Annotated in this window: 47 protein-coding genes (1 of these 47 only partly in view); 29 read left to right on the top strand and 18 right to left on the bottom strand. The window is 60.8% G+C overall.

The annotated features are described in order from the left end of the window. Both B3C1_RS04395 and B3C1_RS04390 read right to left on the bottom strand, forming a co-directional pair. On the bottom strand, nt 1–1282 hold a 1282-nt coding region (locus B3C1_RS04395; RefSeq protein ID WP_008483184.1), incomplete at its 3' end, for a tyrosine-type recombinase/integrase. 64 nt (nt 1283–1346) lie between these two features. Continuing rightward, nucleotides 1347–1721, bottom strand: coding sequence for a hypothetical protein (locus tag B3C1_RS04390; RefSeq protein ID WP_008483183.1), 375 nt, complete (start codon nt 1719–1721; stop codon nt 1347–1349). Nucleotides 1722–1970: 249 nt separating this feature from the next. Between B3C1_RS04390 and ccoN the strand changes: the two genes are divergently transcribed. From ccoN to ttcA, 12 genes are all read left to right on the top strand, one after another. After that, the gene (gene ccoN, locus B3C1_RS04385; protein ID WP_008483182.1) at nt 1971–3401 is read left to right on the top strand and encodes a cytochrome-c oxidase, cbb3-type subunit I; all 1431 of its coding nucleotides are present in this window, start codon (nt 1971–1973) and stop codon (nt 3399–3401) included. A gap of 11 nt (nt 3402–3412) precedes the next feature. Then, on the top strand, nt 3413–4018 hold the full coding sequence (ccoO, locus tag B3C1_RS04380) for a cytochrome-c oxidase, cbb3-type subunit II (RefSeq protein WP_008483181.1): 606 nt from the start codon (nt 3413–3415) through the stop codon (nt 4016–4018). A gap of 9 nt (nt 4019–4027) precedes the next feature. Then, nucleotides 4028–4198 (top strand): CcoQ/FixQ family Cbb3-type cytochrome c oxidase assembly chaperone, encoded by a 171-nt coding sequence (locus tag B3C1_RS04375; RefSeq protein WP_008483180.1) that lies wholly within the window; start codon nt 4028–4030, stop codon nt 4196–4198. Next, complete coding sequence (gene ccoP / locus B3C1_RS04370) at nt 4195–5187, top strand: cytochrome-c oxidase, cbb3-type subunit III (RefSeq protein WP_008483179.1); 993 nt, start codon at nt 4195–4197, stop codon at nt 5185–5187. The genes B3C1_RS04375 and ccoP overlap by 4 nt, the downstream gene beginning before the upstream one ends. Nucleotides 5188–5273: 86 nt before the next feature. Next, on the top strand, nt 5274–5756 hold the full coding sequence (locus tag B3C1_RS04365) for a FixH family protein (protein WP_008483178.1): 483 nt from the start codon (nt 5274–5276) through the stop codon (nt 5754–5756). Continuing rightward, a complete protein-coding gene (locus B3C1_RS04360) occupies nt 5746–8094 on the top strand; it encodes a heavy metal translocating P-type ATPase (RefSeq protein ID WP_008483177.1) in 2349 nt (782 codons plus the stop codon). The genes B3C1_RS04365 and B3C1_RS04360 overlap by 11 nt, the downstream gene beginning before the upstream one ends. Beyond that, a complete protein-coding gene (ccoS, locus tag B3C1_RS04355) occupies nt 8091–8249 on the top strand; it encodes a cbb3-type cytochrome oxidase assembly protein CcoS (RefSeq protein WP_008483176.1) in 159 nt (52 codons plus the stop codon). Before B3C1_RS04360 ends, ccoS begins: the two co-directional genes overlap by 4 nt. Continuing rightward, complete coding sequence (locus tag B3C1_RS04350; RefSeq protein WP_008483175.1) at nt 8246–8914, top strand: sulfite exporter TauE/SafE family protein; 669 nt, start codon at nt 8246–8248, stop codon at nt 8912–8914. Before ccoS ends, B3C1_RS04350 begins: the two co-directional genes overlap by 4 nt. 45 nt (nt 8915–8959) lie before the next feature. Next, nucleotides 8960–9682 carry an FNR family transcription factor gene (locus B3C1_RS04345; protein ID WP_035481061.1) on the top strand — a complete coding sequence of 241 codons (723 nt, stop codon included), beginning with the start codon at nt 8960–8962 and terminating at the stop codon, nt 9680–9682. A gap of 132 nt (nt 9683–9814) precedes the next feature. After that, nucleotides 9815–10510 (top strand): OmpW/AlkL family protein, encoded by a 696-nt coding sequence (locus B3C1_RS04340; RefSeq protein ID WP_008483171.1) that lies wholly within the window; start codon nt 9815–9817, stop codon nt 10508–10510. Nucleotides 10511–10555: 45 nt separating this feature from the next. Next, on the top strand, nt 10556–11485 hold the full coding sequence (gene uspE / locus B3C1_RS04335; RefSeq protein WP_008483170.1) for a universal stress protein UspE: 930 nt from the start codon (nt 10556–10558) through the stop codon (nt 11483–11485). 80 nt (nt 11486–11565) lie between these two features. Further along, nucleotides 11566–12483 carry a tRNA 2-thiocytidine(32) synthetase TtcA gene (gene ttcA, locus B3C1_RS04330; RefSeq protein WP_008483169.1) on the top strand — a complete coding sequence of 306 codons (918 nt, stop codon included), beginning with the start codon at nt 11566–11568 and terminating at the stop codon, nt 12481–12483. A gap of 27 nt (nt 12484–12510) precedes the next feature. Here ttcA and B3C1_RS04325 read toward each other — a convergent pair whose 3' ends face one another. From B3C1_RS04325 to B3C1_RS04310, 4 genes are all read right to left on the bottom strand, one after another. Further along, the gene (locus tag B3C1_RS04325; RefSeq protein WP_008483168.1) at nt 12511–13269 is read right to left on the bottom strand and encodes a glucosaminidase domain-containing protein; all 759 of its coding nucleotides are present in this window, start codon (nt 13267–13269) and stop codon (nt 12511–12513) included. Beyond that, a complete protein-coding gene (locus tag B3C1_RS04320) occupies nt 13266–14000 on the bottom strand; it encodes a YciC family protein (protein ID WP_008483165.1) in 735 nt (244 codons plus the stop codon). The genes B3C1_RS04325 and B3C1_RS04320 overlap by 4 nt, the downstream gene beginning before the upstream one ends. Beyond that, nucleotides 13993–14964: an oxygen-dependent tRNA uridine(34) hydroxylase TrhO gene (gene trhO / locus B3C1_RS04315; protein ID WP_008483164.1), complete on the bottom strand. Its 972-nt coding sequence runs from the start codon at nt 14962–14964 to the stop codon at nt 13993–13995. The genes B3C1_RS04320 and trhO overlap by 8 nt, the downstream gene beginning before the upstream one ends. Nucleotides 14965–15060: 96 nt before the next feature. Further along, entirely contained in the window at nt 15061–15681 is a 621-nt protein-coding gene (locus tag B3C1_RS04310) for a LysE family translocator (RefSeq protein WP_008483163.1), read from the bottom strand. Nucleotides 15682–15794: 113 nt separating this feature from the next. On the opposite strand from B3C1_RS04310, the gene potA reads away from it, so the two are divergent. Genes potA through B3C1_RS04290 form a run of 4 tightly spaced genes read left to right on the top strand, consistent with a single transcriptional unit; the run spans nt 15795 to nt 19539 of the window. Then, nucleotides 15795–16892, top strand: coding sequence for a spermidine/putrescine ABC transporter ATP-binding protein PotA (gene potA, locus B3C1_RS04305; protein ID WP_008483162.1), 1098 nt, complete (start codon nt 15795–15797; stop codon nt 16890–16892). Continuing rightward, the gene (potB, locus tag B3C1_RS04300) at nt 16882–17739 is read left to right on the top strand and encodes a spermidine/putrescine ABC transporter permease PotB (RefSeq protein WP_008483161.1); all 858 of its coding nucleotides are present in this window, start codon (nt 16882–16884) and stop codon (nt 17737–17739) included. Before potA ends, potB begins: the two co-directional genes overlap by 11 nt. Next, the gene (potC, locus tag B3C1_RS04295; protein ID WP_008483159.1) at nt 17732–18499 is read left to right on the top strand and encodes a spermidine/putrescine ABC transporter permease PotC; all 768 of its coding nucleotides are present in this window, start codon (nt 17732–17734) and stop codon (nt 18497–18499) included. The genes potB and potC overlap by 8 nt, the downstream gene beginning before the upstream one ends. Beyond that, nucleotides 18496–19539: an extracellular solute-binding protein gene (locus B3C1_RS04290; RefSeq protein ID WP_008483156.1), complete on the top strand. Its 1044-nt coding sequence runs from the start codon at nt 18496–18498 to the stop codon at nt 19537–19539. Before potC ends, B3C1_RS04290 begins: the two co-directional genes overlap by 4 nt. A 182-nt stretch (nt 19540–19721) precedes the next feature. On the opposite strand, the gene B3C1_RS04285 is transcribed toward B3C1_RS04290, so the two are convergent. Further along, nucleotides 19722–20615, bottom strand: a complete 894-nt coding sequence (locus B3C1_RS04285) for a LysR family transcriptional regulator (RefSeq protein ID WP_008483155.1) — start codon at nt 20613–20615, stop codon at nt 19722–19724. A gap of 557 nt (nt 20616–21172) precedes the next feature. Here B3C1_RS04285 and B3C1_RS04280 point away from each other — a divergent pair. Then, nucleotides 21173–22768 carry an MFS transporter gene (locus tag B3C1_RS04280; RefSeq protein ID WP_008483154.1) on the top strand — a complete coding sequence of 532 codons (1596 nt, stop codon included), beginning with the start codon at nt 21173–21175 and terminating at the stop codon, nt 22766–22768. A gap of 274 nt (nt 22769–23042) precedes the next feature. Here B3C1_RS04280 and B3C1_RS04275 read toward each other — a convergent pair whose 3' ends face one another. Next, a complete protein-coding gene (locus tag B3C1_RS04275; protein WP_008483153.1) occupies nt 23043–23930 on the bottom strand; it encodes a LysR family transcriptional regulator in 888 nt (295 codons plus the stop codon). Nucleotides 23931–24046: 116 nt separating this feature from the next. On the opposite strand from B3C1_RS04275, the gene B3C1_RS04270 reads away from it, so the two are divergent. The 3 genes from B3C1_RS04270 (at nt 24047) to B3C1_RS19275 (ending at nt 27683) form a co-directional block, all read left to right on the top strand. After that, nucleotides 24047–25240, top strand: a complete 1194-nt coding sequence (locus tag B3C1_RS04270) for a serine hydrolase domain-containing protein (protein WP_008483152.1) — start codon at nt 24047–24049, stop codon at nt 25238–25240. Then, nucleotides 25237–26454 carry an MFS transporter gene (locus tag B3C1_RS04265; protein WP_008483151.1) on the top strand — a complete coding sequence of 406 codons (1218 nt, stop codon included), beginning with the start codon at nt 25237–25239 and terminating at the stop codon, nt 26452–26454. The genes B3C1_RS04270 and B3C1_RS04265 overlap by 4 nt, the downstream gene beginning before the upstream one ends. A gap of 305 nt (nt 26455–26759) precedes the next feature. Further along, on the top strand, nt 26760–27683 hold the full coding sequence (locus B3C1_RS19275) for an alpha/beta fold hydrolase (protein ID WP_008483150.1): 924 nt from the start codon (nt 26760–26762) through the stop codon (nt 27681–27683). Here the strand turns inward: B3C1_RS19275 and cobB are convergent. Beyond that, nucleotides 27661–28410 (bottom strand): Sir2 family NAD+-dependent deacetylase, encoded by a 750-nt coding sequence (gene cobB, locus B3C1_RS04255; RefSeq protein ID WP_419177193.1) that lies wholly within the window; start codon nt 28408–28410, stop codon nt 27661–27663. The genes B3C1_RS19275 and cobB overlap by 23 nt on opposite strands. Before the next feature lie 131 nt (nt 28411–28541). Here cobB and B3C1_RS04250 point away from each other — a divergent pair, with 131 nt between their 5' ends. Continuing rightward, nucleotides 28542–29207: a response regulator transcription factor gene (locus B3C1_RS04250; RefSeq protein ID WP_051012878.1), complete on the top strand. Its 666-nt coding sequence runs from the start codon at nt 28542–28544 to the stop codon at nt 29205–29207. Here B3C1_RS04250 and B3C1_RS04245 read toward each other — a convergent pair. Beyond that, entirely contained in the window at nt 29143–32478 is a 3336-nt protein-coding gene (locus B3C1_RS04245) for a PAS domain-containing hybrid sensor histidine kinase/response regulator (RefSeq protein WP_008483146.1), read from the bottom strand. The genes B3C1_RS04250 and B3C1_RS04245 overlap by 65 nt on opposite strands. 133 nt (nt 32479–32611) lie before the next feature. Here B3C1_RS04245 and B3C1_RS04240 point away from each other — a divergent pair, with 133 nt between their 5' ends. The 3 genes from B3C1_RS04240 (at nt 32612) to acs (ending at nt 36645) form a co-directional block, all read left to right on the top strand. Beyond that, nucleotides 32612–32923, top strand: a complete 312-nt coding sequence (locus B3C1_RS04240) for a DUF485 domain-containing protein (protein ID WP_008483145.1) — start codon at nt 32612–32614, stop codon at nt 32921–32923. Continuing rightward, nucleotides 32920–34581 carry a cation acetate symporter gene (locus B3C1_RS04235; RefSeq protein WP_008483143.1) on the top strand — a complete coding sequence of 554 codons (1662 nt, stop codon included), beginning with the start codon at nt 32920–32922 and terminating at the stop codon, nt 34579–34581. Before B3C1_RS04240 ends, B3C1_RS04235 begins: the two co-directional genes overlap by 4 nt. A 126-nt stretch (nt 34582–34707) precedes the next feature. Further along, nucleotides 34708–36645: an acetate--CoA ligase gene (gene acs, locus B3C1_RS04230; protein WP_008483141.1), complete on the top strand. Its 1938-nt coding sequence runs from the start codon at nt 34708–34710 to the stop codon at nt 36643–36645. A 53-nt stretch (nt 36646–36698) separates the two neighbouring features. On the opposite strand, the gene B3C1_RS04225 is transcribed toward acs, so the two are convergent. The 3 genes from B3C1_RS04225 to B3C1_RS04215 all read right to left on the bottom strand — a co-directional run bounded on the left by B3C1_RS04225 (nt 36699) and on the right by B3C1_RS04215 (nt 39350). Beyond that, nucleotides 36699–37439 carry an SDR family oxidoreductase gene (locus B3C1_RS04225; RefSeq protein WP_008483140.1) on the bottom strand — a complete coding sequence of 247 codons (741 nt, stop codon included), beginning with the start codon at nt 37437–37439 and terminating at the stop codon, nt 36699–36701. A 136-nt stretch (nt 37440–37575) separates the two neighbouring features. After that, the gene (locus tag B3C1_RS04220; RefSeq protein WP_008483139.1) at nt 37576–38766 is read right to left on the bottom strand and encodes a DcaP family trimeric outer membrane transporter; all 1191 of its coding nucleotides are present in this window, start codon (nt 38764–38766) and stop codon (nt 37576–37578) included. Nucleotides 38767–38864: 98 nt separating this feature from the next. Further along, the gene (locus tag B3C1_RS04215) at nt 38865–39350 is read right to left on the bottom strand and encodes a MarR family winged helix-turn-helix transcriptional regulator (RefSeq protein ID WP_008483136.1); all 486 of its coding nucleotides are present in this window, start codon (nt 39348–39350) and stop codon (nt 38865–38867) included. 125 nt (nt 39351–39475) lie between these two features. Between B3C1_RS04215 and B3C1_RS04210 the strand changes: the two genes are divergently transcribed. From B3C1_RS04210 to thrC, 4 genes are all read left to right on the top strand, one after another. Then, nucleotides 39476–40558 (top strand): porin, encoded by a 1083-nt coding sequence (locus B3C1_RS04210; protein ID WP_008483135.1) that lies wholly within the window; start codon nt 39476–39478, stop codon nt 40556–40558. 218 nt (nt 40559–40776) lie between these two features. Further along, on the top strand, nt 40777–43170 hold the full coding sequence (gene thrA / locus B3C1_RS04205; protein ID WP_035481057.1) for a bifunctional aspartate kinase/homoserine dehydrogenase I: 2394 nt from the start codon (nt 40777–40779) through the stop codon (nt 43168–43170). Beyond that, nucleotides 43167–44066 carry a homoserine kinase gene (thrB, locus tag B3C1_RS04200; RefSeq protein ID WP_083858256.1) on the top strand — a complete coding sequence of 300 codons (900 nt, stop codon included), beginning with the start codon at nt 43167–43169 and terminating at the stop codon, nt 44064–44066. Before thrA ends, thrB begins: the two co-directional genes overlap by 4 nt. A gap of 2 nt (nt 44067–44068) precedes the next feature. Further along, nucleotides 44069–45316: a threonine synthase gene (gene thrC, locus B3C1_RS04195; RefSeq protein ID WP_035481054.1), complete on the top strand. Its 1248-nt coding sequence runs from the start codon at nt 44069–44071 to the stop codon at nt 45314–45316. Nucleotides 45317–45356: 40 nt separating this feature from the next. On the opposite strand, the gene cyoE is transcribed toward thrC, so the two are convergent. From cyoE to cyoA, 5 genes are all read right to left on the bottom strand, one after another. Beyond that, entirely contained in the window at nt 45357–46217 is an 861-nt protein-coding gene (cyoE, locus tag B3C1_RS04190; RefSeq protein ID WP_008483130.1) for a heme o synthase, read from the bottom strand. A gap of 66 nt (nt 46218–46283) precedes the next feature. Beyond that, nucleotides 46284–46619: a cytochrome o ubiquinol oxidase subunit IV gene (gene cyoD / locus B3C1_RS04185; RefSeq protein ID WP_008483129.1), complete on the bottom strand. Its 336-nt coding sequence runs from the start codon at nt 46617–46619 to the stop codon at nt 46284–46286. Then, nucleotides 46619–47233 carry a cytochrome o ubiquinol oxidase subunit III gene (locus B3C1_RS04180; protein ID WP_419177192.1) on the bottom strand — a complete coding sequence of 205 codons (615 nt, stop codon included), beginning with the start codon at nt 47231–47233 and terminating at the stop codon, nt 46619–46621. The genes cyoD and B3C1_RS04180 overlap by 1 nt, the downstream gene beginning before the upstream one ends. Nucleotides 47234–47236: 3 nt before the next feature. Next, complete coding sequence (gene cyoB / locus B3C1_RS04175; protein WP_008483127.1) at nt 47237–49216, bottom strand: cytochrome o ubiquinol oxidase subunit I; 1980 nt, start codon at nt 49214–49216, stop codon at nt 47237–47239. A 2-nt stretch (nt 49217–49218) separates the two neighbouring features. Continuing rightward, complete coding sequence (gene cyoA / locus B3C1_RS04170; protein WP_008483126.1) at nt 49219–50136, bottom strand: ubiquinol oxidase subunit II; 918 nt, start codon at nt 50134–50136, stop codon at nt 49219–49221. 339 nt (nt 50137–50475) lie between these two features. On the opposite strand from cyoA, the gene B3C1_RS04165 reads away from it, so the two are divergent. After that, nucleotides 50476–50549: the 5' end (the start) of an aldo/keto reductase gene (locus B3C1_RS04165; RefSeq protein ID WP_008483125.1), read on the top strand. Its footprint extends 817 nt past the window's final position; the window shows 74 of its 891 coding nt (coding positions 1–74); the start codon lies at nt 50476–50478; its stop codon lies off the right edge, out of view.

The raw sequence follows: 50549 nt of genomic DNA, 5'->3' as shown, positions 1-50549 counted from the left end.
CCCCTTCCAGCCGATCCAGGGCCTTGTGTTGGGCGCTTTGGTGGCGCTCTTCGGTGCGGGTATGCAGATAGAGGCTGGTGGTGTGGATGCTGTCGTGGCCGGCGTCGGCCTGGACATGGGCCAGGGGCCGGCCGTTAAGGTTGATGTCGTGGGTGATGCCGGTGTGGCGGATATTGTGGGCGGTAAGGGTGCGCATCTCCTGGGCGTCCTGGAAGAAGCCGTCCTGCTCGGCCTGGTCGGCCCCGGCCTGGATCACCAGCTCTACCTCGTCCCTAAGCTGCCGCACCCCCAGGTTGGCATTGCGCAACCCCACTTCCCTGCCCCGCCCGGCGGCCCTTAGCCTGACCAGCAAGGGGCTGGCGTCCTTGGGTGACGGCAGCGCCCCAAGCCCCAAAAACTGGCGGTAACGGCCAAGGGCGTCCAACAAGGCTTTGGACACCGCCACAGTGCGGCTCTTGCCGCCCTTGCTGATGGGCACCCGAAAGCCCCATACCCCGGTGTGGCTGTCCCGCTGAAACTGGCCCATCACCGGCGAAAACCCCGGCCGCGCTGCCACTTCGGAGATGCGCAGGTAACAGCTGTACAGCAGGCTTATCAGAAAAAGGCTGCGCTCGTGGCGCTGGGGGTCACTCTTGGCCAGGGCTTTGGCGGCGCTCATAACGTAAGACCACTGTAATTCGCTAAAGACCTTGATGTCTTCGTCGCCCACAAAACGGCCGTCCACCAGGCTTTGGCGCTGGTTATGGCGGCTCCACAGCATGGCCGGGTTACGCTCCGTATACTCCTCGCCAATAAGGTAGCTGTAAAAGGACGACAGTATGGCCAGCTTGGTGGCCAGGGCCTTGTCGCTCAGCCGGTACGGCAGTGCGATGCCGTCCAGGCGCTTGCCCAAAAAGGGCCGCCACAGCGGATTGGGCACCCGTTGTTGCCAATGTTTGTCGTCAACAAACTGGGCCACGTTGCGAAAGGCGATCAGGGCCTCGGGGGGAGCCTGGCAGTAGGCCACGTAGCGGCCCATGGTGCGCCGGCTCAGCTCTCCTGGGCTTATTCCTTCCACGTCAAAGCACCAATGGAGGAAGGTGGTGAGCTCGGAGCGGTAGGCCTTGTAGTTGTTGTCGTTGTGGCGGGCTTCCAGTAGCCAGTCGACGGCGTGCTCGTAGACCAGGCCGGCGTCGGCCACCTTGTGCAGGGTGATTTGGGCCAGGTGCTGGTTCACCTGGGCATTGCCCTCTTCAAGCCAGGCCGGGCGGTCAAACAGGGGCAAAACGGGAGGCAGTTCCATGGGCGATACCGGCAAAAAGGCCGCAGCATACCGTAAAGACCAAAAATACTGAATATTTATACAGTTATTTATTGGCGGCCTGGTCCAGGCGCAATAAAAAGCGCGATTGCTGAACGCTGAGCTGCCAGGTCATGGGGCCGTGGGCGCAGCGGGCCAGTTGCACTGTGGCTTCGAAGCGGTCCGGGCCAACCCGGCGAAACGGCGCCGGCACCAGGCCCATGTACATCTCTACCCCTTCCAGTTGGCCCACCAGGCTGGCCACCTCTGCTGGCAACGCCAGGTGCAGGGTCAGGGTGATAGGCACCTGGGAGCGCAGCGGCCTGGGGCCCACCTCCAAGGTGGCGCCCTGGTGGGTGCAGGGGACCAGGGTAGCGTCACAAGAGGGTAGCGCCTGGGCCAGGGCCGGCAGCCAGGCCAGGGCAAACAGGGCTTTTCTCATCAAACCTCCTTGCAGGTTACAAAATAAGCTATCCCTTTGATCTGGCACAAGGGCTCTGCCGCCCTTCCCCACTAGCATGCCCCTGCTATGCTGGTTTTGTAACATCAAAAAATTGCTATAAAACTGTGGTGGTTAAGTTAGCGCCAGTGGTGATTTCCAGTAGACTATGGCGCAGAAGTGAGCAGCTCCCGTGAGAAAGCAGCACACGGGAGGTGGTGTAGAAGAACGACAGCAGCGGAAGCCAAAACGATGAGTCATACGAGTTCTCATGCTGACTACAACTACACTGTCGTGCGCCAGTTTGCCCTGGTTACTGTGCTGTGGGGCATTATTGGCATGGCAGTGGGTGTGTTCATTGCAGCCCAGCTGGTCTGGCCGCAACTGAATTTTGATACTCCCTGGTTGACCTTCAGTCGCCTGCGCCCCTTGCACACCAATGCGGTGATCTTTGCATTCGGCACCAGCGCCCTGTTCGCAACCTCCTACTACGTGGTGCAGCGCACCTGCCAAACCCGCCTCTTCAGTGACGGCCTGGCGGCCTTTACCTTCTGGGGCTGGCAGGCGGTGCTGGTGGCGGCAGCCATCTCCTTGCCGCTGGGCTACACCACCTCCAAGGAATATGCGGAGCTGGAGTGGCCCATCGACATCGCCATCGCGGTGGTGTGGGTGGCCTACGCCGTGGTGTTCTTCGGCACCCTGGTCAAGCGCAAGACCAGCCATATCTATGTGGCCAACTGGTTCTTCGGCGCCTTTATCCTGACGGTGGCGGTGCTGCATATCGTCAACTCCGCCGAGGTGCCGGTCAGCGCCATGAAGTCTTACTCCATGTACGCCGGGGCGGTGGACGCCATGGCCCAGTGGTGGTACGGCCATAACGCCGTGGGCTTTTTGCTGACGGCAGGCTTTTTGGGGATGATGTACTACTTCGTGCCCAAGCAGGCCGGGCGGCCGGTCTATTCCTACCGCTTGTCCATCGTCCACTTCTGGGCGCTGATCGCCACCTATATCTGGGCCGGCCCCCACCACCTGCACTACACCGCCCTGCCCGACTGGACCCAGTCGTTGGGCATGGTGATGTCCATCATCCTCTTTGCCCCGTCCTGGGGGGGGATGATCAACGGCATCATGACCCTGTCCGGCGCCTGGCATAAGCTCAGGAACGACCCGATACTGCGCTTTCTTATCGTGTCCCTTTCCTTCTACGGCATGTCCACCTTCGAAGGCCCAATGATGGCCATCAAGACGGTGAACGCCTTGTCCCACTACACCGACTGGACCATAGGCCACGTGCATTCCGGGGCCCTGGGCTGGGTAGCCATGGTGTCCATCGGCTCCCTCTACCACCTGATCCCGGTGCTGTTCGGCCAGGGCCGCATGTATTCCACCAAGCTCATCAACGTCCACTTCTGGCTGGCCACCATAGGGGTGGTGCTCTATATCGTCGCCATGTGGATAAGCGGGGTGATGCAGGGGCTGATGTGGAAGGCGGTCAACCCCGACGGCACTTTGGTGTATTCCTTCGTGGATGGGGTTGTGGCGTCCAAGCCGTTCTATTTCATGCGCTTTGTCGGCGGCTGCTTCTTTGTGGTGGGGATGTTGGTGATGGCCTATAACACCTGGCGCACCGTCTTTGCCCCCAAAGGGGCCCTGGCCCCTGAGCCCATTGAGCAAGTGGCCTAAGGAGCGGACCCATGAAGAACAAGCACGAGTTTATTGAGAAGAACGTCGGCTGGCTGGCGATCATGATCATCGTCGTCATCTCCTTCGGTGGCCTGGTGGAGATCACCCCGCTGATGTTCCAGGACCAAACTACCCAACCGGTGAAGAACCTGCGCCCCTACACGGCTCTGGAGCTGGAGGGCCGCGACATCTATATCCGTGAAGGCTGCGTGGGCTGCCACAGCCAGATGATCCGCCCCTTCCGCCATGAAACCGAGCGCTACGGCCACTATTCGGTGGCCGGTGAGTCGGTGTGGGAACACCCCTTCTTGTGGGGCTCCAAGCGCACCGGGCCGGATCTGGCCCGGGTCGGCGGCCGCTACTCGGACGACTGGCACCGCTGGCACCTGGAAAACCCGCGCCTGGTGGTGCCCGAATCGGTGATGCCCGGTTACCCCTGGCTTAACGAGAACATCCTGGACGGCAAACTGACGGCCAAGAAGATGGAAGTGTTCAGAAGCTTTGGTGTGCCCTACACCGATGAACAGATCCAAGGGGCCGAGAAGGCCGTGGCGGGCCATACCGAAATGGACGCCATCGTCGCCTACCTGCAGTCACTCGGCCACGCGCTGCAATAAGGCATGGATATGGATTACGGAACCTTCAGGGGTGTAATCACCCTGGTGATCTTACTGCTGTTCGTGGGCATTGCCGTCTGGGCCTGGTCGGCCCGGCGCCAAAAGGACTTCGAAGAAGCGGCCAACCTGGTGTTTTCCGACGAAGACACCCCTGATGACAAGCAGGAGTCAAAACAATGAGTAGCTTCTGGAGCATCTGGATCATCGTACTGACGCTCATCGTGATCATCGGCTGTGCCGTGGTCCTGTTCTGGGCACGCAGGAACTCCACCGACATCAAGGAGGGTGAACTGATGCACCACTCCTTCGACGGCATAGTGGAGATCAACAACCCGCTGCCCAGGTGGTGGTACTACATGTTCTGGTTCACCATCGTCTTTTCGTTGCTGTACCTGTTGCTGATGCCGGGACTGGGTAGCTTCAAGGGCCTGCTGGGCTGGCAATCGTCCATCCAGGACGCCCGCTCCCTGGCCGAAATCAAGGAAAAGGAAGCCAAGCTTCTGGCCAGTGGCAGCGGTTATATCCAGTACGAGCGGGAGATGACCAAGGCCGAAGCCACCTTCGGGCCCATCTTTGCCGCCTACGCCAGCCGCCCTATAGAAGAACTGGCCTACGACAAAGACGCCCTCAAGGTAGGCCAGCGATTGTTCCTGCAAAACTGCGCCCAATGCCACGGTTCGGCCGCCAAGGGGGGTAACGGTTTCCCCAACCTCACCGACAGCGATTGGCTCTACGGCGGCAAGCCGGAGATCATCAAGGAAACCCTTCTGCACGGCCGGGTAGCGCAGATGCCGGCCTGGGGCGATGCCCTGGGTGAGCAAGGGGTCAAAGAGATGACCGCCTACGTGCTGAGCCTGTCCGGGCGCAAGGTCAACCAGCAGTTGGCCGACGCCGGCAAGGCCAAGTTCGCCATGTGCGCCGCCTGCCATGGCCAGGACGGTAAAGGGGCCTACCTCAATAACCTGCCGGTGGCCGCCGGCGCCGCCCCCAACCTGACCGATGACATTTGGCTTTACGGTGGTTCGGAGCGGGCCGTGGAAGAAACCCTCCGTTACGGGCGCCATGGGGTGATGCCGGCCTGGCAAGACCGCCTGGGGGCGGACAAGGTCCACGTACTGGCCGCCTATGTCTATCGCCTCTCCAACCCCGAGCCGAAGGAACAGGAATAAGCGTTTGATTCTGTGAAAAAAGCCCTGCGCCTGTCAGGGCTTTTTGTTAGCCTCTCCCTATTGCTGCCTTTTCGACCGGAGGTGTCATGCAGCCCTGGTACAAGCAATTCTGGCCCTGGTTCTTGATTACCCTGCCCGTCTGCGCCGTGGTGGCCAGCTGTTACACCTTCTATATTGCGGCCACCGATCCTGCCGATCTGGTGGTGGCCGACTATTACAAGGAAGGCAAGGCCATCAACCTGGAACTGACCGAGCTCAATGCCGCCCAGAGCCGCCATATCCGGGCCACCGTCACCCAGGTGCCAGGGGGGCTGGATATGGTGTTGAGCGGCGACGACCTGGAGCCCGGCCTGGCGGTCAAGCTCAGCCTGCACCACGCCACCCTGGCCCGTAACGATTTCGACCGCATGCTGACCGCCAATGCCGCCGGTGTTTACCACCTGGTTCTGGACCACCCCATGGTCGGGCGCTGGCACCTGCAGGCCGAACCCTTTGACGGCCAATGGCGGGTCCAAGCCCAGGTAGATTTTGACGAGGAACACCAGGCGGTGCTGACCGGTGAGCCCTGACAACCTCTGTTACCACTGCCACCAACCCCTGGACCCGGGCAGCACCTTTCGCACCCGCATCCTCGGTAAGGACAGGGCCCTTTGCTGCGCCGGTTGCCAAGCGGTAAGCCAGGCCATAGTCGATAGCGGCCTGAGCGACTATTACCGCTACCGCACCCAGGCGGCGGTGGCCCCCGATGCCCTGGTACCCCAGGCCCTGGCGGGCTACGACAGCCCTGCCCTGCAGCGCCAGTTCGTGCACCAGGACGGGGAGCTGAGCGAGGTTATCCTGTCGGTGGATAACCTAAGCTGCGCCGCCTGTGCCTGGCTGATTGAAAAACGCCTGGGGGCCATGAACGGGGTGGCCCGGGTCCATGTCAACGCCACCAGCCAGCGCCTGCAGGTACGCTGGCAGCAAGATAGGCTGCCTCTGTCGGCCCTGCTAAAGGCCCTGGCAGACTTGGGGTACCCGGCCCTGCCCTTTGCCCCGGACCAGCAAGAAGCCCTCTACAGCGCCCAGCTCAAACGCCTTACCCTGCGCCTGGGCCTGGCCGGTATTGCCACCATGCAGGTGATGATGTTCGCCTTCGCCTTTTATTTCGGGGTGGGTAATGACGGCGAGCTGGGCCAGTATTTTCGCTACCTGTCCTGGGGACTGGCCAGCCCCGTCGCCCTCTATTCGGCCCAGCCCTTCTACCAGGCCGCCTGGCGCCAGCTGCGCCTGGGCCAGCCCGGTATGGATGTGCCGGTGTCCATCGCCATCCTCGGCGCCTACCTGGCCTCCAGCTACGCCACCTTTGGCGGCGGGGGCGAGGTCTATTTCGAGTCCATCGCCATGTTCACCTTCCTGCTGCTCACCGGCCGGCTGCTGGAGCTGCGGGCCCGGCACAAGGCGGCCCAGGGCGCGGCCAACCTGTTAAAACTGGTGCCTGCCCTGGCCTGGCAGGTCACCGACCAGGGGCCTTGCCAGGTGCCGGTAGCGCAATTGGCCCTGGGGGACAGGGTCCAGGTCAGGCCGGGGGAGAAGGTGCCCACCGATCTTCGCCTTACCAGTAGCGGCGCCGAGCTGGACGAAAGCTTTTTAACCGGCGAGGCCCTGCCGGTGGCCAAAAAGTGCGGCGACAGCCTCTATGCCGGTAGCCTTAACCTGCGCTCCCCCCTGGAAGGGGAAGTCAAAGCCCTGGGGGCCGACAACCTGGTGGCGGGGATTTTGCGGCTGCAAGAAGGCGCCCAGGCCCAAAAGCCCAAGAGTGCCCAATTGGCCGACCTCATAGCCCGGCGCTTTGTGGTGCGGCTGCTGCTGGTGGCGCTACTGACCTACCTGGGCTGGCTCTGGTGGCGCCCCGAAGACGCCTTCTGGGTAACCTTGTCGGTGCTGGTTGCCAGCTGCCCTTGCGCCCTGTCCCTGGCCACCCCTGCCGCCCTGACCTGCACCATGAGCCGTCTGGGCCAGCTGGGCTGGCTAGTGCGCCAAGGCGACAGCCTGGAAGTGCTGCCGCACATCGACACCGTGCTGTTCGACAAGACCGGCACCTTGACCCAGGGCCGCCTGGAACTGGCCGACATCAAAGCCATGCGCGGCGAGGCTGGCCATTGGGCAGCGGTAGCGGCCGCCCTGGAAGCGGGCTCAGAGCACCCCATAGCCCGTGCCTTTGACCCTTACGCCGCAACCCTCAAGGCCGACGGCATCGAAAACCACCCGGGCCAGGGAGTGAGCGGTACCCTGGCTGGGGTGTCTTACCGCCTGGGGTCGGCCGCCTTTACCCAGAGCCCGGATCTCGGGGCCAGCCTCTACCTTGCCGACCAACAAGGCCCCCTGGCCGGGTTTTGGCTCAAAGACCGCTTGCGGGACGACGCCCCTGACCTTATCGCCCGCCTTAAAGCCCGGGGGCTTGAGGTGGCGCTGTTAACCGGTGACGGCTCACCCCTGGCCGACCAGTTGGGCCAGTCCCTTGGCATCAAGGTCAGCAAGGGGCTGTTACCGGCCGATAAGCTGGCCCATATCCGCGCCTTGCAGCAGGGCGGCCACAAGGTGCTGGTGGTGGGCGACGGGGTTAACGACGCCCCGGTGCTGGCCGGGGCCGACCTGTCCCTGGCCATGGGCTCGGGAACCGACCTGGCCCGGGCCAGCAGCGACGTGGTGTTGCTGGGGGACCAGCTGGGCAAGCTCGACAGCGCCTGGCAGCTGGTGCTCAAGGGCCGGCGCATCATCCGCCAAAATTACGGCTGGGCCCTGTGTTATAACCTGGTGATAGTGCCGGTGGCGGTGCTGGGCCTGGTCAGCCCCTGGCTGGCCGCCCTTGGCATGTCCTTAAGCTCGCTGCTGGTGCTGTCCAATTCCCTGAGGTTACTGAAGTGAGCATCCTGGCCCTGCTGATACCCATTGCCGTATTGATCGTCATCATCGCCGTGGCGGTGTTCTTCTGGGCGGTGAAAAGCCAGCAATTTGAGGATCTCGACCGCCAGGGCCACAGCATCCTCTTCGACGAAGACGACAAGGATCCCAAACCGTGACCCTGGGGTTTTGGCCTGCGGTGCTGATGGGTCTGGCTGGCGCCGGCCACTGCCTTGGCATGTGCGGCAGCCTGGCCGGGGCCTTTTCCCTGACGGTGGCACCGAACCGGCGCCTGGTGACTTTACTGATGTACAACCTGGGCCGCCTGGCCAGTTACGGCCTGGCCGGCGCCCTGGTAGGGGGCCTTGGCGCCTATGTGAGCGCCATAGGCACGCCGCTGCTGCTGGCCTTTCGGCTGCTGGCCGCCTTGCTGCTGGTGCTGATGGCTTTGTACCTGTTGCGCTGGCACCTGGGGCTGATGCGCCTTGAAGCCCTGGGCCAGCACCTTTGGCGCCGCCTAAAACCCCTGGCCGGGGATCTGCTGCCCCTAAAGAATCCCTGGCAGGCCCTGCCCCTTGGCCTTTTGTGGGGCTGGCTGCCCTGCGGCCTGGTCTATTCGGCCCTGTCCTGGGCCCTGGTCAGCGGTTCGGCCCTTGATGGCGGCCTTAGCATGCTGGCCTTCGGCCTTGGCACCCTGCCGGTGATGCTGGCAACGGGGCTTGCCGCCACTAAACTCAAACAACTGCTGCAACATCCTGGCTTTAAAGGCCTTGCAGCCTTTATCCTATTGGCTATGGCGGTTAATCTGTTGTTTGTCACCTGGCGGCAATGGATGCCGGCGTGACCCCAAACCCCGATCTTTAACGTTTGTCAGCCAAGGAAGTATGAGATGCACCGGAATTCGTCTTGCGCCATCCACTGTCACGATTGCGCCATGAGTGAGCTTTGCATTCCTTTTACCCTGACCGACACCGAGCTCGACCAGTTGGACAGCATCATCGAGCGCAAAAAGCCGGTGCACAAGGGGGATGCGCTGTTCGAGGCAGGCCAGGCATTGAGCGCCCTTTATGCCATACGTTCCGGCACCATCAAAAGCTATACCCTGACCAAGGAAGGGGAAGAGCAGATCACCGGCTTTCACCTGCCTGGCGACATCATCGGCTTTGACGCCATCAACAAGGGCAGCCACGTTTCTTTTGCCCAGGCCCTGGAAACCGCCATGGTCTGCGAGATCCCCTTTGACACCCTGGACCGCCTGTCTGGCACCATGCCCAGGCTGCGCCAGCAGATCATGAGATTGATGTCCTCGGAGATCAAAGGGGACCAGGACATGATCCTGCTGCTGTCCAAAAAGACCGCCGAAGAGCGCCTGGCCGCCTTCTTGATGAACCTGTCCACACGCTTCGGGGCCCGGGGCTTTTCACCCAAGGAGTTTCGCCTGGCCATGACCAGGGGCGATATCGGCAACTACCTGGGGCTGACAGTGGAAACCATCAGCCGCCTGTTGGGCCGCTTCCAGAAACTGGGCCTTATCCAGGTGGCCGGCAAATTTATCACCGTCAGCGACCTGGAAGGGCTGCGGCGCATGGCCGCCGATCCGCTGGAGGTTTGATCCACATCATTCACCGGTAGCGAAGGGGCCTTAGGGCCCCTTTTCTTTTGATCCAGAGCAAGTTGCGGCATCCCCTCCCCCCCTAGTCTTGGCAGCAGTTCTTTTAGCCCTTTGCATTGATAGGGAGTTTATATGCGCTATTCAGCCCTGGCCCTCGCGGCTGCCCTGGTTTGTGGTCCTGCTCTTGCCGACGAGAGCGGCTGGCGTTTCACCGTGGGCGCCGCCCACGTCAACCCCAACGACGACTCCGGCCATCTGGGCAATGTGGAAGCCGCCGCCGGCCTGCCCAGCAACTCCACCAGCCTCAAGGTAGACAGCGACACCCAACTGGGCCTGACCCTCAACTACGACATCGACAGTGTCTGGTCCATAGAACTGCTTGCCGCCACCCCCTTTTCCCATGACATCAGCATGAGCGCCCCCGGCACTGCGGTTGACGGCCTGGATGTGGGCAAAACCAAGCACCTGCCGCCAACCTTGAGCCTGCAGTACCGTTTCCTCGACGGCAGCGCCGTTCGCCCCTACCTGGGCCTGGGTATCAACTACACCTTCTTCTTCGACGAACATGTGGACGGTGAGCTGGCCACCACCCTGGACAGCCTGGGCCTGACCGGTGACAAGAGCCTGGAGTTGTCCGACAGCATCGGCCTGGCTGGCCAGGCCGGTATTGACTGGGAAATCAATGACAAAACCTTCTTCCGTGCCGCCCTTTGGTACACCGATATCGACACCGATGCTAAAGTGAAGGTGAATGGGCAAACGGTCCAAAAGGTCAAGGTCAACATCGACCCCGTGGTCGCCTTTATCGGCCTTGGCTATCGTTTCTAACCACTCGGACGGGCCTGGCAACGGGCCCTCAATAAGGTGAACACCATGGCAGACTTCAACAAGATCCTGGTAGTGGCGGATCCTAATCAGAGCGAACAGCCGGCCCTGTCACGTGCCGCCTTCCTGGCCAAACGTACCGGTGCCCAAATCACCCTGTTCCTCAGCATCTACGACTTTTCCTACGAAATGACCACCATGCTCTCTTCCGACGAGCGTGAGGCCATGCGCCGGGGCATCGTAGACCAGCGTCAGGAATGGCTGGAACAACTGGCCAAACCCCTGGTGGATGACGGCATTACCCTGCAAACCAAGGTCACCTGGCACAACAGGCCCTTTGAAAGCATCATCAAGGAGATCATCGACGGTGGTCACCAGGTGTTGTTCAAATCCACCCATGAGCATTCCACCCTCAAGGCAGTGATCTTTACCCCCACCGACTGGCACCTGCTGCGTAAAAGCCCGGTGCCGGTGATGCTGGTTAAAGACCACGACTGGCCGGCCAAAGGGGTAGTGCTGGCAGCGGTCAACTGCGGCTCCGAAGACGAAGAGCATCAACAACTGGACGACAAGATCACCCGCGAAGCCCAGGCCCTGGCCAAGTGCATCGACGGTGACCTGCACCTGGTGACCGCCTACCCGGGCACCCCGGTCAATATCGCCATCGAGATCCCCGAGTTCGACCCCAGCGCCTACACCCAGGCCATGAAGGAACATCACCAGAAGCAGGCCCTGGCCCATGCTCAGGCCTTCGACATTGCCCCTGACCATATCCACGTCAAAGAAGGCCTGCCCGAAGACGTGATCCCGGCCATCGCCGAGCAATTGGACGCCGAACTGGTGGTGATGGGCACGGTGGGCCGCACCGGCATCTCCGCTGCCCTTATCGGCAACACCGCCGAGCATGTCATAGACCGCCTGGTCAGTGACGTGCTGGCCTTGAAGCCGGACGGTTTCAAGAGCCCCATGGCCAAATAAGGTCCCTCAACGCCGCGCATAGCGCGGCGTTTTCTTTTGCGTATAATAGGCGCCCCGTGAAAGGCAGTGAGGGTGCTGGCATGTCCGGCCAGAAGCAACAATACAACTTCAATAAATTGCAAAAGCGGCTGCGCCGCCATGTTGGCCAGGCCATCAGCGACTTCAACATGATTGAGGATGGCGACAGGATCATGGTCTGCCTGTCCGGCGGCAAGGACTCCTACACCCTGCTGGACATCCTGATGAACCTCAAGGCCTCGGCGCCTATCCATTTCGATCTGGTGGCGGTGAACCTGGACCAGAAACAGCCGGGCTTTCCCGAGCATGTGCTGCCAGGCTACTTGGAAGAGCTGGGGGTGGAATACCTTATCGTCAACGAAGACACCTATTCCATCGTCAAGGAGAAGGTGCCGGAAGGGAAAACCACCTGCTCCCTGTGCTCGCGCCTGCGCCGGGGCATTCTGTACCGTACCGCCACCGAGCTCAAATGCACCAAGGTGGCCCTTGGCCACCACCGTGACGACATCCTCGAGACCCTGCTGCTGAACATGTTCTACGGTGGCAAGCTCAAGGCCATGCCCCCCAAGCTGGTGTCCGACGACGGCAAGCACATGGTGATCCGCCCCCTGGCCTACTGCCGCGAGAAAGACATCATCAAGTACAGCGAAGCCAAGGGCTTTCCCATCATTCCCTGCAACCTGTGCGGCTCCCAGCCCAACCTGCAACGCCAGGTGATCAAGGAAATGCTGCAAAACTGGGACCGCCAGTTCCCCGGCCGCATCGAAACCATGTTCAAGGCCCTGCAAAACGTGGTGCCCTCGCACTTGGCCGACAGCGAACTGTTCGACTTCAAAGGCCTTAGCCGCGACAACGCCCTGGGCCTGGAAGGGGACACCGCCTTTGACCGGGAAAGCTTCAGCAACCCGGTGCCGGAAGACGAAGAGGACGAAGGCCCGACGATCGATCCGGCCCTGACCCTGGCCATCAAGGCCCTCTAATGAAAAACGCGCCCCAGGGCGCGTTTTTTAATCGAACATGTAGCGGCGGTTATGGCCAATCATGTCGGTCAGTTCCCGCACATAGGCCCTGCCCCGCTCCGAATAGCGCCCCAGCCCCTGCACCAGGTTCTCGGCCTTGGGCTCCTGGCCCTTTTGCCGGGCCGTCTCACGGATCTGACGAAGGCCAAGGTAGGCGTTGTTGGTGTTGATGTTGTGGATGTAGCTGCGCACCGACGCCTGGGGGTTGGCAAAGCGCGCCACCTCATGGCTGGCACCGTCTATCCGCTCCTGTGGCACCAGGCCACAGCCCGCCACATAGCACCACTGGCCGAAGAAGTTGTTACCGTCCACCGCAAAGCGGGACGTGCCCCAGGCTGACTCGTTGGCCGCCTGCACCAGCACCAGGGCCACCGGCAACTTGTCCACCCGGCGCAGCAGCTTGGTCTTGGCCGCCTCGTCCAAAGGCGGCGTCAGATCGTAACGGATGGCCAGGCTGTCCAGCCATTGCTGCTCGGCCAGGCTGAGCTTTTTCTTGGCCAGCAGGCTTTTCAAGCGGCTGCGCTCGGTGATGATGCGGGCGTTCTCCGCTTCCACCAGGGGCCGCATGAAGTTGAAGAAGGCTTTTTTCTTCTCGGGGACTTCTTGATACTGGCTGAAATCCGGCACAAGGGCATTGGCCGGCCTGGCATCACGGGCCGGCGCCGGGCCGGCCTGGCGCAACCAGGCCAATACCAGCAACAGCGCCAGCAGCAGGATCAGGGGAAAGCGCAGACTGCGAGCTATCATGCGTTAAACAGGGTCTGTGGTTGGTTGAAGGTCATCCTGAGCTTCACACCGAACAGTTCCCGGTACAGGACGCCGGTGAAGCGAAGGTACAAGGGCCCAAGCCATACCAGGGCCAGCCCGAAACTGAATGCCACCAGCACCACCATCAGCAGCAGCAACAGCTGGCTGATAAGGAAAGCCGGGAAGTAGCGCAGGCAAACCAGTACCGAGGTCTTGATGGCGTTAAGGGGTGACAGCCCCTTGTCGGCCACCAGCATCAGGGCCGGGGCCAGGGCGATTTGCAAAAAGATCCCCGGCACCAGGTAAAAGGCGCTGCCCAGGTTCACCAGCCCCAGGCAAATAAGGGCGGTCAGGCTCAGCAGCGGGCCATGGCGGTACCAGTGCCAAAGCAGTTGGGTAGGCGGCTTGAGGCCTACCACCTGGTGCACCCCCATCAACTTGATGGCGGTGACCGCCGGAGCCAGGGCGGCAGTGGCCAGCAGGTAGGCCAGGGACTGGCCCTGGGCCGTGGCCATCGACCAACCCCCAAGGGCCAGCAGCTCGGCCAGCACCACCACCAGCATCAGGGTGACACCGGTCAACATCAGCACCGGTGCCAGCAGGCTGCGATCTGGTTTAAGGCCGTTTTCTGCCGCTTCCTTAAACACCTGCCCCAGTTGCAGTTTCACTTGCCCCTTGAGGGCCTCTTCGATGGAGCCCCCCAGGTGCAGTACCTTGTCCTGATCACTCATGGCTGTCTTTAAGGGCCTGTTTACGCGCGTCTTTTTCGGCCTTCAGCTCGGCCACGTCAGCGGCAATATGGACCTGGTTACGGGCCTGGGCCAGGGCTATTTGCTTTTGCCGTTCGGCAAAACGTGCCTTCTGCTCATCGCTCATTTCGTCAAAACAATGGGGGCAAGCTACCCCTTGCTGGTAGCGCTCCGAGGCTTTGTCCTGGTCGCTGATGGGGCGGCGGCAGGCATAGCACTGGTCAAAGCTGCCCTGCTCCAAACCGTGCTTGACGGTGACCCGCTGGTCGAACACGAAACATTCCCCTTCCCAGAGGCTCTGCTCAGCCGGCACTTGCTCCAGGTATTTGAGGATGCCCCCTTCCAGGTGGTAGACCTCGTCAAAACCCTGCTCTTTCAGGAAAGCAGTGGATTTCTCACAGCGGATGCCGCCGGTGCAGAACATGGCCACTTTTTTGTGCTTGGCCGGGTCCAGGTGGTCTTTCACATAGGTGGGGAAGTCGCGAAAAGCTTTGGTGTTGGGGTCGATGGCGCCCTTGAAGGTACCCACCGCCACTTCGTAGTCGTTACGGGTGTCCACCAACAGCACTTCGGGGTCGCTGATCAGGGCGTTCCACTGCTCGGGTTTGACATAGGTCCCCACCACTTTGTTGGGGTCGATGCCGCAGACGCCCATGGTCACTATCTCTTTCTTGAGCTTGACCTTGGTGCGGTAGAAGGCCTGCTCCTCGCTGAAGGACTCCTTGTAGCTCATACCGGCAAACTCCGGTTGGTCATCCAAGAAGGTTTTGAGCCTGTCGATGGCCTCGCGGGTACCACAGACGGTACCGTTGATGCCTTCGTCGGCCAGCAGCAAGGTGCCTTTGATGGCGTTGGCGTTCATCAGGTCCAGCAGCGGTTGCTGCAGGGCTTGGTAACGGGGCAGGCGCGCAAATTTGTACAGGGCGGCGACCACAAACTGGCCCATGGCATAGTCCTCTTTTTCGGCTAACCGGCCCGTAAAGCCGGCGCATAACACTAAGGACGCCCAAAGGCGTCCCATTCTTGAATCGTCCGGGGCATTTTACCAGAAAAGGCCGTAAATGAGGCGCCCGGCTAACAGCAGCAGGAAAACCCCCAGCACCCTGTCTATCCAGTAGCCCTTGTCCGCCAGGAAGCGGCCAAGGGGACCGGCGGTCAGCAGCCAGCCCAGCAGCACAAACCACAGGGCCGTGGCCAGCGCCAGGTAGCCAGACACCATCAGCATCTGCATACCCTGGGGGCTGGCGTCCAGTACCGAGCCAAACAGGGCCAGGAAAAAGAGGGTGGCCTTGGGGTTGAGGGCATTGGTCAAAAAGCCCCGGCGAAAGGCTGCCGACGGGCCGGGGGCCAGGCCCCCTTCCCTGTCCAGGGTCATGCCCTTACTGGACATCAGGGCCCCTTTGGCCATCCACAGCAGGTAAAGGGCGGCCACCACCGAGAAGGCCACTTCCAGCCAGTGGTAGGTTTTGAGCAGCAGCGCCACACCGGCCCAGGTGTAGGCCATGTGCACCAAGATGCCGCTCCCTACCCCCAAGGCCACCCACAGGGCGCAGCGACGGCCGAAGGCGATGGCATGGCGGCTGACCACGGCAAAGTCAGGCCCCGGACTGGCAACGGCCAATAAATGGGCGCCGGCCAAGAGCAGAAACTGTTCAAATGTCATAAAAAGGCCGCGAATACAGAAATGTGATGGGCTTTTTACCTTTATTGCCCTTATCAGTGCCAGCCCATTTCATTAAAATGCCGTCTTTTAATGGCTAATTAGCGCTGATTGATATGTCCCTTGCCACAGATAAGCCGCCCGTTGTGGTGCTGAGCGGTGTCGAGAAAGCCTTCGACGGCAAAGCAGTACTGGCCGGCCTGGATCTGGAGATCCGGGACGGCGAGTTCTTCACCATACTGGGCCCCTCCGGTTGCGGTAAGACCACGGCCCTGCGTTTGATTGCAGGCCTGGAAAACGCCGATGCCGGCCGCATCCAGATAGCCGGGGTCGACAACACCCAGCTGCCGGCGGAAAAGCGCAACGTCAACACCGTCTTCCAGAGCTATGCCCTGTTCCCGCATATGACGGTGTTCGAGAACGTGGCCTTTGGCCTGCAGATGCAAAAAGTGCCCAAGGCCGAGCAGCAGCAACGGGTGCTGGACGCTCTGAAGATGGTGCAGCTCGACAGCTTTGCCAAGCGCAAGCCCCATCAGTTGTCCGGCGGCCAGCAGCAGCGGGTGGCCATAGCCAGGGCCGTGGTCAACAAGCCCAAGGTATTGTTGCTGGACGAATCCCTGTCGGCCCTTGACTACAAATTGCGCAAGGCCATGCAATGGGAACTCAAGCAGCTGCAACGGCGCCTGGGTATCACCTTTATCTTCGTGACCCATGACCAGGAAGAAGCCCTGTCCATGTCCGACCGCATTCTGGTGATGAACAATGGCCGCGCCGAACAGCTGGGCACCCCCCGGGAGATCTACGAAACCCCCAGCAGCCTGTTTGTGGCCCGCTTTATTGGCGAGATCAATATCTTCGACGCCACTGTGCTGGGCCATGACGGCACCCACCTGCAGGTGGATATCCTGGGCAAAGCCTTCAATGTCAACGGCAAAGACAGCTTTACCCCAGGCCAGGCGGTCAAGGTGATGCTGCGCCCCGAAGACTTGCGCCTGGACGCCGTAGGCGCCGACCAAGGCCTGCCCGGCCGGGTGGTGGAACGCACCTACAAGGGTGCCACCCTCGATTCGCTGGTGGAGCTGGCGGACGGCAACCGTATCCAGGTGTCGGAATTTTTCGACGAGGACGACCCGGACTTCGACCACAGCCTCAACGAGTCGGTGGTGGTGAGTTGGGTACCCCAGTGGGAGGTGGTACTGGCAGATGAAGCTTAAGTCCTTCAAATTCTGGGCCATTGGCCTTATCAGTGCCTGGCTGCTGGTCTTTGTACTGCTGCCGAACCTGATGATCCTGGGCTCAAGCTTGCTGTCCAAGGGCAGCGACAGCCTGGTGGACCTGCCCCTGACCCTGAGCAGCTACCAGCGACTTTTCGATCCCCTCTATGCCGAGGTGTTGTGGTTGTCGGTGAAGCTGTCGGTGGTGGCCACCGCCATCTGCCTGCTGGTGGGCTACCCCTTTGCCTTTTGCATCGCCAAGCTCAGCCCCAAATGGCGGCCGCTGATGCTGTTTCTGGTGGTGGTGCCCTTTTGGACCAACAGCCTTATTCGCACCTATGCCATCAAGATACTGCTGGGTAAGAAGGGCCTGCTGAACGGCATGCTGATGGGCCTTGGCCTTATCGACAAGGAAATCACCTGGCTTTACAGTAACGGCGCCGTCATCTTCGGCCTGGTCTATATCCTGCTGCCCTTTATGGTACTGCCCCTTTACAGTGCCATCGAGAAACTCGACGGCCGTTACCTGGAGGCGGCTGCGGATCTGGGGGCCGGTAAAATTCGCACCTTTATCCACGTGGTACTGCCCCTGACCATGCCCGGTATCGTCGCCGGCTGCCTGCTGGTGTTCCTGCCGGCCATGGGTATGTTCTATGTGTCGGACATGCTGGGGGGCGGCAAGGACATGCTGGTGGGTAACATCATCAAGCGGCAGATTTTGCTGGTGCAGGACTGGCCCTTCGGCTCGGCCGCCAGTGTGGTGATCACCCTCTTTATGGGCCTGCTGCTGTTCCTTTACTGGCAGGCGGCCAAACGCATCAACCGCCAGGAGGCCCTGGATGGCTAAGTCCCTAAGGGTCGCGGTGCTGGCGCTGGTGCTGGCCTACCTGTACGTACCCATCGGTATCCTTATCGTCAACGCCTTTAACCAGCACCGCTTTGGGCTGGAGTGGAAAGGCTTTACCTTCAAATGGTTCGAGGCCCTTTGGCACAATACCGGCTTGATGACGGCGGCGGGCAATTCGCTGATCATCGCCCTGCTGGCCGCCACCTTCGCCGCCCTTATCGGTACCCTGGCGGCGGTAGCGCTGTTTCGCTACCAGTTCAAGGGCAAAGGCCTGCTGTCGACCCTGCTGTTCGTGGTGATGATGTCCCCGGACATCGTCATGGCGGTGTCCTTCCTGGCCCTGTTTGTGGCCCTTGGCATAGGCCAGGGCTTTTGGCCGCTGCTGTTTGCCCACATCACCTTCTGCCTGCCCTTTGTGGTGGTGACCGTCTATTCCCGGCTCAAGGGCTTTGACGTGCGGATGCTCGAAGCAGCCCGGGACCTGGGTGCCGGCGAATTCGTTGTCTTTCGCAAGATATTGATGCCACTGGCAAAACCTGCCATTGCCGGCGGATGGCTGCTAAGCTTTACCCTGTCGCTGGATGACGTCATCATCTCCAGCTTCGTCACGGGCCCTAGCTTCGACGTGCTGCCCATCAAGATTTTTTCCATGGTCAAGGTTGGCGTCAAACCCGAGGTCAACGCCTTGGCCGTGATCATGCTTGGCGCCTCTTTGGTGCTGGTACTGTTGTCCCAATGGTTAATGAGGGAGAAAAAATGAAAAAACACACTCGCCAATCCCTGGCGGCCCTGGCCATGACCCTAGCGGCGTTTGGGGCTCAGGCCGAAGACAAGGAATTGAACCTCTACGTCTGGTCCGAATACATTCCCGAAGACGTGATTGAGGCCTTTACCAAGGAAACCGGCATCGAGGTGAACCTCACCACCTACGAGTCCAACGAGGCCATGTACGCCAAGCTCAAGCTGACCAACGGCGCCGGCTACGACATCGTGCTGCCGTCCACCTATTACATCAGCATGATGCAAAAGGACGGCCTGCTGCAAAAGCTGGACAAGCAGAAGCTGGGTAACATGAAAAACCTGGACCCGGCCCTGCTGGACAAGAGCTACGATAAGGGCAACCAGTACTCCGTGCCCTACTTCTGGGGGTCCACCTCCATCGGCGTCAACGCCGAGGAGATCGATCCCAAGACCATCACCAGTTGGAAAGATCTGTTCAAGCCCGAATTCAAAGGCCGCCTGCTGCTGACCGACGATGTTCGTGAAGTCTTCCAAATCGGCCTGGCCCTGAACGGCCATTCCGCCAACACCACGGACGAAGCCCAGATCAAGCAGGCCTACGAGACCCTCAAACCGCTGATCGCCAACACCCAGGTGTTCAACTCCGACGCCCCGCGCCTGCCCTACCTGTCCGGTGATGTCGATATCGGCATGATCTGGAACGGCGAGGTCTATATGGCCAACAACGAAGGGGGCAACCTGGCCTATATCTATCCCAAGGAAGGGGCCATCTTCTGGGTCGACTCCTTCGCCGTGCCCTCCCACGCCGAGCACCCGGACGCCGCCCACCGCTTCATCAACTATATGATGCGCCCGGAAGTGGCCAAGGCCTGTGTGGAATACGTGGGTTACGCCACCCCCAACCTGCCCGGCAAGGCGCTGCTGCCCGATGAGCTGAAGAACTCCCCTGTTATCTTCCCGGACGCCGCCACCGTCGCCAAAGGCGAGTTCCAGACTGACGTGGGGGATGCCATCGGCCTCTACGAGTCCTACTGGACCAAACTCAAGACCGGCCAATAAGAGCCAGACAAGAGGCCCCTTCGGGGGCCTTTTTGTTGCCAGTTGCATGCCGCTGGCTGCACCTAAGCCCTCAGTAGGTTGCCGCGAGGGCGCGCGATGGCAGGTATTGTGGGAAATGGGACTATTCCGAGGGCCGTCTATCTGATAGTCACACCGTCTGAACCAATGAGTCGCTTGCCGGTTCAGGGGCCAAGAACCAGCCGCTCAGCCAGGAAGTCCACGAACACTCTCAACTTCGGCAACAGGTGGCGGCTGCTCGGCCATAGGATCGCGAACCTTCCCCCTTCGGTCAGATAGTCGTCTAGCACCGAGGTTAAGGTTCCGGCGGTGATTTGTTCGCGTACTGCAAAATCCGGCAGGTATGCTATCCCCATGCCCCCTACCGCTGCCGAGATGAGCGCCTCCACGTTGTTGAAGGTCAGAGTCCCAGATAGTTGCATAGGCGGATCGGGCTCTCTACTTCTCATCTTCCAATCCTGCAGCAGCCCTGTAGAGGGGAATCTGTAACGTAGACAATCGTGCCAGCGCAGGTCTTCCGGGCTGCTTGGTGCTCCATGAGCAGCGAAGTAAGCCGGGGCGCCCACGAGCACGAAGCGGAACGATCCGAGTTTGCGGGCCTTGAGCAGGGAATTTCCGAAGTCACCGCTGCGGATGACGGCATCGACTCCCTCCGCGACAACGTCGATCATCCGGTCGTTAAAATCCAAGTCCAACTCGATGTTTGGATAGCGGCGCGTGAACTCCGGCAGGATCGGCATCAACATGCGATAGCCCACGGCGGGCAGGCTCACTCGCAACCTACCTCTTGGGGCGTCCGTCAACCGGGAAAGCTCGGCCTCGGCTTCCTCTATCTCTCCGACGATCCGCTGGCAACGCTCGAAGAACAGTGCTCCTTCTTCCGTCAGGCTGATGCGCCGCGTACTCCGGTTGAGCAGACGGACACCGAGCTTGTCTTCCAAACGCGCCACACTCTTACCCACCGCTGACGGGGACAGGCCCAAGCGTTCTCCTGCCGCTACGTAGCTGCGAGCCTCCGCAGCACGGACAAAGGCCAAAAGGCCGCTCAAGCTATCCATGTACCACCTCAATTAAGGACATTGTGTCCTTTTACAACGGAATTGCTGCCTATTTATACGGCATTAAAGCCTTTTTATCATCTACTGGCATCGGCCCAAGCATGTGCCTGGGCGAAAAGGCATCCACCAGCAGGACGTTCCCATGGCTATAGATCCAACGACCAATCCTTATCGACAAGGCAGGCCCATACCGACCGTCCTTGCCTTAATCACAAGACGGCTCGCCTACCCACCCCTGCTTGCTTTGACGCTACCTGCTTTCGGTTGGTCACTGCCCGTTTCTACGCCGATCGCGCCACGCGCGTTCGTAACACCGGCATTGTTGATCGCCGGGCAGATGAGTACGCCGGACCCGGTGTTTGCATGCGAAGAACAGCAAAGGCGCTGCCCTGTGGGTTTCAAGGTCGATAAAGAGGTATTCGCCAAAACTGGCTTAGAGGGAGCCACAGGTACCCTGCAGGTTGGCGAACGATTCTGGGTAGTCAGCTGCACCGGAGAACGAGTCGCATCCTTCGCAAGATGTGCCGGCGGCTGCCTGCAGCAGATGGGGGGGCAAGATGCCAGAACTCGGTAGGGACAGGTCCGCTAAGGTCAGCAGTGTTTCGGTGCTCGTGGCAGTTTGCCTTGCTGTCCTGGTTCTTCCTCTCAGCTTCTCAGGCGGCGCCATTGCTACGCCAGCAATAGCTCGTGACCTGGGTGGTGGAGCGCTGGAACTGAATTGGATCACCAACGCTTTTATGTTGAGTTTCGGCAGTTCCCTGATGGCTGCTGGTACACTGGCCGATGGATTTGGTCGAAAGCGGCTCTTCACGATCGGGATAGTCTTATTTGCCGTCCTGTCTCTTGCTATCGGCTGGGCGCCCAACATCATCTGGCTTGATGTATTGCGCGCCATACAGGGGATAGCAGCCGCTGCAACGCTTTCCGGCGGTTCGGCAACATTGGCGCAGCTATACGAGGGGAAGGCGCGCACCCGTGCATTTAGCCTTCTTGGTACGAGCTTTGGTGTCGGGCTTGCTATCGGCCCGGTACTCGCCGGCCTGTTGCTGGATCGCTTTGGTTGGCGCTCGGTCTTTCTTTCCGGTGCAATCATCGGCGTACTGGTGCTGATGTTCGGGATCCCCCGCATGAAGGAATCGCGCGATCCCGATGCCAAGGGGCTGGACTGGCTAGGAACGCTCACCTTCACGGCAACACTCATGACCTTCACTTGGGGTGTACTCCAGGCACCCAAAAGTGGATGGTCAAGTCCACTGGTGTTGCTCCTGCTGGCCGGCTCGGTGGCATTTCTGGCCGGGTTCGTCGCGGTGGAGTGGCGAGCTGACCGGCCAATGCTCGACTTGTCGCTATTTCGGTACCCAAGATTCGTTGGCGTACAGCTGCTGCCCATCGCCACCTGTTATTGCTATGTCGTACTGCTCGTTCTGCTGCCTATACGATTTATTGGCATCGACGAACATAGTGAAATTGATGCTGGCCTGACAATGATCGCATTGTCGGCGCCCATGCTGGTGATGCCGTCACTGGCGGCATCGTTAACTCGGTGGCTCTCTCCCGGTGTCATATCCGCCCTTGGTCTACTGATCGCGGGACTTGGACTCTTCCTCCTAAGCCAAGTTGGGATCGGTCAAGCTTCGCAGGATGCCATCCTTCCGATGATCGTGATTGGCCTCGGCACCGGGCTGCCCTGGGGATTAATGGACGGGTTATCGGTGAGCCTTGTGCCAAAGGAAAGAGCCGGCATGGCGACAGGCATTTTCAGCACGACGCGCGTAGCCGGTGAAGGTATCGCACTCGCTATGGTCAGCACATTTCTGGCGTCATTGACGCAAGCAAGACTGTCCCGGCTTGCGCTCGAAAACGATATTGAGCAGCGGCCCATTCCCATGGCTGCCCAGCATCTGGCAACAGGTGATATGGGCCACGCCCTCGCGCTTTTACCACAAGTCAGCAGATCATTGCTTGCAGATGCCTATACCCATGCGTTTCAGATGCTGATGTATCTGCTGATCGCAATCACTTTGGTTTCAGCCGTCGTCGTCTTTGTCGTTCTTGGCAAAAACGAGAAGGTCACGGCGGATCCCGGCTCAGGGGAGCAGCCATCTGGCAGTGACGTTGCGCCGCCTCATACCGATATACAACCTGAAAACTAGCCGGTGATGCGCTGAAATAGCGTCATCTTCGCTGTTCCTGGCCGTCGCCGAAGGGCGCCATTTCCCCGCGCAGCAAGTAAGCGGCACATCGAGCAATGGCCACAGTCGCGTGTCATCAAGAAACTGAGGGAAGAACTGGCCGTGGTGCTGTTCGACGGCATCACGCCTAGCGGCGCTGTTCGCGCGCTACCGGCAGGAGGAACCAGAAATCGAAATCCGCCTGCGCCTAGGCCATAGCAGCTACCTTGGCCTAGGGATTTGGCTTGGGGCTGGTTCAGGCCGGAAATACCCGGGCGCAAAGGAAGTCGATAAAGGCGCGGATCTTCGGCGAGGGATGCTTGCTGGCAGGCCAGAGCACATGGAAAACGCCGCTGCGCTCGGCATAGTCGGCCAGGACGGTGCGCAGCCGTCCATCCGCCAGAGGCTCTCTAACCGAGAAGGCCGGCAAGTAGGCGATGCCCAAGCCCTGCAAGGCGAAACACAGGCGGGTCTCGATGTTGTTGCAGATCATCGAGGTCGGCAAGGTCAACTCGGGCTCACCGGCTGTGCGGCGCAGCGCCCAGGGTTCTAGCTTGCCACTGTTGGGGAAACGGTAGTGCAGGCAGCTGTGTGCCAGTAGATCGGCCGGGGTTTGGGGTACGCCTCGGCGCGCCAGGTAGTCGGGCGACGCCACCAGCACCGAGCGAAAAGCGCCCAGCCGGCGGGCCGACAGGCGCGAGTCGGTCGGCTCGCCGGTCCTGACCACGGAATCGAAACCTTCCTCAATCACATCCACCAGTCGGTCGGAGAAATCCAAGTCCAGCTCGATTTCCGGGTATTGGCCCATGAACTCGCCCAGTACCGGCAGCACCAGCGAGCTGACCAGAGGCAGGCTGACCCTTAAGCGGCCTCGGGGCGCCGCCGTCGCCTGGGAAAGCTCCAGTTCTGCGGCCTCAATCTCGGCGAGGATGCGGCGGCTGCGCTCCAGGAACAGCGTGCCCTCGGCAGTCAGGGTGACACTGCGCGTGCTGCGGTGAAAAAGGCGCACACCGAGCTTTTCTTCCAGCCGGGCCACGCTCTTGCCGACGGCAGATGCCGACACTCCCAGCAGTCGGCCGGCCGCGACGAAGCTGCGGGTTTCGGCCACCTGTACAAACACCGTAAAGCCACTGAGGCTGTCCATGGGAACCCTCCATTGCGGACAAAAAGCTCCGCCCAATAGGGAACTCTACCCCACTTTTTCTTCAATCACAGGCTCTTTATGGTGACGCCTGGACCCAATGATGAAAGGAAGTACCAGTGGTAACTTATGCACATTCCCTGCGCGCCGGCGTCCCGTCGGCCGAGCTATCCGTTGCTATCCAGACCGTGGTAGAGCAGGCCCTGGACCAGCAGCGCCTGGTCGGCGCCGTGGTGCTGGTGGCCCGCAACGGCGAGCTGATCCATCAACAGGCCGCCGGCTGGGCCGACCGAGAAAGCCGCCGGGCCATGACCACCGATACGGTCTTTCGCCTGGCATCCGTCAGTAAACCCATCGTCTGTGCCGCCGCCCTGGTGCTGGTGGCACAAGGGCGACTCGTTCTCGACCAGAACATCGACCACCTGTTGCCAGAATTCCGGCCAGCCCTGGCTGATGGTCGCCCTGCCCGTATTACGGTACGGCAACTGCTCAGCCATACCGCCGGGCTGGGCTACCGCTTCTTCGAGGCCGATACCGAGGGGCCTTATGCCCAGGCCGGTGTGTCGGACGGCATGGATGGGTCCGGTATCAGCCTTGAAGAGAACCTGCGGCGTATCGGCAGCGTGCCGCTGCTCTACGCGCCGGGCACTGCCTGGGGCTACTCGTTGGCGACCGACGTCCTGGGGGCGGTAATCGAACGGGTGCAAGGCGTGCCGCTCAATGTGGCCGTGCGCCAGTTGGTGACAGGCCCTTTGGCCATGGCCGATACCGATTTTTTCGCCCCCTGCCCTGAGCGCGTGGCAACGGCCTATGTCAGTGGCGCCCCTGAGCCTCATCGACTGGCAGAAGGCGAAACCGTGGCCGTTTTCGAAGGCACTGTCGGTATCCCCTACAGCCCAGGCCGCATCTTTGACAGCCAGGCCTTCCCCTCAGGCGGCGCTGGCATGGCCGGCACGGCAGGGGACTTCCTGCGGCTACTGGAAGCCTTGCGCCAAGACGGCGGCGCCCTGCTACCTGGCGAACTGGTGGCAGAAATGGCCCGGGACCAAACCCAAGGCCGCGAACTGCCAGCTGCCCCGGGCTTTGGCTTTGGGCTGGGATTCTCGGTACTGCGCGACCCTGAACTGGCCATGTCCCCCGAGTCCGAGGGGACCTGGCGTTGGGGCGGCGCCTATGGGCATTCCTGGTTTGTAGACCGGGCCCAAGGGCTCAGCGTGGTCGCCTTTACCAACACCTTGTACGAAGGCATGTCCGGCCGCTTCGTCACCGATCTGCGCGATGCCGTCTATGGCGCCCTGGAGGCCGGCCTATGAGTACCGTTACCGGTGACCGCCTGCCGCTGGCGGCACTGCTGGCCCTGGCCATGGCCGGTTTTATTACCATCCTGACCGAAGCGCTGCCGGCCGGACTGCTGGTGCAGATGGCAAAAGGCCTGGCGGTGTCCGAGGCCTGGGCCGGCCAGACCGTCACCATCTATGCCTTAGGCTCGTTGGTGGCGGCCATGCCGCTCACCGCCGCGACCCAGGGTATGCGGCGGCGACCGCTGTTGCTGGCGGCCATCGCCGGTTTCGTCCTCGCCAATACCGTTACCGCCTTTTCTGGCAACTATGCCCTGACCATGGTGGCGCGCTTCCTGGCAGGGGTGTCGGCCGGGCTGGTCTGGGCGCTACTGGCAGGCTATGCCGCGCGTATGGTACCCGAGCATCAAAAGGGCCGGGCCATTGCCATCGCCATGGTCGGTACCCCTTTGGCCCTGTCCCTGGGCGTGCCGGCCGGCACCTTGCTTGGCAAGCTCATGGGCTGGCGGCTGTGTTTTGCCATCATGAGTTTGCTGGCACTGGTGCTTATGGTGTGGGTACGCCTCAAGGTGCCGGACTTCGCCGGGCAGGCCGCAGGCAAACGGCGGTCCTTGGGGCAGGTGTTCACCTTGGCCGGGGTGCGGCCGGTGCTGCTTGTGGTACTGGCCTTCGTGCTGGCCCACAACATCCTCTACACCTACATCGCTCCCTTGCTGGGGGCGGCAGGCATGGCCGAACGGACGGACTTGGCGCTGCTGGTGTTCGGTGTCACCTCCTTGCTGGGTATTGGGATTGTCGGTGTCTTGATAGACCGCCACCTGCGCGCCTTGACCCTTATCAGCACCATGCTGTTTGGCCTGGCTGCGCTGGCCCTTGGTCTGGCGGGCGATGCCCCTGCCCTGGTGTATGGGGCTGTGGCTGCCTGGGGGCTCGCCTTCGGCGGCGCGGCGACGCTGTTCCAGACGGCACTGGCGAAAACGGCGGGAGACGCCGCCGATGTGGCCCAGTCGATGCTGGTTACCGCCTGGAACATGGCGATTGCCGGGGGCGGCATGGTAGGCGGCGTGCTGCTGCAACGCCTGGGCGCCGGCGCATTCGCACCGGCGGTGCTGGGACTGCTGGCGGCAACGCTGGTGGTGGTATGGGCCGCCAGGCGCCATGGTTTTCCTGCTCCCAAAGGGGCAGGCAGGGCTAACCCAGGCACACCGGGCCGGCAAAGGGCGTCGTAACTATGGGCCTGGCAGCCTTTATAGCCGAAAACAACAAGGGTGGCGCGGGCAAGGCCCGCCACTAGAACAGCGCTGATAACGGCAAGACGCCGTGAACTATTGGGCTTTAGCCGCCGCCCCCCGGCCGTCATCGCAGCCATGAGGCCAGGCAGGTTTTCCAAGGCTCTGATGTCGCTTGCCATCGGCCCTGAAACCATTGGCCCAGATAGGGTTGCAAGGCCCATCTGTTTTGCATGAAAGGCTTGATACCGGCTCCTCTTTTTTTCCTATGCTTGAAACATAAGGGGTCAGCCAAGGGGTGCCTTATGGTCAAGCGGTTGCTGTGGTGGCTGAGCCTGATACTGCTGGTGGTATTGGGCCTGTCCTATCGACACTATCTGGCGTTCCAGGAAGACGCCTTCGCCAAATGGGCCATGGACAGCCAACTGACACAGACCCCCCAGGGGCCGGTGGAATTTCAACGCAAGGGTGCCGGCATACCGCTGCTGCAGTTTCACGGCACCCCCTCCAGTTACCGGGGTAACCTCAACTTCCCCATCTACCAGTCCCTGTTTGACCAGGGCTTTGAGCTTATCTCCCCCAGCCGCCCCGGCTACATGCGCACGCCTCTTAGCACCGGGCGCACCCCGGCCGCCCAGGCCGACGCCTTCTCGGCCCTGGTCAGCCAACTGGGGTATGACAAGGTGGTGGTGGTGGGTATTTCCGGCGGCGGCCCCTCGGCCCTGGCCTTTGCCGAGCGCCATCCCGATCAATGCCGGGCCCTGGTGCTGATAGAGGCCCTGGCCCTGCCCATAGACGCCAACGCCCAGGATCTGTCTTCCTACGCCCGCTTACTGACTTTGGTGCTGGACCACAACTTCCTGGCCTGGCTGGTGGCCAGCCCGCTATTCAGCCATTTTTTGCCAGAAGGGCCTCAACAGCAGATGAGCGAGGAATTTGCCGAATACCTAGCCATGTTCCCCCACTTTGAGGCGGGGATGCGCAATGACGCCGAGCAGTTCAAACGTCTGGCTCCCCTGCCACCGCAGTTGACCCCCTGCCCGACCCTGATCCTCCATGGCCTGGACGATCAGGTGGTGCCCTTTGACAACGCCACCGCCATGCTGGCGCAGATCCCAGGGGCCAAACTGGTGCCCTTCAAGGGGGCGGGCCATGAGCTGTTCTACAGCCACGCCGCCCAGATAAGCCAGGCGGTGGCGGACTTCGTTAAGACGCCCCGCGCCCCATGAGTTCAGCCACCAGTTTGGGTACCTCGACGGTGGCACTGCCCCGGCGGTGCTCGTCGAATCGGTGGCTGATATGGGAGCTATCGGCGTTGATCTCGATGCAATAGGCCCCCTGGGAACGGGCCTCGTCCACAAAGCCTGCCGCCGGATACACCTGCCCCGAGGTGCCGATGGCCACAAAAAGGTCGCACTGGGCCAGGGCGTGGAAAATGCGGTCCAGCCCCAAGGGCATTTCTCCAAACCAGACCACATGGGGGCGCAGGGGTTGGGCCGGTACGCAGCAGGTGCAGAGGCTATCTTCGCTCAAGGGCTCGGTGACCCGAAACAGCTGGCCGCTCTTGACGCAGCGGGCCTTGGCCAGCTCCCCGTGCATGTGCAGCAGGTGATGGCTGCCGGCCCGCTCGTGCAGATCGTCGATGTTCTGGGTGATAAGCAAGGTGCCGGCAATGGCCTTTTCGAGCTGGGCCAGGGCCAGGTGGGCGGCATTGGGCGCTACCTCTGGCAGCTGGGCCCGGCGGGCGTTGTAAAAGCGCTGCACCAGGGCCGGATCGCGGTGGAAGGCCTCGGGGGTGGCCACCTCTTCCAGGCGGTGGGACTCCCAAAGCCCGCCCTGATCCCTGAAGGTCTGGATCCCCGATTCAGCGCTGATCCCGGCACCGGTCAGCACCACTATTTGCCGAAATTGGCCTTCCTTCACGACAAGCTCCCTTTTATCAACATGGTTACACAAACCATAAAAATGTTTATTTTCAAATTATTAGGCTTTATTTCATTACACTTTGGCAGTAATGGCCGCACTCTTTTTTTACCAGCCCAATACCGATACACTCAAGCGGCAGCCCTTAGAGATCGAATAATTAGATGAACCAGGTCCATATCCTGATAGCAGACGATCACCCTTTGTTCCGGGCAGCCATCCGGCTGACCATTGCCGCTGCCCTGCCAGACAGCACCATTAGCGAGGCTTGCGACGTCCAGGCCATGGAAAGCGCCATAGTGGCGCAGATGCCGGATCTGGTGTTGCTGGACCTGAGTATGCCGGGGGCCAACGGCTTTTCCAGCCTGATTCAATTGCGCCAGCATCACCCGGCTCTGCCGGTGGTGGTGGTGTCAGCCCACGAGGACGATGCCAGCGTCAGCCGTGCTTACCACCACGGCGCCCAGGGCTTTGTACCCAAGTCCGCCGACAGCAGTGCCATCGCCGACGCCCTGCAAAGCGTGCTGGCCGGCAACCACTGGTTTCCGCCGGGCTTTGTCCCCGAGCCGCCTTCACAGCAGGAGTCCAAACTGGCCGAGGGCCTGGCGGCCCTGACCCCACAGCAGTACAAGGTGTTGGTGATGTTCGCCGACGGCCTGCTGAACAAGCAGATCGCTTACGAACTGGGGGTGTCGGAGGCCACTATCAAGGCCCACGCCACCGCCATCTTCCGCAAGCTGGACGTGCGCAACCGCACCCAGGCCGTTATCGCCTTGCAGAGCCTCGGGCCAGTGCCTGATCCATCATGGCACGCAGCGCCGCCGGCTTGACCATCTTGGCCATAAAGCCAAAACCGGCCTGCTGGGTTTCACTGATCAATTCCTGACGGGTGTCGGCGGTGATCAGGATCCCCGGCAGGCTGCCACCCCGCTCCTTTCGCAAAAGTTGCATTACCGACAGGCCATCGTCGCCGCCGTCCAGGTGGTAGTCGGCCAGCACCATGTCGATAGACTCGTTGGCCATCACCGCCTGGGCTTCTTCACGGCTGCGGGCGGTGCTGACCTTCATGTTCCAGCCGGTCAGCAGGGAGCGCATGGCCTCGAGAATGGCTTTTTCATTGTCGATGCACAGTACATGGCGACCGGTCAGGGCCCGGCCATTGACCGGGATCAGCGCCGGCGCCTGGGTGCTGGGCTTTTGCCCCCTTGGCACCCGCACCGAAAACACCGAGCCACGGCCTTCCCAGGAGCGCACCGCCAAGGTGTGGCCGAGGATACGGCTCATCCTGTCGGCTATGGCCAGGCCCAGGCCCAGGCCTTTTTCCCCTTTGTCGAAGCGCTTGAACTCTTCGAAGATGCTGGCCAGGTGCTCCTGGGCGATGCCCGGGCCGGTGTCCCAGACCTCGATACACAGATCCCGGCCCTGGTGGCGGGCCCCCAGCAGCACCTTGCCGCCCTTGGCGTAGCGAAAGGCGTTGGTAAGGAAGTTTTGGATGATGCGCCTTAGCAGCATCTTGTCCGAGTCCACCACCGCCTTGGAGCCCACCCACTGGAAGCTTATCTGCTGCTCCACGGCCAGGGCCTTGAACTCGTGGGCCAGGTTGCCCAGCAGTTCGTCCAGGGGGAAGTTGACCCGGCGCACCTTCATGGTGCCGGCGTCCAGCTTGGAAATGTCCAGCAGATCGGTCAGCAGTTCCCCTGCCGCTTTCAAGGACGCCTTGGTGTTGTCCAGCAGCAAGGCCTGCTCGGACTCGGGCTCGGTACGCTGCAACAGCGCCGAGACAAAGAGCCGGGCGGCGTTCAACGGCTGCATCAGGTCGTGGCCGCAGGCGGCCAGAAAGCGGCTCTTGCCCTGGTTAGCCTTGTCGGCGGCGGCCTTGGCCGCCACCAGCTCGCGGGTCCGCTCCGCCACCCGCGCTTCCAGTTCTTCGTTGGCGTTTTTCAGCACCCGCTCGGCGTCCCGGTAGGGGGTGATGTCGGAGAAGGTCATCACAAAGCCGCCGTTGGGCATGGGGTTGCCTTGCAGCTTGATCACCCGTCCGTCCGGGCGTTCCCGCTCTGAGCTGTGGGGGCTGCCCATCTTCATGAAGTTGACCCGCCGGTCCACATGCTCGGCCACCGAGCCCCGGCCGCACCAGCCCCTCTCGGCATTAAAGCGAATAAGGTCAGCCACCGGCCGCCCGGCATAGATAAAGCCGGGGGGATACTCGAACAGCTCCAGGTAGCGCCGGTTCCAGGCCACCAGGTTCAAGTCCCTGTCCACCACCGACATGCCCTCGGAGGCGTGCTCTATGGCCCCTTGCAACAGATCCCGGGAAAAATGCAGCTGCTCTGTGGCTTCGTCTACCAGGGTGACCACTTCGTCCAGGCCGATATCTCGCCCTTCCATGGCCGAGCGCAATACCAAGGCGGCGCTGGAGGCCCCTATCACCGAGGCCATCAGCCGTTCGGCTTCACTTAACAGCTCGTCTGGGCTGAGCCTGGGCATGGCTTGGAGGGTTATGCCCTGGTCGCGCATAAAGCGCCTTAGCATCTGTTCGGCCCGCTCAGGCCCCACAAAACGGCTGACCAACAGCCGCAGGTCGGTGACGCTCAGGTAGCCTTGGTGCTTGCTGCCGGCAGGCCTATGGGCCACGAAAGCGGCGGCTTGCAGTCGGTCGCGCACCCCGGCGCGCATGGCCATGGACGCCAGCACATAGGTCATGGCGTTAACCAGCAGGGATATGACGATGGCATAGCTCGACAGCATCACCGAGCTTAACGACCACCAGATGGCAAAACCGGCCACCAACCCCAGGAAAACCCCCTTGCGGTGACCTTGGCTCCAATAAAGCCCCCCCACCAGAGCCGGCGCCAGCTGGGCAAAGGCGCCAAAGGCAAAGAGGCCAAAACCGGCCAGCTGTTCCTGCTGGCCCAGCAGCCAATAGGTGGCAAAGCCCAGGGCCAGCAACACCAGGATGATAAAGCGGCGAATACGCAGCAGCAGGGTGGAAAAGCGCTCGAAATTGCGCCCGGCCATCTTGCCGGTGCGCAGCATCAACGGGATCACCAGTTCGTTGGAGACCATGATGGCAATGGTCACCGCCGCCATCACCACCATGGAAGTGGACGCCGAGATGGCCCCCAGCAGCGCCAGGGCCGCAACCCAGGGGTGGCCTTGGGCCAAGGGCAGGGAGATCACAAAGCCGTCCGGGCTCTGGCTGGCATCACCGATCAGGCTACCGGCCATGGCCAGGGGCAGTACCGGCAGGGCCATCAGTACCAGGTAGAGGGAGAAGATCCAGCGGGCGCTTTTCAGGTCCCGCTGTTCCTGGCTTTCCACCACCATCACGTGAAAAAGCCGTGGCAAGCAGACAAAGGCGCAGGCCCCCACCAGGCTCTGGGCCAACACGGCACTGAGGGAGGAATTGGGTTCGCGGCCTACGCTCTCGTTGATAACCGACTGGGTGATGAGTTCGCCAAAGCCGTCGAAAGCCCCATAGACCACCACCAAGGCCACTGTCACCAGGGCTACCAGCTTGATGACCGACTCGAAGGCCATGGCCAGCATCAACCCCGGGTGGTGTTCGGTGGCGTCCAGTTTGCGGGTACCAAAAAGGGAGGCAAAGAGCACCAGGGAGATGGCCACCGACGCCGCTATGGCGGTCTCCGGCAGCTGCGACTCCCCCGCCAACAAGCCAAAGCCCATCACCATGGCTTTTAGCTGCAGGGCGATATAGGGCAGGCTGGCGACGATGGCAATCAAGGTGACGGTAACGGCCAGCAGCTGGGATTTACCGTAACGGGCCGCCAGAAAGTCGGCCACCGAGGTGATGCGCTGGGCATGGGACACCCTGACCAGCTTCTTGAGCATGGGGTAGCCGAAGGCAAAAAGGCAGATGGGGCCAAGGTAGACCGGCAGGAAAGACCAGAGGCTGTGATAGGCCTGGCCGACGGTGCCCAAAAAGCTCCAGGACGAGCAGTACACCGCCAACGACAAGGCATAAATCAGCTTGCGGCTCGGCGCCGAATAGACCCTGTGTCCCCGGTCGCCCCAATAGGCAATCGCAAACAGCAACACCAGGTAACCCAGCGCCCAACACACCATCAACCACAACGGCATCGAAAAACCTCCCAAATCCAGGCCTCCTTTTTACCACAGCCCCGTATTTTGGGGGGGTTCGACTAAAGTCGACTGGCTGAAGCAGGGCGATCCTGACTAAGTTGTGAACGACCTGTAAACAAGGAGTTCCATCATGGACCATCCGCTATACGAAAAAATACACAGCAGCAAGCGATTCCAGGACATGGTGGCGCGACGCGAGCGCTTTGCATGGATTTTGTCAGCCGTCATGCTGGTGATTTACTTCGCCTTTATCCTGATCATCGCTTTCAGTCCCGCCACTCTGGGTACTCCCATCAGTAAGGGCTCTGTGGTGACCTGGGGTATCCCCTTCGGCCTTGGCGTTATCATCAGCGCCTTCGTGCTGACCGGCATCTACGTGCGCAAGTCCAACCGTGAGTTTGACACCGAGAATGCCACCGTCATCGAGGAGGCCAAGAAATGAGAAAGCTCCCAACACTGGCGGCAGCGGCAACCCTGCTGCTGCCGGGCCTGGCCATGGCGGCCGGCGCCATAGAGGGGGAAGTGCAAAAGCAGCCCCTTAACACCCACGCCATCATCATGTTCCTGGTGTTCGTGGCCCTGACCCTGGGCATCACCTGGTGGTCGGCCAAGCATACCAAGAGCACCTCCGATTACTATGCCGCCGGTGGCGGTATCACTGGTTTTCAAAACGGCCTGGCCATTGCCGGTGACTACATGTCGGCGGCCTCCTTCCTGGGGATCTCCGGCTTGGTCTACCTGTCCGGATTTGACGGCCTTATTTACTCCATCGGCTTTCTGGTGGGCTGGCCGCTCATTCTGTTTTTGATAGCAGAACGCCTGCGTAACCTCGGCCGCTATACCTTTGCCGACGTGGCCTCCTATCGCCTCAAGCAAAAGCCCATCCGCACCCTGGCCGCCTCCGGCTCCCTGGCGGTGGTAGCCCTGTACCTTATCGCCCAGATGGTGGGTGCCGGTAAGCTCATCCAACTGCTGTTCGGCCTGCCCTACAGCTATGCGGTGGTGCTGGTGGGTGTGCTGATGGTGCTGTACGTGACCTTCGGCGGCATGCTGGCCACCACCTGGGTGCAGATCATCAAGGCGGTGCTGCTGCTGTTCGGGGCAACGTTCATCGCCATCATGGTGCTCAACCATGTGGGCTTCAGTCCTGAGCACCTCTTTGAAGAAGCGGTCAAAGTACACCCCAAAGGGGAAGCCATCATGGCCCCGGGCGGCCTGGTCTCCGACCCCGTCTCTGCCATCTCCCTGGGTATTGCCCTGATGTTCGGTACCGCCGGCCTGCCCCATATCCTGATGCGTTTCTTCACCGTGGGTGACGCCAAGGAAGCCCGCAAGTCGGTGTTCTATGCCACAGGCTTTATCGGCTACTTCTACATCCTGACCTTTATCATCGGTTTTGGTGCCATCTTGCTGGTGTCCACCAATGCCGAGTTCAAGGATGCGGCCGGTGCCCTCTTGGGCGGCAACAACATGGCGGCGGTGCACCTGTCCAAAGCCGTGGGCGGCGACCTGTTCTACGGCTTTATCTCTGCCGTGGCCTTCGCCACCATACTGGCGGTGGTCTCCGGCCTGACCCTGGCTGGCGCCTCTGCGGTATCGCACGATCTGTACGCCAGCGTGTTCCGCCACGGCCAAGCCTCCGAGCGTGAAGAACTCAAAGTGTCCCGCATGGCCACCATCGCCCTTGGGGTGGTCGCCATCCTGCTGGGTATCGCCTTTGAGAAACAGAACATCGCCTTCATGGTGGGCCTGGCCTTCGCCATCGCCGCTTCCACCAACTTCCCGGTGCTGTTCCTGTCCATGTACTGGTCACGCCTGACCACCCGTGGCGCCAAAATTGGCGGCTGGATGGGCCTTGTCACCGCCGTAACCCTGGTGATCATCGGGCCTACCGTCTGGGTGGCGGTACTGGGCTTTGAAGAAGCCATCTTCCCCTACAAGTACCCTGCCCTGTTCTCTGTGGTGGTGGCCTTCGTGGGGACCTGGTTCTTCAGCGTCACCGACAAGTCCGAGGCGGCCGAAGAAGAGCGTGCCCGCTTTATCCCGCAGTTTGTGCGCTGCCACACCGGGGTTGGAGCAGCCGGCGCCGCCGAGCACTGAACAACCCGCCAACGGCATTGAAAACCCGGCTTCGGCCGGGTTTTTCTACTTTGGTCTAATGGTTCTGATACCCCCTGCTATACATACTCGAAGCCAACAATCCGATAACAGAAGATAGGGAATGCCATGATCAACGACCGCTACCCCGTCATGCAGCACATCGCCGACAACACCCATGTGGACAAGGCCAAATACCAAGCCCTGTACCAGGCCTCCGTGGACGACCCGGACGCATTTTGGGGTGAGCAAGGCAAGCGCATCGACTGGATGACTCCGTATTCCAAGGTCAAGAACGTCTCCTTCGACCCCCATAACCTGCATATTCGCTGGTATGAAGACGGCACCCTCAACGCCAGTGCCAACTGCCTGGACCGTCACTTGGCCGAGCGCGGCGACACTGTGGCCCTGATCTGGGAATCGGACGACGGCGACACCGTCAGCCAGGTCACCTACCGTGAGCTGCACGCCAAAGTCTGCCGCTTTGCCAATGTACTCAAGGCCCAGGGCATCCAAAAAGGCGACGTGGTGACCATCTACATGCCCATGGTGGTGGAAGCCGTGGTGTCCATGCTGGCCTGCGCCCGTATCGGTGCCATCCACTCGGTGGTCTTTGCCGGCTTCTCTCCCGACTCCATCGCCGGGCGCATCATCGACGGCAAGTCCAAACTGGTGATCGTTGCCGACGAAGGCCTGCGCGGTGGCCGTGCCATTCCCCTCAAGGGCAACGTGGACGAGGCCCTGGCCAACAGCGACGTGACCACGGTGGAAAAGGTCATTGTCTTCAAGCGCACCGGCGGCGATATCGACTGGGTGGAAGGCCGCGACCTGTGGTGGCACGACCTGGAAGCCGAAGCCGGCAGCGACTGCCCTGCCGCCGAGATGAATGCCGAAGATCCGCTCTTTATCCTTTACACCTCCGGTTCCACCGGCAAGCCCAAAGGGGTGCTGCACACCACCGGCGGCTACATGGTCTATGCCTCCTTGACCCACGAAGTGGTATTCGACTACAAACCCGGTGAAGTCTACTGGTGCACCGCCGACATCGGCTGGATAACAGGCCATTCCTACCTGGTGTACGGGCCGCTGGCCAACGGCGCCACCTGCCTGCTGCACGAAGGCGTGCCCAACTGGCCCGGCCCCAGCCGTCTGGCCGAGATAGTCGACCGCCACCAGGTCGCCATCCTTTACACCGCTCCTACCCTTATCCGCGCCTTGATGGCCCAGGGCGAGGAGCATTTCGCCAAACTGGACGGCAAGAGCCTGCGTATCCTCGGCACTGTGGGTGAACCCATCAACCCCGAGGCCTGGCGCTGGTATCACCAGGTGATCGGCAAGGGCCGCTGCCCTGTGGTAGACACCTGGTGGCAAACCGAGACCGGCGGCATCATGATTGCGCCCCTGCCGGGGGCCGTGGACGCCAAACCCGGTTCCGCCACCCTGCCCTTCTTCGGCGTGCAGCCGCAGCTGGTGGACGCCACCGGCGCCCCGGTGGCAGGGGAAGGCAACCTGGTGATCACCGATTCCTGGCCCGGCCAGATGCGTACCGTTTACGGCGACCACGAGCGCTTTATCCAGACCTACTTCTCCACCTTCCCCGGCAACTATTTCACCGGTGACGGCGCCCGCCAGGACGAGGATGGCTATTTCTGGATAACAGGCCGGGTGGACGACGTTATCAACGTGTCCGGCCACCGCATGGGTACCGCCGAGATTGAGTCGGCCCTGGTGGCCCACCATGACGTGGCGGAAGCGGCGGTGGTGGGTTATCCCCACGACATCAAGGGCCAGGGCATCTATGCCTACGTGACCCTCAACGCCGGCGTCGAAGCCACCGAAGAGCTGCGTCTGGCCCTGCGCCAATGGGTGCGCAAGGAAATCGGTGCCCTGGCCAGCCCGGATCTTATCCAGTGGGCCCCCAGCCTGCCCAAGACCCGCTCCGGCAAGATCATGCGCCGCTTCCTGCGCAAAATTGCTGCCAACGAGTGTGAGGCCCTGGGCGATACCACCACCCTGGCCGACCCCAGCGTCATCGACACCCTTATTCAGACCCGTCTGAATAAATAGGTTTCCCAACCAGCCGTATCTTGGCCCGCCCTTACCGGCGGGCTTTTTTGTGGTCAGCGGCGAATAAGGCCACCGTCCACAGGCAACTGGCTGCCGGTGATGTAAGAGGCATGGTCAGACAGCAAGAAGAGCGCGGCATTGGCTGCCTCCTCGGCGTCTCCTACCCTGGCCAGGGGCACCTGGGTCAAGACCCCGGCTTCAAAGTTCGCCTTGGCCTCTTCTGCCAAAAAATCCCGAAATCCCGTTTCTATGGGCCCTGGCACCAGCACATTGACCCTGATCTTTCGTGGTGCCAGGGCGCTGGCCCAACTGCGCGCCAGGGCGATCACCGCCCCTTTGGCGGCGCCATAAAGGCCGGTGGCCGCTGCCCCTTCATAGGCAGAAGAAGAGGAGGTCAACACCACAGAGGCGCCGTCCTTCAGCAGCGGCAGCAAGGCCGACAATTGCAGCGTGGGGCCCCGGACATTGGTGTACATGATCCGGTCAAAACTGCCGCAGTCGGCCTGGGCTGCATCGTCCAAGACCGCCACCCCGGCATTGAGCCAAAGCCCATCCAGTGGGCCCCAGGCAGCCAGGGCCTCGGCCAGTTTGTCCCCGGTATCGGCCTGGGCACCGTCGTTGGCCAACACCAGGTGTTCTTGCGAGAAAAGCGCCCTGGCAGCGGCCAGGCGCGCGGCATTGCGCCCCGTGATAGCCACCTTGGCCCCTTCTGCCACCAGCTGCTTGGCCCCCGCCAAACCCATGCCGTTGGAGCCGCCGGTGATCAGGATCCGGCGATCGGTAAATCTGTCCATGCACTAACCTGCCATTGTCTTGTGAGAAGAATGCGAGATGCGTTGCGCTGCTGCGCCGTTGAAAACGCAGCGGAAGGGAAAAGTGAGGCTAACAAAAAAGCGCCGCTAATGCGGCGCTTTTGCTACGACGTTTGGATTAGAAAACGTACTTGGCAGAGAACTGCAGACGATTCAGATCGCCGTCTTCACCGTTCTCCAGCTCACGCTCGGCGTAGATGTACTCCACGCCGAAGGAGATGGGTTTGACCGGGGAGTAGATCAGGTTGACGTGCGCAGACTGAACCTGCTTGGTCACGGCCTGGTTCATCTCTTCATCGATATCGGCCCAAGTGCCGGACACCATGAAGGTGGAGCGCCATTGGTCGTTCCAGAAGTGGCGATAGGCAGCAAAGGCAGAAACGGTGGAAATGGCTTCCAGACCGCCGTCAGCCTGGGCGTAGGCACCGTTGAAGGTGTTCAGGGCAACATAACGGCCGATACCTTCACCACCGGTGACAGAGAAACGGAAGTCGTCGGTCTGGCCGACTTTCAGCATACCGGAGACGTTGACACCGAAGCCGGTAGTGGTTTCGTTGTCTTGCACGTCGCCGTTGGCATCCAGGGTGTCGGCGCGCAGCTGGCGCAACAAGCCGGAAACGGCAACGGAGCCCCAGTCACCTTTCATGTTGTAACGGGCAACCAGGTCGGGCAGCACGCTGTTGTCTTCGTCAACACGGCCACTGGCACCGTAGGGGTTGTAGGTGGTTTCCGGGTTTTCGGCAGCGAACATCCAGTTACCGGAGGTGTAACGGATCATCGGCTGGCGGTTGAAGACAGTACCATCGGCAGCAGGCAGGAAGTCGGTGCTGTCAGGCAGGGCTGCCAGGTTTTCAAAGGTGGTGAAGGTTTGACCGATCAGCCAGTTGTCGTAGGTGACATAGGCGTGGCGAATACGGGGCGCGGTGGAGTTAGAAGTGCGCTCGTCGCCTACGAAGCTGGACAGGAAGTCCAGTTCCAGGAAGGTCTTGATGGTGTGACCTTCAATGATGGTGCTGGTGCCGAAGTTGAAACGGGACTCGCGCGCAGTGAAATCCAGGACGGCGTCGTTGTTGTTGCCGTCGCCTTCAGTGGCCCCACCAGAAACAGGAATGAGGCTGGGCACGTTGTAGATACGGCCGAGGCTGCTGCTATCAGGGGTCTTCTCGCTGTACTTGCTGAGGTTGACAGTTGCCTTGGTGTAGCCACCGAAGGTCACGGTCGTGGTGTCAGTTTTCAGCAGCTCGAAAGCCGCGTGGCTGGGCATGGACATGACGGCGCCGATGGCACCTGCGATAAGGCTCTTTTTCATGATCTCTCTTCCTGTAGTGGTTCTGCAGCAAAGGCCAATTTTTCTAAATTGTTACCAAAGCTTCATTTATGAAATATGTCAAAAGTTCCCTACCTTGCCTATTCGCCTTTGGTCGAAGCCAAATGCTGCTCCAGGGTGAGCATGGGGGAGGCGTCGATGTCTTCGGCGTCCATCATGCTGGCTACCCGTTGCAAGGAACTCAGGATCAGGGTCTGTTCCCACTGGGCCAATTCTTCGAATTGCTTGATGAAGGCGTTTTGCAGAAGGGCCGGCGCTTTGGACAGGGCCTCCTTGCCTTCCTCGGTCAAGGTTAATTCCACCTTGCGCTTGTCCAGTGTAGAGCGCTGGCGGATCACCAGTGTCCTAGCCTCAAGGCGGTCAATAATGCTGGTAACTGTAGCCTGGGACAGGTTGACCAGCTTGGCAATGCTGCGGGTGGTGTCCCCCGGGTGATCGGCGATGGCCCGCATCAGCATCAGCTGCGGCCCGGTCAGGGAGGTTTCTTTGGTCAATTGGCGGGAATGAAGATCGATGGCGCGAATGATGCGCCGCAGCGCCGTGAGCACTTCGTCGACAGGTTGCATGAGGCCACCTCTGGGGTCAAAAAGCGGTATTTTAGACTGCGAACAATCCGCATTGTAAGTCCTTGATTTGATCGTCTCCAACCTTGGCTTCATACTTATTTGCTTGCTAACGAAAAGAGGCCGTTATGAAGTCAAACCTTTTGCTCTGCTCCCTGGGACTGCTGCTATGCCAACCGGCGGTGGCCGACGTCAAACTGGGCGGTGCCTTCCGGGTCAGCTACGCCTGGAAAGATTACGACCAGAACAATAAGGACAAGAATGGCGAATGGGACATCGAGCTGTTCCGGCTGGACGTGAATGGCGACGAGGGCAACTGGTTCTACTCGGCCCAATACCGCTGGTACCAGGACTTCGAGGCCATACATCATGCTTACGTGGGCTACCGCTTCGATGAAGACCGCAATATTCGCGCCGGGGTAACGCTGGTGCCCTTTGGCCTGTTGCCGGTGTCCTCCCACAGCTTCTGGTTTGGCGGCACCTATTATTTGGGCCTGGAAGACGACTACGACACCGGCATCGTCTACGAGCAAAAAAGTGGCGATTGGCTGCTGCACGCCGGTTACTTCCATAACGCCGAGTACGACAACGGCGACCGCTATGACCGCTACTCCTTCGATCTGGCCGCCGTGGACGGCGAAAGGGCCGACGAAAACGGCCAGTTGAACCTGCGGGCCGAGAGATCCCTTGATGCCCTGGACGGTACCTTGAAACTGGGGGCCTCGGCCCAGTACGGTCGTTTGTACCGTTATTATTCCAAGACCCACGATAATCGCTGGGCAGCTGCCCTGCACGCCGACTGGACCCACCCCAGCGGCTGGCAGCTGCAATTGCAGGAAGTGCACTACCGTTTCGACACCGGTACCGATACCGTGTCCCTGTCTGCCTTCCAGTTCCCCTTCGAGGTGGCCAGCGAAGCCGATGTGGTGTCTTTCAATGTCGCCAAGACCTTTACAGTAAAAAACGACTTTGTTGACAGCATAACCTGCTACAACGACCACACCCAGACCCTGGCATCGGGAAACGGCGTGGACAATTCTATCCAAAACGTGACCGGCTGCATGCTGGCCAAGGGTGGCCTTTACACTTATGTCGACTGGATAGCCGGTAAGAACATGTGGTTTGCCGGCGGCGACGGTGTCGGCCTGGCCAGCCCCCTCAATGACGGCTGGCACTCGCGGCTCAATATCAATATCGGCTATTATTTTTAAAAAGTTGTTGACACAGACCCGCCCCCTGAGGAAAGGATAAAGGCGTTACTTGGAGACACTGATGAATCTGTTCAACCTCACCATTACCACCCGCACTATTACCGGTACCACCACCTGGTGGAACTGGCGGGCGCTTATGGTGAGCTGAACAAATCATCACCACACGCAGAAAAGCCCGCCCCCCAAGGCGGGCTTTTTGTTTATCTGGAGAAAAGAAAATGCAGGTCATGAAATTCGGTGGCAGTTCCCTGGCGGACCCACAGCGTTTCGAAGCCGTTGCCGAGCAGGTCAGGCAAGCCCTGGCCCAGGGCGAGGTGGCGGTAGTGCTGTCGGCCCCGGCCGGGGTTACCAACAAACTGGTCGCCCTGTGCGACGACACCCAGGCCACCGATATCCTGACCCTGACCCAACCCTGGGTGCAGGCCTACCCGGCCCTGGCCGAACCCCTGGCCCAGTGGACCAAGCAGTTGGAAGCCTGGTGCCAGGGTATCGCCCTGCTGGGCAGTTGCCCGGAAGGCACCAGGGTAGCCATCGCCAGCGCCGGTGAGCGGCTATCGGTACTGGTACTTTGCCATCTGTTGAGCCAATACCAGCCGCTGCAATTGGACCCTGCCGGCCTCTTCCTCGGCTACGGCCAGCGCCTGGACGCCCTGGTGGACCTGGATGCCTCGCGCAACAAATGCCGGGGCCTCAGGGAGAAAAAGCCCAATCTTGCCATCATGGCCGGTTTCTATGCCGGCCACCGGGACGGTGGCCAATGCCTGCTGGGCCGCAATGGCTCGGACTACTCCGCTGCCGTGCTGGCCGCCTGCCTGGGGGCAGACGAGCTGATCATCTGGACCGACGTGGACGGGGTCTACCAGTGCGACCCCCGCTTGGTGCCTGAGGCCCAAAAGCTGCGCCAACTGTCCTTTGCCGAGGCCCTGGAGCTGTCCCACTTCGGTGCCAAGGTGCTGCACCCCAAGACCCTGGGGCCGGTGGGCCGTTTTCAGATCCCCACCTGGATCCGCTCCAGCCTGGACCCGGCCCTGCCCGGCACCCGCATCGACAGCAACGCCGAGGCGTCAGACAAGCCGGTCAAGGCCCTGTCCAGCCTCAATGAAGTGGTAATGGTGTCGGTGAGTGGCCCCGGCCTTAAGGGCATGGTAGGCATGGCCAGCCGTATCTTTGCCGCCGTCAGCCAGGCCGGGGTATCGGTGCTGCTGATCACCCAGTCCTCCAGCGAGTACAGCATCAGCTTTTGCCTGAGCGCCGCCGACGAACGGCGGGCGGTCAACCATATCGAAGAGGCCTTTGCCCTGGAGCTGGCCTCGGGCATGCTCGAGCCGGTGCTGGTGCAGCGGGACCTGGCGATCCTTACCCTGATCGGCGACAACATGTGCCAAGCCAAGGGGGTGGCCGGCCGCTGCTTTACCCAGCTGGGCCGGGCCAATATCAATGTGGTGGCCATAGCCCAGGGCTCCAGCGAGCGGGCCATCTCGGCGGTGATCCCCGGCGATTGCGCCGGCCGGGGCCTGAAGATGGTGCACCAGGCCTTTTTCGATTCGTCCATGCCCCTGGAGCTGGTGCTGCTGGGCAGCGGCAATGTCGGCAGCGAACTGCTGCGCCAGCTGGATGCCCAAAGCCATTGGCTGGCCAAACAGGGCATCAACGCCAAAGTGGTGGCGCTGTCCAACAGCCAGCAGATGCTGGTGGATGCCAAGGGCCTGACCCTGGCCCACTGGCAAGACCAATTGGCCCAAGATGGCCAGCCCTTGGATCTGGACAAACTCAAGGCCCTTGGCCAGGAGCTTTTAAACCCGGTGCTGGTGGACTGCTCGGCATCTAGCGACCTGCCCCTTAACTACCAGGACTTCCTTAAAGCCGGTTTCCATGTGGTGACCCCCAATAAAAAGGGCAACGCCGGCCCCCTGGCCCAGTACCAGGCCCTGAAGAAAACCGCCAAGCAGCATCGCCGCCGCTACCTCTACGACACCACAGTGGGGGCCGGCCTGCCGGTTATCGAAAACCTGCAAAACCTGCTTCATGCCGGCGACGAACTGCAAAGCTTCTCGGGGATACTGTCCGGCTCCCTGTCCTTCCTGCTAGGACGCCTGGAAGACGGCGCCGCCTTCTCCGAAGCGGTACTGGAAGCCATGGACAAGGGCTTTACCGAGCCCGACCCCAGGGACGACCTGTCCGGTATGGACGTGGCCCGCAAGGTGCTTATCCTGGCCCGGGAGGCGGGGCTTGAGCTGGAACTGGCGGACATCGCCCTGGAGGGCCTGCTGCCTGATGAGTTCGAACAACTCGATAAGGAGCAGTTCCTGGCCCGCCTGGGGGAACTGGACAGCCATTTTGCCGCCCTGGTGGCAGACGCCAAGGCCCAGGGCAAGGTACTGCGCTACGTAGGCCAGATAAGCCAGGGCCAAGGCAAGGTCGGCATCCAGGCCGTGGACGCCGCCCACCCTCTGCACCGGGTACGGGACGGCGAGAATGCCCTGGCCTTTTTGACCCGCTACTACAGCCCGGTGCCGCTGCTGCTGCGAGGCTATGGAGCCGGCGCCGACGTTACCGCCGCAGGTATCTTCGCCGACATACTGCGTACCCTCAACTGGATGCGGGAGGTATGACGATGCGGGTTTATGCACCGGCCACCTCGGCCAACCTCAACGTCGGTTTCGATACCCTGGGGGTGGCCCTTCGCCCCCTGGACGGCAGCCCCCTGGGCGATACCTTGGCGGTGGCCAGCGCCGAGCAGGACAGCCTCACCGTCACCGGGCCCTATGCCCATGAACTCAAAGGCACCAACATCGTCGAAAAGGCCCTGTGGCGCTTTCGCGAGCTGACCGGGATCCAGCAGCCTCTGGCCATGCACCTTGAAAAGGGCATGCCGGTGGGCTCCGGCCTGGGTTCGTCCGCTGCCAGTGTGGTGGCCGCCGTCGTGGCCATCAACGGCTACTTCGACAAGCCCCTGGACACGGAAGCAGAACGGGCGCTGATGGCGGAGCTGGAGGGGGAACTGTCTGGTGGCGTGCACTGGGACAACCTGCTGCCTTGCCTGCTGGGCGGACTTTGCCTTCACGATGCCAAGCTGCCGGTACCAGAAGATTGGGTTTGGCTCCTGGCCTATCCCGGCATTCGCCTGGAAACCAAGGCCATGCGGGCGCTTCTGCCCAAGGCCATTCCCTTGGCGGACGCCGTGGCCCAGGCCGCTCGCCTTGGCCGCTTTGTGGACGCCCTGCATCGCCAGCAAGGCCCCTTAGCCGCCTCTTTGATGCTCGACCCCCTGGTAGAACCCCACCGGGCGCCCCTGGTGCCGGGATTTAGCGAGCTAAAGGACCGGTTGCTAGCCGGGGGCGCCCTGGCCGCCGGCCTGTCCGGCTCCGGCCCCACCCTCTTTGCCGTTTTTGACGACATGGCCAAGGCCCGCCAAGCCCTGGACCAAGCCCAACTTTGGGTTTCCCCGCAACAGGGCTTTGCCCACTTGTGCCGCGTCGACAACGACGGCGCCGCTTTTTTGGAGTGATGATGGATTTTTACAACCTCAAGGTGCCCCAGGAGCGGGTCAGTTTCAGCCAGGCCCTGACCCAGGGCCTGGGCCAGGAGCAGGGCCTGTTTTTCCCGGACAGCTTGCCCCGCCTCGACGCTGCCGTGCTCGGCGCCCTGCCCCGCCACCAGCGTTACCAGGCTATACTGAGCCCCTTCTTGAAGGGCACCTACTCGGACGACACCCTGGCGGCGATGATCGCCGCCGCCTTCCCCTTCGAGGCGCCCCTGGTGCCGGTAGGCCCCCATTTCGCCCTGGAGCTTTTCCATGGGCCTACCCTGGCGTTCAAGGACTTTGGCGCCCGCTTTATGGCCCAGTGTCTGTCCCAGCTGGGCCAGGACCAGGCCATCACCATCCTGACCGCCACCTCAGGGGACACCGGCGCCGCCGTAGCCCATGCCTTTCACAACCTGCCTGGGGTGCGGGTGGTGGTGCTCTACCCCAAGGGCAAGATAAGCCGGCCCCAGGAGCAGCTCTTTTGCACCCTGGGTGGCAACATCGAGACCCTGGCGGTCAACGGCAGCTTTGACGACTGCCAGGCCCTGGTCAAAGCGGCCTTTGACGACCAGGAGGTGAAAGAGCGCTGCGGCCTGAACTCGGCCAACTCCATCAACATCAGCCGCCTGCTGGCCCAGGTGCTTTATTACTGGGACCTGGCCCTGGCCCAGCCGGATCTGGTGGTAAGCGTACCCAGCGGCAACTTCGGCGACATCACCGCCGGCCTGATGGCCAAGACCATGGGCGCCCCCATCAAGCGCTTTGTGGCTGCCACCAACAGCAACGACACCGTGCCCCGCTACCTACAAAGCGGCCAATGGCAACCCCATTACACCGTCGCCACCCTGTCCAACGCCATGGACGTATCCAAGCCCAACAACTGGCCCAGGGTCGAGCACCTGCTGAAAAGCCAAGGCTGGCAGCTGGCCGCCGCCGCCGTCAGCGAAGCAGACACCAAGGCCGCCATCCAGGCCCTGCAGATCCTCGACTACCTGGGTGAACCCCACTGCGCCGTGGCCTTCAAGGCACTGCTGGACAACCTGGCTCCGGGGGAAAGGGGCGCCTTCCTCTGCACCGCCCACCCGGCCAAGTTCGCCGACAGCGTCAGCGCCATATTGGGCATGGACTTACCCCTGCCCCCGGCACTGGCTCAGGCCATGGACAAGCCCAACCTGTCCAAGGACATCGACGCCCACTGGCCGGCCCTGCGCCACCATCTGCTCGGCCAATAAAAAAGGCGCCCCAAGGGGCGCCTTTTTTCTCTCGATAGCCTTAGTTCGCTACCGCCACATCGATGGACATCATCAGGCTCAGCAAGGTCACCGTCAGGATGGAAAAGCCGAACAGCTTTCTCGCCCAGGTGGTGTCGTCCTTGGTCTTGTAGCCTTTGATGGCCAAATGCAGCCAATAGGTGCCCAGGCCCAGGGCCACCACAAAGTAGGCGTAGCCGGTGTAGCCGGTGATGGTCAGCAACAGGCTGGCCAGCACGAAAGCCACGATATAGGCCACGATATGCTTTTTGGTGACACCCACGCCCTTGGCTACCGGCAGCACACAAATGGAGGCGGCCGAGTAGTCCTTGAGGCGGAAAATGGCGATGGCGTAGGAATGCGGCATCTGCCAGAGACTGAAGATCAAGAAGAGGATGACGGCCCCCAGATCCAGCTCGTTGCTCACGGCGCAGTAGCCCACCAGGGGCGGCGCTGCACCGGAGAAACTGCCGATAAGGGTACCGTGCACCGAGTTGCGCTTGAGCAGCAGGCTGTAAAAGCCCACGTAAATCACCAGGCCGGCCAGCACTATCATCACCGCCAACAGGTTGGTGGTGGCATAAAGCAAACCGGTACCCAGCACGCCAAGCACAATACCGTACGCCAGGGCAACGCCAAGGGACAATTCGCCCTGGGCCAGTACCCTGTTACGGGTCCTTTCCATCTTCTTGTCGATGTCCCTGTCGATACAGTTGTTAAGCACGCAACCACAGGCCACCACCAAGGAAACCCCCAGCAGGGTGCTTACCAGGGTCAGCCATTCAAAGCTGCCCTTGGCGGCCAGGAAGAAACCGCCGGCAACGGAAATCAGGTTGCCGAAGATGATCCCTGGCTTGGTGATGTCTATGAACTTCTTAATCATCGAATACTGCTGACTTGAGTGAGAGAAGGGGCAGCTCGCGCTGCCCCTGAGTTGGCGCAATGCGCCTTACATCACGTGGGTAAGACCGTAGAGGTACCACATGATCCAGGCGGTGCCGGCAATCAGGATACCAACGATCAGCACGGTGAAGACCAGTGCCACGTTGTTCCACTGTTGCTCGGACGAGGTGTTCATGTGCAGGAAGTAAACCAGCTGCACCATCACCTGTGCAAAGGCCATGATCACCAGAACCGATACCACCACCACCGGAGAAGCCAGGGAAGGCTCCATCACCAGGGCGAAGGGGATCACTGTCAGGATAATAGACAGGATGAAGCCGGCCAGGTAGGACTTGAAGGTACCGTGGCTGGCGCCGGCGGCGTTATGAGAATGACTGCTCATTACATGGCCCCCAACAGGTAAACGAAGGTGAATACACAGATCCAGACGATGTCCAGGAAGTGCCAGAACAAGCTCAGGCAGCTCAGACGGGTCTGGTTGACGTCAGTCAGGCCGTGACGGGCAACCTGGAAGATCATTACGCTCATCCAGATCAGGCCGCAGGTCACGTGCAGACCGTGGGTACCGACCAGGGTAAAGAAGGCAGACAGGAAAGCGCTGCGATCCGGACCCATGCCGTGGGCGATCAGGTGATGGAACTCATAGACTTCCATACCGATAAAGCCGGCGCCCAGCAGGCCGGTGACTACCAGCCAGCCAATGGTCTTGGCCTTGTTGCCGGCGTGCATGGCCAGCATGGACAGACCGCTGGTAAAGGAGCTCAGCAGCAGCAGGAAGGTTTCAACCAGGACGAAGTCCAGCTCGAAAATATCCTTGCCGCTGGGGCCACCGGCGGTGTGGTTGTAGAGCACGGCGTAGGACGCAAACAAGGTTGCGAACAACACCAGGTCGGTCATGATGTAGATCCAGAAGCCGAAAACCTTCAGGGCTCCTGCATCGTGATGCCCATGGTCATGGGCATCGACGTTGAGTACTTCACTCGACATGTTTGACATGGCTTATACCTGTACTGCTGCTTGCTTTGCTTGATGGGCGCTTTCAATCTGCTCGATTTCGTCAACCTGGACGTAGTAGTCCACGTCTTTAACGAAGGAGCGCACGATCATGGTACCGAGGACACCAACGACACCCAGGATAACCATCCACCAGATGTGCCAGACCAGGGCGAAGCCGCCGATCAGGCTGAACAGGCCAATGTAGACACCGGCAGAGGTGTTCTTCGGCATGTGGATAGGCTCGTAGGAAGCCGGTTTGGCGTACGCGGTGCCCTTCTCTTTCTCATCCCACCAGGCATCCAGCTCGTGAACGACAGGGGTATGGGCAAAGTTATAGAAAGCAGGCGGAGACGGAATGGACCATTCCAGGGTGCGACCGTTCCAGGGGTCACCGGTCAGGTCACGGTTTTCATGACGCTGGCGATAGCTGACGATCAACTGGATAACCTGGAAGGCGATACCCAAGGCGATAACGAAGGCGCCGATGGCGGCAACGATCAGCCAAGGAGTCCAAGCCGGGTTGTCATAGTGGTTCAGGCGACGGGTCATACCCATGAAGCCCAGCACGTACAGCGGGATAAAGGCCAGGTAGAAACCGACGAACCAGCACCAGAAGGAGGCGTGACCCAGTTTGTCGTTCAGTTTGAAACCGAAGGCTTTCGGGAACCAGAAGGTCAGGCCTGCCAGGTAACCGAACACCACGCCGCCGATGATGACGTTGTGGAAGTGGGCGATCAGGAACAGGCTGTTGTGGAGCAGGAAGTCTGCGCCGGGCACAGCCAGCAGCACGCCGGTCATACCACCGATGGAGAAGGTGATGATGAAGCCCAGGGTCCACATGACAGGGGCAGTGAACTGCACACGGCCACGGTACATGGTGAACAACCAGTTGAAGATCTTCAAACCGGTGGGGATAGCGATGATCATGGTCGCAATGCCGAAGAAGGCATTGACGTTGGCACCGGCACCCATGGTGAAGAAGTGGTGCAGCCAAACCACGAAGGACAGCACGGTGATGGCGACGGTGGCATAAACCATGGATTTATAGCCGAACAGACGCTTGGTGCTGAAGGTGGAGATGACTTCGGAGAAGATACCGAAGGCAGGCAGAATGAGGATGTACACCTCGGGGTGACCCCAGGCCCAGATCAGGTTCACGTACAGCATCGGGCTACCGCCCAAGGCGTTGGTGAAGAAGTGGAAATCCAGGTAGCGGTCAAGAGACAGCATAGCCAGAGCCACGGTCAGCATGGGGAAGGCCGCCATGATGATGACGCTGGTACAAAGGATGGTCCAGGTGAAGATCGGCATCTGCATCAGCTTCATGCCGGGGGCACGCAGCTTGAGGATGGTAGCGAAGAAGTTCACGCCGGTCAGGGTTGTACCTATACCGGAGATCTGCAACGCCCAGATGTAGTAGTCGACACCGACCCCGGGGCTGAACTCCTTACCGGACAGCGGCGGGTAGGCTACCCAACCTGTGGTGGCGAATTCACCTACACCCAGGGAGATGTTGACCAGGGCCACACCCACCACGAACAGCCAGAAAGAGACGCTGTTGAGGAAGGGGAAGGCCACGTCACGGGCACCGATTTGCAGCGGTACTACGATGTTCATCAGACCGGTCATGAACGGCATGGCCATGAAGATGATCATGATGACGCCGTGAGCGGTAAAGATTTGGTCGTAGTGTTCCGGAGGCAGGAAGCCTTCGTTGCCGCCACTGGCCACGGCCAGCTGGGTACGCATCATGATGGCGTCGGCAAAGCCGCGCAACAGCATGACCAGGGCAACGATGATGTACATCACCCCGATTTTCTTGTGGTCTACGGTGGTGAGCCACTCTTTCCAGAGGTAGCCCCATTTCTTGAAGTAGGTCAGCGCAGCCACCAGGGCCAGGCCGAGAACAGCAATCACACCAAGCGTAACCATGATAATGGGTTCATGGTACGGGACTGCTTCCCAGGAGAGTTTTCCAAACATCGTTATTCCTCAGCGCCCATTTCTTCGGCCATCTCGTGCATGCCTTCATGGTGCTCGTCGGCCTTGTGGCCGCCGTGCATGAAGCTACGCACGATCTGCTCATACATCTGCGGCTTAACAGCAGCGAAGTATTCCACGGGGTGTTTTTCGGTCGGCTTCAGCAGCGCCTGGTAAGCCGTGTCGTCCAGGGCATTGTTACCGGCTTTAACCTCGGCAACCCATGCGTTGAAATCCTCGTCAGAGGCTTTGGCAACGGCCTGGAACTTCATGTCGGAGAAACCAGCGCCACTGTAGTTGGCAGAGATGCCATCATAAGTGCCGGCTTCGTCGGCTTGCAGGTGCAACTTGGTTGACATACCGGCCATGGCGTAAATCTGGCCACCCAGTTGCGGAATAAAGAAAGAGTTCATCACGGTGCCGGAAGTGATGCGGAATTCCACCGGGGTATGGGTGGGGATCACCAACTCGTTAACGGTGGCGATTTTCTGCTCCGGGTAGATGAACAGCCATTTCCAATCCAAAGCGACGACTTGAACAGTCAGGGGCTTTTTGTCGGATTCGAGGGCTTTGTAGGGATCCAGCTCGTGGCTGGTTTTCCAGGTCAGTACCGCCAGGATGGCGACGATGACCAGAGGGATACTCCAAACGGTTGCTTCGACAGCGGTAGAGTGGTCCCACTTCGGCTTGTAGGTAGCCTTGGTGTTGGACGCACGGTAGCGCCAGGCAAAGGCGATGGTCATGATGATGACGGGGATAACCACCAGCAGCATCAACCAGGTCGCCGTCAGGATCAGGGATTTCTCACCTTCCCCTATGGGCCCTTTGGGGTTCATCAGAACCATGTCTTCACAACCAGCCAGCAAAAATGCGCCACCAACGGAGAGCATTTTAATCAGACTGGATAACCACTTACTTTTCATATCATAACCTCACCTCAAATGACTGCCTCGAGGAACACGAAAGCTCGCTACAGGGGGCCGGAGTTCTAATTGTTAGCCGCAGAATGTACCAAGAAAAACCCTTTCATTTCCAGTGAAAAAGGCGACAAAAAACCGCTCATCCTGTTGAACGGTAAAATAACGATATGGGCAGGTTGGAAAGGTTAAATAAAAGTAAAATTTAAACAACCGAGACGTCATTTGAATAAAAAACAAACAACTGAACAGTGACAAAAGAATCGCCGCAGCAACCCTAAGGGGAAAATTGAGTTTTCCCGCAAGCCACGGCAGACTGTGCGCAAAAGCCAAGGGAGTCAGCCCATGCATGTCGAACTCGCCCCCAATGGGCCGCGCCTGTCGGCGGTAATCGCCGGTCTTTGGCGCCTGGCCGACTG

The organism is Gallaecimonas xiamenensis 3-C-1 (assembly GCF_000299915.1).
Lineage (GTDB): Bacteria > Pseudomonadota > Gammaproteobacteria > Enterobacterales > Gallaecimonadaceae > Gallaecimonas > Gallaecimonas xiamenensis.
Note: the sequence above shows the minus strand (reverse complement) of the source record. Positions and strands in the feature narration are given on the sequence as shown.

What these genes read in the sequence shown, in the direction of transcription:
- B3C1_RS04390 (WP_008483183.1), bottom strand. Translation starts at nt 1,721, where the DNA reads ATGAGAAAAGCCCTGTTTGCCCTGGCCTGGCTGCCGGCCCTGGCCCAG.
- ccoN (WP_008483182.1), top strand. Translation starts at nt 1,971, where the DNA reads ATGAGTCATACGAGTTCTCATGCTGACTACAACTACACTGTCGTGCGC.
- ccoO (WP_008483181.1), top strand. Translation starts at nt 3,413, where the DNA reads ATGAAGAACAAGCACGAGTTTATTGAGAAGAACGTCGGCTGGCTGGCG.
- B3C1_RS04375 (WP_008483180.1), top strand. Translation starts at nt 4,028, where the DNA reads ATGGATTACGGAACCTTCAGGGGTGTAATCACCCTGGTGATCTTACTG.
- ccoP (WP_008483179.1), top strand. Translation starts at nt 4,195, where the DNA reads ATGAGTAGCTTCTGGAGCATCTGGATCATCGTACTGACGCTCATCGTG.
- B3C1_RS04365 (WP_008483178.1), top strand. Translation starts at nt 5,274, where the DNA reads ATGCAGCCCTGGTACAAGCAATTCTGGCCCTGGTTCTTGATTACCCTG.
- B3C1_RS04345 (WP_035481061.1), top strand. Translation starts at nt 8,960, where the DNA reads ATGCACCGGAATTCGTCTTGCGCCATCCACTGTCACGATTGCGCCATG.
- B3C1_RS04340 (WP_008483171.1), top strand. Translation starts at nt 9,815, where the DNA reads ATGCGCTATTCAGCCCTGGCCCTCGCGGCTGCCCTGGTTTGTGGTCCT.
- uspE (WP_008483170.1), top strand. Translation starts at nt 10,556, where the DNA reads ATGGCAGACTTCAACAAGATCCTGGTAGTGGCGGATCCTAATCAGAGC.
- ttcA (WP_008483169.1), top strand. Translation starts at nt 11,566, where the DNA reads ATGTCCGGCCAGAAGCAACAATACAACTTCAATAAATTGCAAAAGCGG.
- B3C1_RS04325 (WP_008483168.1), bottom strand. Translation starts at nt 13,269, where the DNA reads ATGATAGCTCGCAGTCTGCGCTTTCCCCTGATCCTGCTGCTGGCGCTG.
- B3C1_RS04320 (WP_008483165.1), bottom strand. Translation starts at nt 14,000, where the DNA reads ATGAGTGATCAGGACAAGGTACTGCACCTGGGGGGCTCCATCGAAGAG.
- trhO (WP_008483164.1), bottom strand. Translation starts at nt 14,964, where the DNA reads ATGGGCCAGTTTGTGGTCGCCGCCCTGTACAAATTTGCGCGCCTGCCC.
- B3C1_RS04310 (WP_008483163.1), bottom strand. Translation starts at nt 15,681, where the DNA reads ATGACATTTGAACAGTTTCTGCTCTTGGCCGGCGCCCATTTATTGGCC.
- potA (WP_008483162.1), top strand. Translation starts at nt 15,795, where the DNA reads ATGTCCCTTGCCACAGATAAGCCGCCCGTTGTGGTGCTGAGCGGTGTC.
- potB (WP_008483161.1), top strand. Translation starts at nt 16,882, where the DNA reads ATGAAGCTTAAGTCCTTCAAATTCTGGGCCATTGGCCTTATCAGTGCC.
- potC (WP_008483159.1), top strand. Translation starts at nt 17,732, where the DNA reads ATGGCTAAGTCCCTAAGGGTCGCGGTGCTGGCGCTGGTGCTGGCCTAC.
- B3C1_RS04290 (WP_008483156.1), top strand. Translation starts at nt 18,496, where the DNA reads ATGAAAAAACACACTCGCCAATCCCTGGCGGCCCTGGCCATGACCCTA.
- B3C1_RS04285 (WP_008483155.1), bottom strand. Translation starts at nt 20,615, where the DNA reads ATGGATAGCTTGAGCGGCCTTTTGGCCTTTGTCCGTGCTGCGGAGGCT.
- B3C1_RS04280 (WP_008483154.1), top strand. Translation starts at nt 21,173, where the DNA reads ATGCCAGAACTCGGTAGGGACAGGTCCGCTAAGGTCAGCAGTGTTTCG.
- B3C1_RS04275 (WP_008483153.1), bottom strand. Translation starts at nt 23,930, where the DNA reads ATGGACAGCCTCAGTGGCTTTACGGTGTTTGTACAGGTGGCCGAAACC.
- B3C1_RS04265 (WP_008483151.1), top strand. Translation starts at nt 25,237, where the DNA reads ATGAGTACCGTTACCGGTGACCGCCTGCCGCTGGCGGCACTGCTGGCC.
- B3C1_RS19275 (WP_008483150.1), top strand. Translation starts at nt 26,760, where the DNA reads ATGGTCAAGCGGTTGCTGTGGTGGCTGAGCCTGATACTGCTGGTGGTA.
- B3C1_RS04250 (WP_051012878.1), top strand. Translation starts at nt 28,542, where the DNA reads ATGAACCAGGTCCATATCCTGATAGCAGACGATCACCCTTTGTTCCGG.
- B3C1_RS04245 (WP_008483146.1), bottom strand. Translation starts at nt 32,478, where the DNA reads ATGCCGTTGTGGTTGATGGTGTGTTGGGCGCTGGGTTACCTGGTGTTG.
- B3C1_RS04240 (WP_008483145.1), top strand. Translation starts at nt 32,612, where the DNA reads ATGGACCATCCGCTATACGAAAAAATACACAGCAGCAAGCGATTCCAG.
- B3C1_RS04235 (WP_008483143.1), top strand. Translation starts at nt 32,920, where the DNA reads ATGAGAAAGCTCCCAACACTGGCGGCAGCGGCAACCCTGCTGCTGCCG.
- acs (WP_008483141.1), top strand. Translation starts at nt 34,708, where the DNA reads ATGATCAACGACCGCTACCCCGTCATGCAGCACATCGCCGACAACACC.
- B3C1_RS04225 (WP_008483140.1), bottom strand. Translation starts at nt 37,439, where the DNA reads ATGGACAGATTTACCGATCGCCGGATCCTGATCACCGGCGGCTCCAAC.
- B3C1_RS04220 (WP_008483139.1), bottom strand. Translation starts at nt 38,766, where the DNA reads ATGAAAAAGAGCCTTATCGCAGGTGCCATCGGCGCCGTCATGTCCATG.
- B3C1_RS04215 (WP_008483136.1), bottom strand. Translation starts at nt 39,350, where the DNA reads ATGCAACCTGTCGACGAAGTGCTCACGGCGCTGCGGCGCATCATTCGC.
- B3C1_RS04210 (WP_008483135.1), top strand. Translation starts at nt 39,476, where the DNA reads ATGAAGTCAAACCTTTTGCTCTGCTCCCTGGGACTGCTGCTATGCCAA.
- thrA (WP_035481057.1), top strand. Translation starts at nt 40,777, where the DNA reads ATGCAGGTCATGAAATTCGGTGGCAGTTCCCTGGCGGACCCACAGCGT.
- thrB (WP_083858256.1), top strand. Translation starts at nt 43,167, where the DNA reads ATGACGATGCGGGTTTATGCACCGGCCACCTCGGCCAACCTCAACGTC.
- thrC (WP_035481054.1), top strand. Translation starts at nt 44,069, where the DNA reads ATGGATTTTTACAACCTCAAGGTGCCCCAGGAGCGGGTCAGTTTCAGC.
- cyoE (WP_008483130.1), bottom strand. Translation starts at nt 46,217, where the DNA reads ATGATTAAGAAGTTCATAGACATCACCAAGCCAGGGATCATCTTCGGC.
- cyoD (WP_008483129.1), bottom strand. Translation starts at nt 46,619, where the DNA reads ATGAGCAGTCATTCTCATAACGCCGCCGGCGCCAGCCACGGTACCTTC.
- B3C1_RS04180 (WP_419177192.1), bottom strand. Translation starts at nt 47,233, where the DNA reads ATGTCAAACATGTCGAGTGAAGTACTCAACGTCGATGCCCATGACCAT.
- cyoB (WP_008483127.1), bottom strand. Translation starts at nt 49,216, where the DNA reads ATGTTTGGAAAACTCTCCTGGGAAGCAGTCCCGTACCATGAACCCATT.
- cyoA (WP_008483126.1), bottom strand. Translation starts at nt 50,136, where the DNA reads ATGAAAAGTAAGTGGTTATCCAGTCTGATTAAAATGCTCTCCGTTGGT.